This window comes from Gordonia sp. C13, assembly GCF_023218005.1.
Taxonomy (GTDB): Bacteria; Actinomycetota; Actinomycetes; order Mycobacteriales; family Mycobacteriaceae; genus Gordonia; species Gordonia namibiensis.
The window spans coordinates 1-57671 of the sequence record NZ_JALPSY010000014.1 but is presented as its reverse complement, the minus strand read 5'-3'; the positions used below and the strand labels follow the sequence as shown (position 1 = coordinate 57671).

At 68.5% G+C, this 57671-nt stretch carries 54 protein-coding genes and 1 tRNA gene (1 of these 55 running past the window's edge); 22 read left to right on the top strand and 33 right to left on the bottom strand.

The window, feature by feature from the left end:
• The 3 genes in view from M1L58_RS13000 to M1L58_RS12990 are tightly spaced (at most 58 nt apart) and all read right to left on the bottom strand, a layout consistent with a single transcriptional unit that may run on beyond the window.
• On the bottom strand, positions 1–1138 hold the 5' portion of the coding sequence (locus M1L58_RS13000; protein ID WP_006867391.1) for an alpha/beta fold hydrolase. It extends 8 nt beyond the left edge of the window; only the first 1138 of its 1146 coding nucleotides appear in the window; it begins with the start codon at positions 1136–1138; its stop codon lies beyond the left edge, outside the window.
• 55 nt (positions 1139–1193) lie between these two features.
• Positions 1194–2144 carry a 4-(cytidine 5'-diphospho)-2-C-methyl-D-erythritol kinase gene (locus M1L58_RS12995; protein ID WP_006867390.1) on the bottom strand — a complete coding sequence of 317 codons (951 nt, stop codon included), beginning with the start codon at positions 2142–2144 and terminating at the stop codon, positions 1194–1196.
• A 58-nt stretch (positions 2145–2202) separates the two neighbouring features.
• Positions 2203–2868, bottom strand: coding sequence for an HAD family hydrolase (locus M1L58_RS12990; RefSeq protein ID WP_154882702.1), 666 nt, complete (start codon positions 2866–2868; stop codon positions 2203–2205).
• 105 nt (positions 2869–2973) lie between these two features.
• On the opposite strand from M1L58_RS12990, the gene M1L58_RS12985 reads away from it, so the two are divergent.
• Positions 2974–3966 carry an LLM class F420-dependent oxidoreductase gene (locus M1L58_RS12985; protein WP_006867388.1) on the top strand — a complete coding sequence of 331 codons (993 nt, stop codon included), beginning with the start codon at positions 2974–2976 and terminating at the stop codon, positions 3964–3966.
• On the opposite strand, the gene M1L58_RS12980 is transcribed toward M1L58_RS12985, so the two are convergent.
• The 5 genes from M1L58_RS12980 to M1L58_RS12960 form a co-directional block, all read right to left on the bottom strand.
• Positions 3946–4305, bottom strand: coding sequence for a GNAT family N-acetyltransferase (locus tag M1L58_RS12980; RefSeq protein ID WP_248659189.1), 360 nt, complete (start codon positions 4303–4305; stop codon positions 3946–3948). The genes M1L58_RS12985 and M1L58_RS12980 overlap by 21 nt on opposite strands.
• A gap of 77 nt (positions 4306–4382) precedes the next feature.
• Positions 4383–5285 (bottom strand): 16S rRNA (adenine(1518)-N(6)/adenine(1519)-N(6))-dimethyltransferase RsmA, encoded by a 903-nt coding sequence (rsmA, locus tag M1L58_RS12975; RefSeq protein ID WP_248659188.1) that lies wholly within the window; start codon positions 5283–5285, stop codon positions 4383–4385.
• Entirely contained in the window at positions 5249–6376 is a 1128-nt protein-coding gene (locus tag M1L58_RS12970; RefSeq protein WP_248659187.1) for a transglycosylase family protein, read from the bottom strand. The genes rsmA and M1L58_RS12970 overlap by 37 nt, the downstream gene beginning before the upstream one ends.
• 175 nt (positions 6377–6551) lie before the next feature.
• Positions 6552–7466 carry a TatD family hydrolase gene (locus tag M1L58_RS12965; protein ID WP_248659186.1) on the bottom strand — a complete coding sequence of 305 codons (915 nt, stop codon included), beginning with the start codon at positions 7464–7466 and terminating at the stop codon, positions 6552–6554.
• A 41-nt stretch (positions 7467–7507) separates the two neighbouring features.
• On the bottom strand, positions 7508–8347 hold the full coding sequence (locus tag M1L58_RS12960) for a PhzF family phenazine biosynthesis protein (protein ID WP_154882708.1): 840 nt from the start codon (positions 8345–8347) through the stop codon (positions 7508–7510).
• A gap of 123 nt (positions 8348–8470) precedes the next feature.
• Here M1L58_RS12960 and M1L58_RS12955 point away from each other — a divergent pair, with 123 nt between their 5' ends.
• The 8 genes from M1L58_RS12955 (at position 8471) to M1L58_RS12920 (ending at position 18181) form a co-directional block, all read left to right on the top strand.
• Positions 8471–9184 (top strand): GntR family transcriptional regulator, encoded by a 714-nt coding sequence (locus tag M1L58_RS12955; protein WP_248659185.1) that lies wholly within the window; start codon positions 8471–8473, stop codon positions 9182–9184.
• Between the two features lie 58 nt (positions 9185–9242).
• Entirely contained in the window at positions 9243–9965 is a 723-nt protein-coding gene (locus M1L58_RS12950) for an HAD family hydrolase (RefSeq protein ID WP_248659184.1), read from the top strand.
• Positions 9962–12313 carry a glycoside hydrolase family 65 protein gene (locus M1L58_RS12945; protein ID WP_006867380.1) on the top strand — a complete coding sequence of 784 codons (2352 nt, stop codon included), beginning with the start codon at positions 9962–9964 and terminating at the stop codon, positions 12311–12313. Before M1L58_RS12950 ends, M1L58_RS12945 begins: the two co-directional genes overlap by 4 nt.
• Before the next feature lie 118 nt (positions 12314–12431).
• Entirely contained in the window at positions 12432–13088 is a 657-nt protein-coding gene (locus M1L58_RS12940) for a HEAT repeat domain-containing protein (protein WP_248659226.1), read from the top strand.
• Positions 13082–14059 carry a HEAT repeat domain-containing protein gene (locus tag M1L58_RS12935; protein ID WP_248659183.1) on the top strand — a complete coding sequence of 326 codons (978 nt, stop codon included), beginning with the start codon at positions 13082–13084 and terminating at the stop codon, positions 14057–14059. Before M1L58_RS12940 ends, M1L58_RS12935 begins: the two co-directional genes overlap by 7 nt.
• A gap of 58 nt (positions 14060–14117) precedes the next feature.
• A complete protein-coding gene (metG, locus tag M1L58_RS12930; RefSeq protein ID WP_248659182.1) occupies positions 14118–15707 on the top strand; it encodes a methionine--tRNA ligase in 1590 nt (529 codons plus the stop codon).
• A gap of 15 nt (positions 15708–15722) precedes the next feature.
• Entirely contained in the window at positions 15723–16907 is a 1185-nt protein-coding gene (locus M1L58_RS12925) for an aminodeoxychorismate synthase component I (protein ID WP_248659181.1), read from the top strand.
• Positions 16908–16933: 26 nt separating this feature from the next.
• The gene (locus M1L58_RS12920; protein ID WP_248659180.1) at positions 16934–18181 is read left to right on the top strand and encodes a helix-turn-helix domain-containing protein; all 1248 of its coding nucleotides are present in this window, start codon (positions 16934–16936) and stop codon (positions 18179–18181) included.
• Here M1L58_RS12920 and rsmI read toward each other — a convergent pair.
• On the bottom strand, positions 18105–19019 hold the full coding sequence (gene rsmI, locus M1L58_RS12915; protein ID WP_248659179.1) for a 16S rRNA (cytidine(1402)-2'-O)-methyltransferase: 915 nt from the start codon (positions 19017–19019) through the stop codon (positions 18105–18107). The two genes, M1L58_RS12920 and rsmI, sit on opposite strands and share 77 nt — an antisense overlap.
• Before the next feature lie 38 nt (positions 19020–19057).
• On the opposite strand from rsmI, the gene M1L58_RS12910 reads away from it, so the two are divergent.
• Complete coding sequence (locus tag M1L58_RS12910; RefSeq protein WP_248659178.1) at positions 19058–20641, top strand: dolichyl-phosphate-mannose--protein mannosyltransferase; 1584 nt, start codon at positions 19058–19060, stop codon at positions 20639–20641.
• A gap of 165 nt (positions 20642–20806) precedes the next feature.
• On the opposite strand, the gene M1L58_RS12905 is transcribed toward M1L58_RS12910, so the two are convergent.
• The 7 genes from M1L58_RS12905 to M1L58_RS12875 are packed head-to-tail and all read right to left on the bottom strand — an operon-like array spanning position 20807 to position 27972.
• A complete protein-coding gene (locus M1L58_RS12905; protein WP_248659177.1) occupies positions 20807–22582 on the bottom strand; it encodes a BCCT family transporter in 1776 nt (591 codons plus the stop codon).
• Between the two features lie 32 nt (positions 22583–22614).
• On the bottom strand, positions 22615–22992 hold the full coding sequence (locus M1L58_RS12900; protein ID WP_006867371.1) for a GntR family transcriptional regulator: 378 nt from the start codon (positions 22990–22992) through the stop codon (positions 22615–22617).
• A 10-nt stretch (positions 22993–23002) separates the two neighbouring features.
• Entirely contained in the window at positions 23003–24301 is a 1299-nt protein-coding gene (locus M1L58_RS12895; protein ID WP_248659176.1) for an arginine deiminase, read from the bottom strand.
• 3 nt (positions 24302–24304) lie between these two features.
• On the bottom strand, positions 24305–25540 hold the full coding sequence (locus tag M1L58_RS12890) for an MFS transporter (RefSeq protein WP_006867369.1): 1236 nt from the start codon (positions 25538–25540) through the stop codon (positions 24305–24307).
• Positions 25537–26586, bottom strand: a complete 1050-nt coding sequence (locus M1L58_RS12885) for a patatin-like phospholipase family protein (RefSeq protein WP_248659175.1) — start codon at positions 26584–26586, stop codon at positions 25537–25539. Before M1L58_RS12885 ends, M1L58_RS12890 begins: the two co-directional genes overlap by 4 nt.
• Positions 26587–26636: 50 nt before the next feature.
• Complete coding sequence (soxR, locus tag M1L58_RS12880; protein ID WP_006867367.1) at positions 26637–27083, bottom strand: redox-sensitive transcriptional activator SoxR; 447 nt, start codon at positions 27081–27083, stop codon at positions 26637–26639.
• A gap of 25 nt (positions 27084–27108) precedes the next feature.
• Positions 27109–27972, bottom strand: coding sequence for a universal stress protein (locus tag M1L58_RS12875; RefSeq protein ID WP_248659174.1), 864 nt, complete (start codon positions 27970–27972; stop codon positions 27109–27111).
• 145 nt (positions 27973–28117) lie between these two features.
• On the opposite strand from M1L58_RS12875, the gene M1L58_RS12870 reads away from it, so the two are divergent.
• A complete protein-coding gene (locus M1L58_RS12870; RefSeq protein ID WP_006867365.1) occupies positions 28118–28432 on the top strand; it encodes a hypothetical protein in 315 nt (104 codons plus the stop codon).
• Positions 28433–28483: 51 nt separating this feature from the next.
• Positions 28484–29974, top strand: coding sequence for a serine/threonine protein kinase (locus tag M1L58_RS12865; protein WP_248659173.1), 1491 nt, complete (start codon positions 28484–28486; stop codon positions 29972–29974).
• A gap of 12 nt (positions 29975–29986) precedes the next feature.
• On the opposite strand, the gene M1L58_RS12860 is transcribed toward M1L58_RS12865, so the two are convergent.
• The 5 genes from M1L58_RS12860 to M1L58_RS12840 are packed head-to-tail and all read right to left on the bottom strand — an operon-like array spanning position 29987 to position 36368.
• Positions 29987–30799 (bottom strand): protein kinase domain-containing protein, encoded by an 813-nt coding sequence (locus M1L58_RS12860; protein ID WP_006867363.1) that lies wholly within the window; start codon positions 30797–30799, stop codon positions 29987–29989.
• A 1-nt stretch (position 30800) separates the two neighbouring features.
• Positions 30801–32924, bottom strand: coding sequence for a cation:proton antiporter (locus M1L58_RS12855; RefSeq protein ID WP_248659172.1), 2124 nt, complete (start codon positions 32922–32924; stop codon positions 30801–30803).
• A 17-nt stretch (positions 32925–32941) separates the two neighbouring features.
• Positions 32942–34282, bottom strand: coding sequence for an FHA domain-containing protein (locus M1L58_RS12850; RefSeq protein ID WP_248659171.1), 1341 nt, complete (start codon positions 34280–34282; stop codon positions 32942–32944).
• On the bottom strand, positions 34279–34728 hold the full coding sequence (locus tag M1L58_RS12845) for a hypothetical protein (RefSeq protein WP_248659170.1): 450 nt from the start codon (positions 34726–34728) through the stop codon (positions 34279–34281). The genes M1L58_RS12850 and M1L58_RS12845 overlap by 4 nt, the downstream gene beginning before the upstream one ends.
• Positions 34728–36368, bottom strand: a complete 1641-nt coding sequence (locus tag M1L58_RS12840) for a hypothetical protein (RefSeq protein WP_248659169.1) — start codon at positions 36366–36368, stop codon at positions 34728–34730. The genes M1L58_RS12845 and M1L58_RS12840 overlap by 1 nt, the downstream gene beginning before the upstream one ends.
• A gap of 269 nt (positions 36369–36637) precedes the next feature.
• On the opposite strand from M1L58_RS12840, the gene M1L58_RS12835 reads away from it, so the two are divergent.
• From M1L58_RS12835 to M1L58_RS12815, 5 genes are all read left to right on the top strand, one after another.
• Complete coding sequence (locus tag M1L58_RS12835) at positions 36638–37681, top strand: AurF N-oxygenase family protein (protein ID WP_248659168.1); 1044 nt, start codon at positions 36638–36640, stop codon at positions 37679–37681.
• Between the two features lie 36 nt (positions 37682–37717).
• Positions 37718–39313 carry a 4Fe-4S binding protein gene (locus M1L58_RS12830; protein WP_248659167.1) on the top strand — a complete coding sequence of 532 codons (1596 nt, stop codon included), beginning with the start codon at positions 37718–37720 and terminating at the stop codon, positions 39311–39313.
• Complete coding sequence (locus tag M1L58_RS12825; RefSeq protein WP_006867356.1) at positions 39234–39707, top strand: hypothetical protein; 474 nt, start codon at positions 39234–39236, stop codon at positions 39705–39707. The genes M1L58_RS12830 and M1L58_RS12825 overlap by 80 nt, the downstream gene beginning before the upstream one ends.
• Entirely contained in the window at positions 39704–40657 is a 954-nt protein-coding gene (locus M1L58_RS12820; protein ID WP_248659166.1) for an EamA family transporter, read from the top strand. The genes M1L58_RS12825 and M1L58_RS12820 overlap by 4 nt, the downstream gene beginning before the upstream one ends.
• A 155-nt stretch (positions 40658–40812) precedes the next feature.
• Positions 40813–41619, top strand: a complete 807-nt coding sequence (locus tag M1L58_RS12815; RefSeq protein ID WP_006867354.1) for a maleylpyruvate isomerase N-terminal domain-containing protein — start codon at positions 40813–40815, stop codon at positions 41617–41619.
• 36 nt (positions 41620–41655) lie between these two features.
• Here M1L58_RS12815 and M1L58_RS12810 read toward each other — a convergent pair whose 3' ends face one another.
• Entirely contained in the window at positions 41656–43293 is a 1638-nt protein-coding gene (locus M1L58_RS12810; RefSeq protein ID WP_248659165.1) for a DEAD/DEAH box helicase, read from the bottom strand.
• A 302-nt stretch (positions 43294–43595) separates the two neighbouring features.
• The gene (locus tag M1L58_RS12805) at positions 43596–44159 is read right to left on the bottom strand and encodes a helix-turn-helix domain-containing protein (RefSeq protein ID WP_248659164.1); all 564 of its coding nucleotides are present in this window, start codon (positions 44157–44159) and stop codon (positions 43596–43598) included.
• A gap of 57 nt (positions 44160–44216) precedes the next feature.
• Between M1L58_RS12805 and M1L58_RS12800 the strand changes: the two genes are divergently transcribed.
• Together M1L58_RS12800 and M1L58_RS12795 are read left to right on the top strand one after the other, a co-directional pair.
• The gene (locus M1L58_RS12800) at positions 44217–44945 is read left to right on the top strand and encodes an AzlC family ABC transporter permease (RefSeq protein WP_248659163.1); all 729 of its coding nucleotides are present in this window, start codon (positions 44217–44219) and stop codon (positions 44943–44945) included.
• Positions 44942–45265: an AzlD domain-containing protein gene (locus M1L58_RS12795; RefSeq protein WP_248659162.1), complete on the top strand. Its 324-nt coding sequence runs from the start codon at positions 44942–44944 to the stop codon at positions 45263–45265. The genes M1L58_RS12800 and M1L58_RS12795 overlap by 4 nt, the downstream gene beginning before the upstream one ends.
• Before the next feature lie 85 nt (positions 45266–45350).
• On the opposite strand, the gene M1L58_RS12790 is transcribed toward M1L58_RS12795, so the two are convergent.
• From M1L58_RS12790 to M1L58_RS12775, 4 genes are all read right to left on the bottom strand, one after another.
• Complete coding sequence (locus tag M1L58_RS12790) at positions 45351–46622, bottom strand: family 1 glycosylhydrolase (protein ID WP_374112715.1); 1272 nt, start codon at positions 46620–46622, stop codon at positions 45351–45353.
• 50 nt (positions 46623–46672) lie between these two features.
• Positions 46673–47617, bottom strand: a complete 945-nt coding sequence (locus M1L58_RS12785) for an esterase/lipase family protein (protein ID WP_006867726.1) — start codon at positions 47615–47617, stop codon at positions 46673–46675.
• Positions 47618–47680: 63 nt separating this feature from the next.
• The gene (locus tag M1L58_RS12780; RefSeq protein WP_248659160.1) at positions 47681–48112 is read right to left on the bottom strand and encodes a DUF5994 family protein; all 432 of its coding nucleotides are present in this window, start codon (positions 48110–48112) and stop codon (positions 47681–47683) included.
• A 292-nt stretch (positions 48113–48404) separates the two neighbouring features.
• Positions 48405–48480 (bottom strand) — tRNA-Ala (locus M1L58_RS12775).
• A gap of 90 nt (positions 48481–48570) precedes the next feature.
• Between M1L58_RS12775 and M1L58_RS12770 the strand changes: the two genes are divergently transcribed.
• Entirely contained in the window at positions 48571–49320 is a 750-nt protein-coding gene (locus tag M1L58_RS12770) for a hypothetical protein (protein ID WP_248659159.1), read from the top strand.
• 280 nt (positions 49321–49600) lie between these two features.
• Here the strand turns inward: M1L58_RS12770 and sepX are convergent, their stop codons facing one another.
• From sepX to M1L58_RS12745, 5 genes are all read right to left on the bottom strand, one after another.
• Positions 49601–50806 carry a divisome protein SepX/GlpR gene (gene sepX, locus M1L58_RS12765; RefSeq protein ID WP_248659158.1) on the bottom strand — a complete coding sequence of 402 codons (1206 nt, stop codon included), beginning with the start codon at positions 50804–50806 and terminating at the stop codon, positions 49601–49603.
• Between the two features lie 126 nt (positions 50807–50932).
• Entirely contained in the window at positions 50933–51586 is a 654-nt protein-coding gene (locus M1L58_RS12760; RefSeq protein ID WP_248659157.1) for an SIMPL domain-containing protein, read from the bottom strand.
• Between the two features lie 71 nt (positions 51587–51657).
• Positions 51658–52314 carry a GNAT family N-acetyltransferase gene (locus M1L58_RS12755; protein WP_248659156.1) on the bottom strand — a complete coding sequence of 219 codons (657 nt, stop codon included), beginning with the start codon at positions 52312–52314 and terminating at the stop codon, positions 51658–51660.
• A 38-nt stretch (positions 52315–52352) separates the two neighbouring features.
• On the bottom strand, positions 52353–53657 hold the full coding sequence (gene glp / locus M1L58_RS12750) for a molybdotransferase-like divisome protein Glp (protein WP_006867732.1): 1305 nt from the start codon (positions 53655–53657) through the stop codon (positions 52353–52355).
• Positions 53658–53768: 111 nt separating this feature from the next.
• The gene (locus tag M1L58_RS12745; RefSeq protein WP_006867733.1) at positions 53769–54710 is read right to left on the bottom strand and encodes a UTP--glucose-1-phosphate uridylyltransferase; all 942 of its coding nucleotides are present in this window, start codon (positions 54708–54710) and stop codon (positions 53769–53771) included.
• 134 nt (positions 54711–54844) lie between these two features.
• Between M1L58_RS12745 and M1L58_RS12740 the strand changes: the two genes are divergently transcribed.
• Entirely contained in the window at positions 54845–55423 is a 579-nt protein-coding gene (locus tag M1L58_RS12740) for a 5-formyltetrahydrofolate cyclo-ligase (RefSeq protein ID WP_248659155.1), read from the top strand.
• A gap of 101 nt (positions 55424–55524) precedes the next feature.
• Here the strand turns inward: M1L58_RS12740 and M1L58_RS12735 are convergent, their stop codons facing one another.
• Entirely contained in the window at positions 55525–55842 is a 318-nt protein-coding gene (locus M1L58_RS12735) for an FmdB family zinc ribbon protein (RefSeq protein ID WP_083876432.1), read from the bottom strand.
• 261 nt (positions 55843–56103) lie between these two features.
• On the opposite strand from M1L58_RS12735, the gene M1L58_RS12730 reads away from it, so the two are divergent.
• Positions 56104–57671 (top strand): alanine/glycine:cation symporter family protein (locus M1L58_RS12730; RefSeq protein WP_248659154.1); only part of this gene is annotated, 1568 nt, incomplete at its 3' end.

Below are 57671 nucleotides of genomic sequence, written 5' to 3'. Positions count from 1 at the left end.
CGAAAGCTTCCCGGACCGCCGTCATGACATCGGGCAGCGACCCGTCGACGACGCTGCTGTGGTTTGCGCGGGCGTAGGTCTTCAGGTCGACGTTGGTGCCACCGCGCTCCATCGACGACCGCAGCGAACGGCTCAACGGGTACGGCAGGATCGGATCGAGCATGCCGTGGGCGATGGTGACCTTCGCCGGGTAGCCGGCGGTGGGGACCTCGGCGTAGGCCCGTAGCGCGTCGCGGAATTTCTGGTCCTTCGTGAACGACGACGCGACAAGCGATCCCGGCGATACCGACCTCAGCGCGGCGACGACGTCGCCGTTGCAGCGGGCGCGGGACCTGTCCAGGAACCGCTTGCCGCTGTCGGTGAGGAAGTCCCCGATCTTCAGCTCCGGCTGCGAATGGTCGAGGCCCGCGAGGGTGTACAGGAACGGCGCACTCAAGCCGTTCAGGGCGCCGAGCCCGGGAATCCGGGGTCCGAACAGGCCGAACAGATTCTCCAGGTTCGAGACCGGGGCGATCGCGACCGCACCCTTGACCGGGAGCTCCGGGGCGTACGCCGGTTGACGGTGCGCCGCATGCAGTGCCGCGTGACCCCCCTGGGAATGTCCGACCGACACCCAGGAGCTGCCCAGCGCGGCGTCCACCGAACGGGCGGCGCGGATCATGTCGATGATCGAGTACGCCGCGGCGGCACCGCCGAGATAGTCGGTTTCCCCGGCCGATCCGAGTCCGGCGTAATCGGTGGCGGTCACCGCGTAACCCGCGTCGAGCGCGGCCCGGACGGGTGCCTCGACCCCGTCCCCCAGTCGGTGCTTCGTCGGCGCACACTCGTCGGCGATACCGACGGTGCCGTGTGCCCAGGAGACCACCGGCCAACCCCCGGCCGGCGGTGTGCCGCGCGGGACCCAGTAGACGCCGGTCGCCATCGCCGGACGACCACGCTGGTCCCGCGTGGCGTAGGTCAGACGGGTTCCGGCGGCCGCTGCCGACGGGAGCTGGTCGTCAGGGACGTCGGTGGTGGTGAAGACGAATCCGTTGTCGGGGGCCGCGGCCGACGACGGCGGCGTCGACGCGAGCGACCCGACGCCGACGAGCACTGCGACAACGAACGTCACCACGGCGGTCAGGAGTCTGCGGAGCACCCGGACAACTGTAGTGACTCCCGCGAGAAGACGAGGTCAGGGAGTCGCGGCGGTCTCAGTTCGTGCCGAGGACGCGGGTTCCCGGTGCGGGGCCACTCGCGGTGCGGACCGCGCGGGCGACACCCGCTCCCGACAGCTCGGCGGCCACGTTCACCGCGGACTGCTCGTCCGCACAGAGGAACGCACACGTCGGGCCCGACCCCGACACGATCCCGTTGAGGGCACCTGCGTCGACACCGGCCCGCAGTGTGCGACGCAGCGTCGGCTGGAGGCTCAGCGCGGCCGGCTGGAGATCGTTGTGCAGCAACGGTGCCACCGCGCGGGGGTCACCGGAGGCGAGGGCCTGCATCAGGTCGTCGGGGGAACGCAGGAAGTCGCCGTCGTCGTCGACGTCACCGGACCTGCTGTCGCGCAGCCGGTCCAGCTCCTTGTACACCGCCGGGGTCGACAAACCCTCGCGTGCAAGGGCGAGCACCCAGTGGAACTCGCCGCGGGAGAGCACGTGCATCAGTTGCTCACCGCGGCCGGTGCCCAGCGCGGTGTTGCCGTGGAGGGCGAACGGGACGTCGCTCCCGAGATCGGCGGCGATCTCGGCGAGTTCGTCACGGGAGATGTCGAGCTTCCACAGGTGCGCGAGCGCGACGAGCGCACCGGCCGCGTCTGCGCTGCCGCCGGCCATACCCCCGGCGACCGGGATCGTCTTCTCGATCTGGATGGCGACGTGCCCCGCACGGTCCGCCCACCCGGCCAGGGCCTGTGCGGCACGGGCCGCGAGGTTGGAGGCGTCGGCGGGCACCGAACCTGCGCCCTCACCCCGGACCGTCACGGACAGCTCGTGAGCGCGGGCCACCCGGATGTCGTCGTGCAACGACAGTGCTTGGAACACGGTGACCAGATCGTGGTAGCCGTCATCGCGGCGCGGGCCGACACCGAGGTGGAGGTTCACCTTCGACGGGGCGCGCGCGGTGACCGAGTCGGTTACCACCGACAGCGACGTTCGCGACACAGTGAGTCAGACTAGTCGGGCCGGTGCGGATACGCGCTCAGGGCTGCTGCGCGGCGACTCAGGGCCGCCATCCACGTCGCGCGAGTTCCCCGACGTGGTCGACGACCAGGACGGCACCCGCATCGCGGAGTTCGGCCTCGGCGAATCCCCCGGACCGGACCGCGACGCACTCGGCGGGGAGCCGATGGGCAGAGGCGACATCCCACACCGTGTCCCCGACGACGATCGCCCGCCCGCCGCCGGCCTCCTTCAACGCCACCTCGAGAATGTCGGGTGCCGGCTTCGAATCGTCCGCGTCGTCCGACGACGTGACCGCCGCGAGATCGGCCCGCTCGAAACCCATCACTTCCAGTGCGGCGTCGGTGAATTCGGCCTTGCCCGACGAGGCGAGCGCGACCCGGTAGCCGGCGTCGAGCAGTCCCCGGACGAAGTCGACGGCGCCAGGCAGCGGCCGGACGTCGGGTAACAGCTTGCGGTAGTGCCGCTCCCAGTCGTCACGAAGGGTGTCGCCCAGCGACTCCTCGACATCATCGCCGCAGATCTCGCCGACGAGCCGGTCCCCACCCATCCCGATGGCGCGGTGGACCTCCCACCACTGCGGCGTGAGATCTCGCGCGGTGAAGGCCTGCATCCAGGCCAGCGCATGGAGATAGGTCGTGTCGATCAGCGTCCCGTCGACGTCGAGCAGCACGGTGTCCACATCACTCGAGGTGGTGTCTGGCATCTGCGCTTTCCTTCCGGATAGAGAGAATCCGGTTTACCCAACCGGCTCCGGGGCTACACCGCAACGACCGATCATTCGTAGAGACGTACCGCCAGAGGAGTCCCCATGCCAACCCGATTCGGGTACACCCTGATGACCGAGCAGGCCGGCCCCAAGGACCTCGTCCGCTTTGCCGTCGGCGCCGAGGGCGCCGGTTTCGACTTCGAGGTGTCCAGCGACCACTACTTCCCGTGGCTGTCCTCGCAGGGGCACGCCCCGTACGCGTGGTCGGTGCTGGGCGCGGTGGCCCACGCGACCGAACGCGTCGAGCTGATGACCTACGTGACCTGCCCGACGATCCGCTATCACCCGGCGATCATCGCGCAGAAGGCCGCGACCCTGCAGATCCTGGCCGACGGCCGCTTCACCCTCGGGTTGGGTTCGGGCGAGAACCTCAACGAGCACGTCGTCGGTGCGGGCTGGCCCGCGGTCACCGACCGTCAGGACATGCTCGCCGAGGCGATCGAGATCATCCGCAAACTACACTCCGGCGACCTCGTGGACTTCCGCGGCGAGTTCTTCCAGGTCGACGCCGCGCGCATCTGGGATCTCCCCGAGCAGCCCGTGCCGATCGGCGTCGCGGTGGCCGGCGACGCCGGGATCGAGACCTTCGGTCCGCTGGCGGATCATCTGATCGCGGTCGAACCGAACGCCGACCTCATCTCCTCCTGGAACGCGCAGGCGGCCACGGGGACGATCGACGGCAAGGGCACCCGCGCCATCGGGCAGATCCCGATCAGCTGGGGCCCGGACCGCGATGCCGCCGTCGAGAGGGCCCACGACCAGTTCCGGTGGTTCGCCGGCGGCTGGGATGTCAACGCCGACCTCCGCACCACCGCGGGCTTCGCGGCCGCGACCCAGTACGTCACCCCCGACGACGTGGCCGCCAACATCCCGTGCGGGCCCGATCTCGACAAGATCGTCGAGGCCGTGAAGCCCTACTGGGAGGCCGGATTCACCGACGTCGCACTCGTCCAGATCGGCGGCGAGACGCAGGATGACTTCCTGCGGGACGCCGCCCCGGAGCTGTTGGAGAAGTTACGCGCGGCGTCGAGCTGAGAATTCAGACGCCTCCGTGGTTTTCCAGATCGAACCGCGCCCGCGCTGCCACGCGGCACACCAATAGCCCAGTGACGCAACGCCTTCACCGCGGGAATGGAGTCCGGCGACGCCGACGAATCCACCGTCGAGAAGTTCGATCGTCCACACGCGCGAGCCCTCCGCGCGCGAGATCTCGCGTACGAACTTCTCGGCATCGGCACGCGTGAAGGGGCTCGGCAGCAGGGTGAACCGCTGGATTCCGGGGTCCTGACAGGCCTCGACGATCGGGTCGATGTCACGGTCCTCGGGTGGGCGCAACCGCAGGCGCGGCGTCGTCAGATTGGGCGCTTCGGACATGACAGACCTCGGTCGGGGATCGTTCGTTGCCCCTACCACGGTACGACCGCACTCGAGGGGCGGGCCAGCGGGTTTCGTCAGACGGTGCGGGCCAGGCGCACGAAGTCGTCGACGTCGAGTTTCTCGCCGCGGATGCCGGGATCGATGTCGGCGGCGCGAAGCCGGCGTTCGGCCTCGGCCGGGGAGCCCGCCCAGCCGGCCAGTGCCGACCGCATCGTCTTGCGGCGCTGTGCGAATGCCGCGTCGATCACGGCGAACACCGTCTGCCGGAAGACCGGGTCGATCGGGTAGTCGTCGGTGCGTTCGATGCGCACGAGACCGGACTCGACCTTGGGTTCGGGCCAGAACACGTTGCGCCCCACCGCACCTGCGCGACTCACGCGGCCGTGGTAGCGAGCCTTCACACTCGGCACGCCGTAGGTGCGGCTGCCGGGCGGCGCGGCGAGCCGGTCGGCCACCTCCGCCTGGACCATCACCAGGGCGGTCGTGATCTCGGGGAACAGTCCGAGCAGGTGCAGCAGCACCGGGACCGAGACGTTGTACGGGAGGTTGGCGACGAGAGCCGTCGGCACGACGGGCAGGTCGTCGCGGGTCACCTGCAGGGCGTCGGCGAGCACGACGTCGAAGTTGCCGCTCTGCGCCGGCGCGTATTCGGCGACGGTCTGCGGAATCCGTTGCGTCAGAATCGGATCGATCTCGATGGCGACGACCCGGCCCGCCGTGCCGAGAAGGGCGAGGGTCAGCGAACCGAGTCCGGGGCCGACCTCGAGGACGACGTCGTCGGAACCTACGCCGGAGGCCGTGACGATCCGGCGCACCGTGTTCGCGTCGTGGACGAAGTTCTGACCGAGGGTCTTGGTCGGCCGGACACCGACCTCGGCGGCGAGCTCGCGGATCTGCGCGGGTCCGAGGAGCCGCGGTGCGTCGCCTGGCGTGTCGTCGTTCAGCGGAGACCCAACTTGGACGTGCACGACGGCCATGCGCCCCAGCCCTGGGCGGCCTGGGTCTTCTTGGCGATCGCGATCTGCTCTTCGCGGGTGGCGAGGTCGGCGCGCGGTGCGTACTCGAGGCCGCCCCAGCGCTCCCAGGTGTTCTGGTCGAACTGCACGCCGCCGTAGAACCCGTTGCCGGAGTTGATGGCCCAGTTGCCGGTGGCCTCGCACTGCGCGAGGGCGTCCCACACGGAGCCCGGCGGGACGTACGGAGCACCCGGCTTGGTGCCGATACGGACGGTGGCGGCGACGGGCTCGCTGAGCACTTCGCTCGTCAGCTTGTCGCGCTTCACGACTCGTCCGTTCACCTTGGTGACCTTATACGTCACCCGCGCCTCACCGGGGGTGCCCTTCTTCTCGACGACCTTGCGGTCGCGGACGAGGGTGGGATCTTCCTTCTTGATCTCCGGCGGGGCGACCGGCTCGGTGACGGTGACGTCCTCGGTCTTGATGCGTGTGACGACGATCTTCAGGTCGGGGGTGACCTCGGTGTCGGCGGCCGGCACGACCTTGTCCTCGGCGCCGAGCGGCGTGCCGAGGGCCTCCAGCAGGTCCTTGACGGTGTGGGCGGCGACGACCGGGCGCTTCTTGGCCGAACCGTCCACCAGGTGCACCGGCTTGGGAAGGGCGACGTCGATCTTGCCGCCGTCGACGGGCAGTTCGTCGGTGCCGAAGTCGGCTTCCTCGGCGGCGTGCTCCAGGCCCCGCTCCTCGAGCAGCTGGTCCACGGTGGAGGCGTTGGTGATGATGGTCTCGCGCTCACCCTCGATGTCGAGGGTGAGCTTCTTCAGACGGTTGACCTTGATGGTCTGCCCCTCGCCGAAACCGGAGTCGAGCGACGGGCTGACCTTGTCGCCGTCGGCCGGGGCGAGACCCTCGGACTCGAGCAGGCTCTCCACCGACATCGCCATCGTGGACACCTGACGGGTCTGTCCGTCGACGTCGATGGTGACGGTCTTGTGCATCGCGACGCCCATGACACCACCGGCGGCAACGGTCGCGCAGACGGCTCCCACCGCCAGGCGGGCACGCAGGGAATCGGTCCCGTTGATCTTGGAGAAGACCGACTTGGGCGACACTGAGGGAGGCAGAGAAGGCAAGGCACAACAATCTGGTCGGGAACAAGGCGCCGCCGCGACCGGGAGACCCATCCGAGCTGTTCGGGATGCGTGGGCATCACAAGACTGAACCGCTGAGAGCCGGATGTGTCGCTCTGGCCGAGCGGGATCACAGTACGATAACGAACCGGCCAGATTATGGCAAAGGGATGTTGTAGACGCGCCGCGCATTGGCGCAAAACAGACGCGCCATCTCGTCCTCGGACACTCTTCTGACCTCAGCGATCGCCCGCGCCGTATACGGCAGGCAGTACGACTGATTCGGCTGGCCACGGTAGGGATGCGGGGTCAGGAACGGCGCGTCGGTCTCGACGAGGATCTGTTCGTCGGGTACGAGTTCGGCGGCGACGCGCAGCTCCTCGGCATTGGCGAAGCTCACAGTCCCGGCAAAGCTCAGGACGTACCCGCGGTCGACGCATTCACGGGCCACATTTCGGTCACCGGAGAAGCAATGCATGATCACGGTGTCGGGAGCGCCCTCGGCGGCCAGGATGTCGAGCAGATCCCGATCCGCCTCCCGGTTGTGGATCATCAGCGGCTTGCCGACCCGTTTGGCGAGGTCGATGTGCCACCGGAACGTCTCGTGCTGCACCTCCGGCGACGCGCAGTCGTCGGACTTACCCGGCCAGTAGTAGTCCAGACCCGTCTCACCCACCGCGACCACCCGCGGATGACGGACCATCTGCTCGAGTTCGGCGGCGGTCTCGTCGTTCAGATCGCCCGCATGCATCGGATGCAGCGCGACGGCCGCGTAGACCCGGTCGTCCCACTCCGCCGCGGCGACCGCCCAGCGGGCGTCGATCATGTCGTCGGCGACCGTCACCACCTGGTCGACGCCGACCGCCTGGGCGTGGTCGAGGATGGCGCGGACCGACTCGGCGTCCCGCCCACCGCACGCCGCGAGGTGGGTGTGGGCGTCGACGAGCCCTGGCAACGGCGTCGGGTCCGGCGGCGGCTCGCGCCGACGACGCTTCTTGGCCGCCTTGTTGCTCAGGGTCTCGGCAGGCGCGCCGGTGGGGGCTCCCTCTGCGGCGTCGCTGGCGTCGCTCATGGCAAACACCTTGACACAGACCCGCGACGTCTCGTGCCCGACTACAGCGCGACTGTGCCCTCGATCACGGTTGCGGTGTCGCCCCCGACCCAGATGTTCTCCCCGTCGTCGTGGACGTGGACGCGACCGGCGCGACCGATGGCCCCACCCTGGGCGGCGACATAACTCTCCGGCGCCTGCCCCGTCGCCCGCAGCCAGGTCGCGATCCCCGCGTTGAGGCTGCCGGTGACCGGGTCCTCGGGCACGCCGATGCCCGGGACGAAGGCGCGGACCTCGGCGAAGACGTCGCCGGACGAGTAGAGACCGAGCAGGCCGACCTCGTGGCCGCCGAGGGCCGGGATGTCGGGGCGGACCTCGAGCACCCGCTCCCCCGATCCCAGCTGGATCACCATCCACCCGGGACCGTTGTCGACCCATTCCGCCGCGAGCACCTCATCCCGATCGACGCCGAGTGCGGCGACGACCTCGTCGACGGTCTCCGCCGCGACCGGACCCGATCGGCGCAGCGGCGGCGCGGCGAAGGCGAGTCGTGGACCCGATCGGCGGATGCGGACCAGTCCGACGCCGCACTCCTGCACGACGTCCTCCCCCTTCGGCCGGCCGCCCGAGGTCAGCCAGGCGTGCGCCGATCCCAGGGTCGGGTGACCGGCGAACGGCAGCTCCCCGTCCGGGGTGAAGATTCGCAGCTTGTAGTCGGCGGCCGGATCGGTGGGCGGCAGCACGAACGTGGTCTCCGAGAGGTTGGTCCAGCGGGCGAACGCCGCCATCCGGTCCTCGGCGATGGGAGCGCCGGGCCCACCGCCGTCGACGACCACCGCCACGGGGTTGCCCTCGGTGCCGGTGGAGGAGAACACATCGACCTGAGCGAAACGACGAGTCATGGCGCCATCGTCTCAAAGGGGTTCACGCATCGGCCACGGAGTTTCCCGGGTGAACGGATACCGGCCGGTAGGGCCCTGCGGCGGTTAAGGTCGATTGACCGACGCACACGGACGGAAGAGTCGATGACGCCCGGACCACTACACAGGACACAGCTGGCCGTAGAGGTGGCCGACTACCTGCGCACCCGGATCATGACCGGAATCCTGCGACCGGGAGACTTCGTCCGGCTCGACGAGACGGCATCGGCACTCGGGTGCAGTGTCACCCCGGTCCGCGAGGCGCTCGCGACCCTCCGTGGTGAGGGACTGGTGAAGCAGGCCCTGCACCGCGGCTTCATCGTCGAGACGCTCACCCGAGGCGACATCGTCGACATCTTCTGGATACAGGCCGAACTCTCCGCGCGCCTCGCGAGTCATGCCGCCGAGAACCCGGACCTGGAGCAGCATCTGGGCGAACTGGCCGCACTCGCCGACGACCTCGAGGCAGCCGTCGACTCCGGACGCGCCGAAGAGGTGCTGTCCGCGGAATTCGCCTTCCACCGCAAGGTGCACCTGATGGCCGAGAGCAGAAAACTCGCCTGGTTCCAGTACTCCGCCAGCAAATACAATCCGCTACAGCTGTATTCGAGCGACACGGAGTGGGGCCGGTCCGCGGCGGCCAGCCACCGACGCCTCATCGAGCTGCTGCGCACGGGCGACACCGCGGGCATCAAGGCCGAGATCGTCGCCGCCTTCGAGGACGCGCGCGACCGCCTGATCGCGCAACTGGAATCGATCGGTTTCTGGGATGAAGGCCGTTCACCGACAACCGAAGCACACACCGTCGGCTCCGCCTGACGCGCGCTATCGCGCTTCACCGCGACTTACCCGACTCGGGCGGGTAGCGTTGCGAATCGTGTTGGGATTGCCAGAAGTGATCACTGTCGCGCTCTTCGATCTCGACGGGGTCCTCACCGAAACCGCGGTGCTCCACCGCAAGGCATGGAAGAAGACGTTCGACGCCTTCCTCGCCGAACGGGCGGGCGGCGTCGACGCGCCCGGTTTCGCGGAGTTCACCGACCAGGACTACCTCGACTATGTCGACGGACGCCCCCGGGAGGACGGTGTGCGGGCCTTTCTGGCGTCGCGCGGGATCACCGACGTCGATCCCGCGACCGTGACCGCGATCGGGAACGGCAAGAACGACATGTTCCTCGTCAGCCTCGCCGAAGACGGTGGTCATGCCTATCCGGGTTCGGTGCGATACCTCAATGCGGCACGCGAGGCGGGTCTGCGCATCGCGGTGGTGACGTCGTCGAAGAATGGAGGACCAGTGCTCGAAGCTGCCGACCTGTCGGAATTCGTGGAGGTCCGCGTCGACGGTCTCGAGATCGCCGCGCGTGGACTCAACGGCAAACCCGCCCCCGACTCCTATCTCCTCGGGGCCGAACTCATGGGCGTCGAGCCGACCGCGGCCGCGGTGTTCGAGGACGCCATCTCCGGCGTACAGGCCGGTAGCGCAGGCAAGTTCGGCTACGTCGTGGGAATCGATCGGGTCGGCGGCGGACAGGCCGAGGCGATGCGCGCCGCCGGCGCCGACATCGTCGTCAACGATCTCGACGAATTGCTGCCCGCATGAGCGCGGACAAGCCACACGGGTTCGAGATCCACCCGTGGCAGCTGAAGTGGAGCGGCGGAGTCGACCTCGACATGCTCGGCCGCACCGAGACGTTGTTCGCGTTGTCGAACGGACACATCGGTTTACGCGGCACCTTCGAGGAGGGTGAACCGGTCGACCACCCGGGCACCTACCTCAACGGCTTCTACGAATTGCGCGGCCTCCCCTACGCGGAGAGCGGCTACGGCTATCCCGAATCGGGCCAGACCGTCGTCAACGTGACCGACGGCAAGATCATCCGTCTGCTCGTCGAGGACGAGCCGATGGATCTTCGGTACGGCCGTACCGAAGAACACGAACGGACCCTGGACTTCCGCACCGGCACGCTGCGTCGACACACGCTGTGGACGTCGCCGACGGGCCGGACCGTGCGCATCAAATCCGAACGACTCGTCTCGTTCACCAAGCGCACCATCGCGGCCATCCGCTACGAGGTGGAGCCCGTCGACGAGGACATGAAGCTCGTCCTGCAGTCCGACCTGCTGGCCAACGAGCCGGTCCCCGCCCCCGGCAACGACCCGCGTCTCGCGGCGGCGCTCGACGCCCCGCTGGTGTCGGACCTCGCGACCTGCCGCAACTACTGGGGCATGCTGGTCCACCACACCAAGCAGTCCGGCCTGCACATCGCGGCCGGCATGGATCACGAGATCTACTTCCCGGACAAGGCCGACACCTTCATCCGTGCCGACGGCGACCTCGCCCGCCTCACCATCGCGGCGAACGTGCCGAAGGGCAAGAGCCTGACCCTCACCAAGTACATGGGTTACGGCTGGTCGGCCCGACGTTCGGTCCCGGCGCTGCGCGCACAGGTCGACGCCGCGCTGGCGATGGCGATGGAGACCGGTTGGGACTCACTCAAGGCCGACCAGGTCCGCTACCTCGAGGACTTCTGGCGCGACGCCGACATCGAGCTCGACGGGGATCCCGAACTCCAGCAGGCGGTTCGGTTCGCACTGTTCCACGTCCTGCAGGCCGGTGCCCGCGGGCAGTCGCGCGCAATCCCGGCCAAGGGCCTCACCGGTCCCGGCTACGACGGCCACACCTTCTGGGACACCGAGAGTTTCATCCTGCCGATGCTCACCTACACGGTGCCCGCGGCGGCCGGTGAGGAACTCCGCTGGCGCCACGCCACCATGGACAAGGCGAAGGCCCGCGCTGCCGAGCTCGGGCAGCGCGGCGCGATGTTCCCGTGGCGGTCGATCAACGGCGACGAGTGTTCGGGCTATTGGCCCGCGGGCACGGCCGGTGTGCACGTGTCCGCCGACATCGCCAACGCCACCGCCCGCTACCTGCGCGCCACCGACGACGAACAGTTCGAAACCGAGTGCGGCGTCGAACTTCTCGTGGAGACCGCCCGGTTGTTCGCCGGCCTCGGACACCACGACGTCAACGGCAGGTTCCGCATCGACGGCGTCACCGGCCCCGACGAGTACACCGCCGTGGTCAACAACAACACCTTCACCAATCTCGCCGCGCAGCAGAACCTGCGCGACGCGGTGGCCGCCGTCCATCGGCGTCCCGACCTCGCCGAGCAGTTCGGGGTGACGACAGCCGAAGCGGCGCACTGGGAGTCGTGCGCCGACGACATGTCGATCCCCTACGACGACGCGCTCGGCGTGCACCAGCAGTGCGAGTCGTTCACGCTGCTCGGTGCCTGGGACTTCGAATCGTCCGTCGGTCGCTATCCGCTGTTGCTTAACTACCCGTACTACGACCTCTACCGGAAACAGGTGGTCAAACAGGCCGACCTGGTGTTCGCGACCTACCTGTTCGGCGACTCGTTCACCGCGGAGCAGAAGCTCCGCAACTTCGACTACTACTACCCGATCACCGTGCGCGACTCCTCGCTCTCGGCGTGCTGCGAGGCGGTGACGGCCGCCGAGGTCGGTTATCTCGACCTCGCCTACGACCTGCTCGCCGAGTCGGTGTTCACCGATCTGCACGACCTGCACAACAACGTCAGCAGCGGTCTCCACATCGCCGCGCTCGCCGGCGCGTGGACCGACTGTGTCGCGGGCTTCGGCGGCATGCGCGACTTCGGCGGGCAGATCACCTTCGCGCCGCGGTTGCCGAGCCGGTTGACGTACATGTCCTTCCGCATGATCGTGCGGGAGTCGAAGTTCGTGGTCGCGGTGGACAAGGAACACGCCACCTACCGGCTGTTGTCCGGACCGCCGATCGATCTCTCGCATCACGGCGAGAAGTTCACCCTCACGTCGGCACCGGTGAGCATGAAGATCCCCGACCTCGAGTACCGGGAACCGCCCAAGGCGCCTCCGGGCTGCGAGCCCTACCGTCGCGAGATCTAGACGAGCACGCTCTCGACCCGTATGACGTTGTGCCCGGATTCCGGGTACAACGTCATACGCTTTCTTGACCCTCACACTGTGTCAGGGTCTGGAATGGGTGCACGAGGAGGTGGTGACGATGATCGAGACGATCACGGCCGCACTGCATGCACCCGACCCGTCGACGCGCCTGCGAGCGGCGATGGCGGCGGGTACCGAGCCCGATCCGCGGCTCGTCGACGACCTGATCGCACGCTGCGGCGTTGAACCGGACTTCTTCGTCCGGGACATGCTGACGTGGGCGCTGACCAGGCTGCCCGCGCAGGTGACGGTGCCGCGGCTCGTCGGCGAGCTGGTCTCGGAGCTGCCGCAGGCCCGCAGCCAGGCACTGCACACGCTGTCGAAGGTCGGCGACCGGTCGGCATGGCCGGCCGTCACCGCTGATCTGCTGCACGACGCCGATCCCGAGGTCGCGCGGACCGCATGGCGCGCCGCGGTGGCCCTCGTCCCGCCGGGCGAGGAGACTGCACTCGCCGGCGAACTCGCCCGGGAACTCGGGCGAGGCCCGATCGACGTGCAGCGCAGCCTGAGTCGGGCGCTGGCCGCACTGGGCGAGGCAGCCGTCGATGCACTCGCCACGGCTCGTCGACATCGGGATCCCCCGGTCCGCGCGCATGCCGAGGCGACTGTCCGAATCCTCGACGACCCGGACAACGACTTCGCCTACGAGCTCGAGCAAGCCACTCGGATGACGAACACTGTTGCATCCGTGCAGGATTCGAGTCCGTCGTGCTGATCGGCGAGGTGGCTCGGCGTTCGGGTGTCAGCACCCGGATGCTGCGCCACTACGACACGCTCGGTCTCGTCCGCCCGACCGGCCGCACGACGGGCGGCTACCGGGAGTACTCCGATGCCGACATCGAACGTCTGTTGCACGTGGAAAGTCTTCGGTCGCTGGGGTTGTCGCTGCGCGACGTCGGCCGCGCCCTCGACGACCCGGACTTCGCCCCGGATACGTTGATGGAGAAGCTGATCCAGGACACGCGGGACCGAATGGCCGCCGACGCCCGGTTACTCGATCGACTGGAACAGATCCAGGTGGCCGGCGCCGGGGACTGGCCGGCTGTGCTCGACGTGGTCGGCCTGCTCCGTGCGGTGCACTCCGAACACCCCGCCCACCGCCAGCGCGCGGCGCTGCGGGCGGGAGACGCCGGGTTGTCCGCCGGGGCGCTGACCGATGCCCTGCTCGCCGAATCCGACGAGAACGTCGCCGGCGCGCTCCGCTGGGCGCTCGCGCAGACCCCGGGTGCCCTCGACCAGCTCGCCGCCCGGGTCACCGACGGCGACGCGACGGTCCGGCGACGCGCGGCCACCGCTCTCTCCGCGATCCACGACGCCCGGACCACCGCGGTGCTCGAGGCCTCGCTGACCGACCCCGACCCCGAGGTCCGGCGAACGGTCGCCCTCACCCTCGGCCGTCGCGGTGTCGAGGCCGCGGTGGACGTCCTCGTCGAACTCGTCGCCGCCGGTGACCGCGATGTCGAGGCCGGCGAGACCCTGGCTACGCAGTACGACGACGGGATCGTCGGGCGGCTCGTCTACCGCCTGGGCGCCGATCCGGACCCGTCGGTGCGGCTGCGGCTGGTCCAGGCCCTGGCGGAGATCACCGGCGGCGCGGCGTCGAAGGCCCTGACCGAGCTGGGCGACGACGCCGACGTGACGGTCGCCCGCACCGCGCGCGCGATCGGGTCCTTGCGATCCCGCTGAGCGGCGCCGACCCGCGATTGGCTGTCAACGGCTGCCGGTCGGTACTCTGTGGAGCACTATGGCACCCGATCCGACCAGCCCTGATCTGTCCGGCACGGCCGAGGACGGCACCTCGCACGGCGCAGGGCGTCCGTACTACATCACCACCGCGATCGCGTATCCCAACGGCGCACCGCACATCGGGCATGCCTACGAGTACATCTCCGCCGACGCCCTCGCCCGGTTCAAGCGCCTCGACGGTTTCGACGTCCGGTTCCTGACCGGCACCGACGTCCACGGCCAGAAGATGCAGCAGACCGCGGAGGCCGAGGGCATCCCCACCGCCGAACTCGCCCACCGGAACTCCGACCGGTTCCAATCGCTGCAGGAACGTCTCGGCTCCAGCTTCGACCGCTTCATCCGCACCTCCGACGAGGACCACAAGCGGGCGTCGGAAGAGCTGTGGAAGCGGATGAGTGACCGCGGCGACATCTACCTCGACAAGTACTCCGGCTGGTACGACGTCCGCGACGAGACCTTCTACGCCGAGGCCGACACCGAGGTGAACGATGCCGGCGAGCGCGTCGCCTCCGACACCGGCCACGTCGTCACCTGGACCGAGGAGGAGACCTACTTCTTCCGGCTCTCGGCCTACCAGGACAAGCTCCTCGAGCTGTACGAAGCCCAGCCTGACTTCATCGGCCCCGACGTGCGCCGTAACGAGGTCATCAGCTTCGTCAAGGGCGGCCTGAACGACCTGTCGGTCTCGCGCACCACCTTCGACTGGGGTGTCCCGGTCCCGGGCCATCCCGAACACGTCATGTACGTGTGGGTCGACGCGCTGACCAACTACCTCACCGGCGTCGGATTCCCCGACGATGCGGCGACGTTCGAGAAGTACTGGCCGGCCGACCTGCACATCATCGGCAAGGACATCATCCGGTTCCACTGCGTCTACTGGCCGGCCTTCCTGATGAGCGCCGGCGTGGAACTGCCCAAGCGGGTCTTCGCCCACGGCTTCCTGTTCAACAAGGGCGAGAAGATGTCGAAGTCGGTCGGCAACGTCGTCGACCCGGAGAACCTCATCGACGAGTTCGGCCTCGACCCGGTGCGCTACTTCTTCCTGCGCGAGGTGTCCTACGGCCAGGACGGGTCGTACTCCGCCGAGGCGATCGTCTCGCGGATCAACGCCGATCTCTCCAACGAGTTCGGCAACCTCGCCCAGCGCACCCTGTCGATGATCGGCAAGTACTTCGACGGCGTGGTGCCGGCGGCCGCCGACCTCACCGACACCGACAAGGCCCTGCTGGACCGAGCCGACTCGCTGCTCGGGACCGTCCGCGAGCACTTCGACAACCAGGCCATCCACCTCGGACTCGAGGCACTGTGGTCGACACTGGCCGAGACCAACCGGTACATCTCGTCGCAGGAGCCGTGGAAGCTCGCGAAGACCGACCTCGACCGGACCGGCACCGTGCTCTATGTGTGCGCCGAGGTCGTGCGCATCGTCGCGGTGCTGAGCCAGCCGGTGATGCCGAAGTCGTCGAACAGGATCCTCGACCTGCTCGCCGTCGGCGACGATCGCCGGTTCCGCGCTGTCACGACACGCCTGGCATCTGGTACGACGCTGCCGAAACCGTCCCCCGTGTTCCCGCGATACGAGAACTGACCGACCCCGCCGAACATGGCCGCGTCCGCGCTCGATGCACTCCGGGCACTCCACGCCGAGACCCTCACCCGGGGACTCCCGCCGCCCGCGGCGCTGATCGGCGACTGGCTGGACGCCGACGCGGTGATCGCGCCGACGATCGAGGTCGTCCCGGGGTGCACGCCACCCGATGACCCCGACCGATTCTGGTTCGGCTACCTCGGATTCCCGGTGCGCGCCGACGAGGCGACGCTGCCGTCGACCGCCGGCGGCCTCACCGACGGCGTCCTCATCCTCCGCGACGGCGAGTGGTCCACCCTCGGCACCGGCATCCCGGACTGGGCGTACGCCGTGCTCGACGCCCCGGACACGGTTGTCGGCCAACCCACGACGACGCGGTGGCACCCCCCGGCGCATGCCCCGCATCTGACCGCGATCGAGCACTGTCTCGACGCGATCCGCGCCGGCGACGTGTACCAGGCATGCGTGTGCACCCGCTTCACCGGCACGCTGTCGGGAGCCCCGGTGGACTTCTTCGCCGACCTCGCCGCCGCCACAGCACCTGCGAAAGCCGCTTTCCTGCAAGGTGATTGGGGCGCGGTGGCGAGCCTCTCACCGGAGACCTTCCTGCGTCGTACCGGCAACATCATCAGTTCCTCACCGATCAAGGGGACGCTCCCCGCCCACGCCGACCCCGACGCACTGTCCGCCTCCGCGAAGGACGTCGCCGAGAACATCATGATCGTCGACCTCGTCCGCAACGACCTGGGCCGCATCGCCGTGACCGGCAGCGTGCGGGTTCCGGAACTCCTGTCGGTGGTGCCCGCGCCCGGCGTCTGGCATCTGGTCTCGCGGGTCGAGGCGATCGTCCGGCCCGGCACGGGCAACGACGCCGTACTCGACGCCACCTTCCCGCCCGCATCGGTGACCGGCACCCCGAAGCTGCGCGCGATGGAACTGCTCGCCGGCTGGGAGCGCGACGCCCGCGGGGTCTACTGCGGGGCGATCGGCATCGCCGGACCCGGCCGGGCCCTCGATCTGAACGTGGCCATCCGCACGGTCGAGATCGCGCCGGACGGCAGTCTCGGGCTCGGCGTCGGGGGCGGAATCACCATCGACTCCGTCCCGGAGAACGAGTGGCAGGAATGTCTCGACAAGGCGGCCAGCATCGTCGCTAACACTCGAGCCGATACGCTGCACAATCACAATTACCGGACTTGATCGTTGATTTCGGTACTATCTCGCCCATGACTCTGTCCTTCGAGGCGACCACCGATCTCACGGAGCTCGCCCGGGAGATCAACCGCGACCGCGAGGCCATCATGTCCGGTGCGACACCGCCTCCCGGATTCGCCGGAGAAGTGGTCGAGTCCTGGACCCGGGTACAGGACTCGAACCATCCCTCGACGGTCGACGATCACCATCGCGGACGCATCGACCGCGACGAACTCGAAGCCCGTCGGGCCGCCCATCCGCTCCGGCTCGCGGTGGACTCGCTCGAGCGGGTGTTCGCCCAGTCGATCGACGACCCGCTGATGTCGCTGGGCATCTTCGACGCCGACGGCGTGATGCTGTGGCGCGGCGGCTCGCGTGCGATGTTCCCCGAAGCGAACCGTCTCGGCCTCGTGGCGGGAAGCCGGTGGGACGAAGATTCCGCCGCGACCACCGCGGTAGGCCTCGCGATCCGCCACCGACGTCCCAGCCGCCTGTTCGGTCCGGAGCACTACAGCCGATCGCTGCACGGGCTGTACTGCACCGCGACGCCGGTCCACGACCCGCGCACCGGCGAGATGATCGCGGTCGCCGGGCTCGCCGGACCGGCCATGCAGATGCAGCCCGCTGTCTCGGCGTTCACGGCCGCGCTGGCGACGCTGAGCGAGCACGAGGTGACGCTCGCCCATCAGCGCACGCTCGCCGACCTGCGCTATCACGGCGCCGCCCAGCTGGCCGGCCTGCACGGCCCGGGTCTCCTCATCGACGACGACGGCTGGGTGGCCGAGGGCCGTGGGTGCACACCGCCGGTCCGGGTGGCCGCGCCCACCGAGGACATGCGTCAGTTCGTACCCGGACTCGGGATGTGCGTCGTCGAACGGCTCGGGACGGGCTGGCTGGTGCGCCCGGCAGGGCCCTCGGGCCCGGTCATCGCCGAACTCGACCTCGACGGCGAGCCGACGATCACGGTCACCGGCGACGACGCCCCGTGGCGGACGGTCCTCACGCGGCGCCACGCGCAGATCCTGCTGCTGCTCGCCGATGCGGGCGACCAGGGTCTCACCTCACAGCAGTTGAGCCAGTTGCTCTTCGGCGACCAGAACCACACCGTCAGCGTGCGCGCCGAGCTGTCGCGGCTACGCCGCGTCGTGGGGGCGCTCGTCTCGAGCCGGCCCTACCGGCTGGCGCCGCGCGTCGAGCTGCGGGTCAGCTCGGATCAGCTCGACGCCTATCGAGAACCGACTGGTAGACGTCGCGCCGCGAGGCACCCGAACCCTGCGTGACCTCTGCGCAGGCGTCTTTGAGGCGCATCCCGCCGGCCACCAGCTCCTCGGCGCGGTCGGCCAGCTCCTCGATGTCGGGTTCGGCGGCCACGGCACCGGCGATGACGACCGTGATCTCACCCCTGACGCCCTCGGCGGCCCATTCGGCCAGTTCGGCGAGTCCGCCGCGGCGGACCTCCTCGTAGGTCTTCGTCATCTCCCGGCACACGGCGGCACGACGGTCGGGTCCGAGGATCTCGGCCGCTGCCGCCAGGGTGTCGGCCAGCCGGTGCGGCGACTCGAAGAACACGGCCGTGCGCGGCTGTGCGACGAGTTCGCGCAGCCAGTCCGCGCGTGCCCCGGGCTTCCGCGGCGCGAATCCCTCGAAGCAGAACCGCTCCGACGGCAGTGCCGACACCGCGAGTGCCGTCGTCACCGCCGACGGGCCGGGCAATGCCGTCACCGGCAGACCGGCCTCTGCGCAGGCCACCACGATCCGATAGCCGGGGTCGCTGACCGACGGCATTCCGGCGTCGGTGACCAGCAGGACGGTCTCACCGCGGGCGATCGCCTCGACGAGCCCCGGGGTACGCGCGGCCTCCACCTGGTCGTAGTAGCTGACCACGCGGCCGCCGATCTCGACGCCGAGCGCGGCGGCCAGTGCACGGGTGCGGCGGGTGTCCTCGGCGGCGACGATGTCGGCCGTCTGCAGGGCCTCGCGCAACCGCGGCGACGCGTCGCCGACCTGCCCCATGGGTGTGGCGGCCAGCACCAGTCGTCCGGTCGTCCCGGTGTCGGGTGCGGACAGGTCGGGTGCGGCGTCGTCGGTGGGGTGCGTGTCGGGCTCGGCGGCATTCATCGTCAGCCAGCTTACGAGGGCCCACTAGGATCGAGCGGGTGACCATCACCGCCGCGCGCGACACCTCTGTGCCCGCCGGTGTCCCGGTCCCCGCCGTGGTCCCGCCGACCCGCCTCGGACCGGAGGTCCCGGCCCCGCTGTTCGGCGCCCCGGATCGGGGTCGCGGCCTTCTGGTCGGTGTCGTCATCACGCTCCTCGCCGCCCTGACCCGGTTCTGGAACCTGAGCCATCCCACCGACAAGGGCACCCCGGTCTTCGACGAGAAGCACTACGTGCCACAGGGCTGGCAGGTGCTCACCGGCGGCAACTGGATCGAGGACAACCCGGCCTATGGGCTCGTGGTGCATCCCCCGGTCGGCAAGTGGATGCTCGCCGCGTCGGAGGCCGTCTTCGGATACGGGCCGCTCGGCTGGCGGGTCGCACCGGCGATCTCCGGCGTCCTCATCGTCGTCCTGGTCTACTGCGTCGTGCGGCGGTTGACGCGGTCCACACTCGTCGGTGCGATCGCCGGCATCTTCGCGATCTGCGACGGCGTGCTCTTCGTGCAGTCCCGGATGGGGATGCTCGACATCTTCCAGGCCCTGTTCATCGTCGCCGCCTTCGCCGCGCTCGTCGCCGACCGCGACCAGGTCCGCGAACGGATGTACCGCGTCTACCTCGAGGGCCGGATCGACGACAGTCCGTTCGGGCCGCGCCTCGGTTTCCGCTGGTACCGCTTCACCGCCGGTGTGATGCTCGGGCTCAACTGCGGGACCAAGTGGTCGGGCGTCTACTACGTCATCTTCTTCACAGCCCTCGCCATCGGCTTCGACGTCGCGGCCCGCCGGGCGTATCACGTGCGGCGTCCGTGGGTCGGCACGCTCGTCCGCGACGTCGTGCCCGCCGGCGCGAGCCTCGCGGTGATGCCGGTGGTCATCTACTTCCTGACCTACATCCCGTGGTTCAACAGCGAGACCGCCGTCTACCGCTACTCGGAGGGCAATGCGATCGGGACCGGCGGAACCTTCTCGTGGGTACCCGGGGCGTGGCGTTCGCTCTGGTACTACGAGTCCGGCATCCTCCAGTTCCATTCGGGGCTGACCAACTCCGCGGGAAACCAACATCCCTGGGAGTCCAAGCCCTGGACCTGGCCGATGAGCCTGCGGCCGATGCTCTACGCCCTCGAGAACGGGCCCGACCAGTGCGGCACGGGCGAGTGCGTCCGCGCCCAGATGCTGATCGGGACACCGGCCCTGTGGTGGCTCACCCTGCCGATGTTGCTGTGGGGCCTGTGGTCGTGGATCGTCCGCCGCGACTGGCGCTACGCCGCGGTCGTCGTCGGCTACTGCGCCGGAATCCTGCCGTGGTTCCTGGCCCTCGACCGCCAGATGTACTTCTTCTACGCGACGGCGCTGGCCCCGTTCCTGGTGATGGGCCTCGCCCTGTGTTGCGGTGATCTGTTGCGCTCGACGGCGGCCACGGCCCGCGCCCGGCCCGAACGACGGGTGCTGTCGATCATCGTGGTCGCCGTCTACGTGGCGCTGGTGGTCACCAACTTCGTGTGGCTGTGGCCGATCCTCACCGCGTCCCCGATCTCGCCGGGACTCTGGCGGCAGCAGATCTGGCTGCCCAGCTGGGGCTGAGCGCCACCGCCAGAGTCCCTCGGCAACCCGTTGCTCCCTGATCCGAACGAGCGTGACGCCCCCAGGTCCGATGCCTGAGGTGCGAGGAGCGCAAGCCGCCGGGCTGAGTAGCGACGGAGGAGCGTATCGAAGTCGACGAGCCACGAAGGGCCGGTGACCGACCCGTCAGGCCGGTGAACCGTCCTTGTCGGCGGCCGGGATCGTCCCGTCGCCGTTGAGCCCGGCCTGTTCGACGATGTCGGGCTCGATGATCTCCAGGTGCCGCACGGCGTCGGCGTGGATCGAGTCGAGCTCACCGGTGGCGATCGCCTCGGCCTGCTCCCGGACATGCTCGTCGACGCGTGCGGACAGGACGGTGCGGGAGACGACGAGCGGATCGTGCCGGAGATCCAGGTACAGCGACAGGCACATGCCGATCATGACCAGGACGAAGGGCAGGGCCGCGATGATCGCCATCGTCTTGATCCCGTCGAGGGCGTCGTCACCGCTGATCGCCAGCAGCAGTGCGGCCACCACGCCGGTGAGCACACCCCAGAACACCGTGATCAGGCGTGACGGTTCCTCCGCTCCGCGCTGGGACAGCGTCCCCATCACCAGCGAGGCGGAATCGGCACCCGAGACGAAGAAGATCGCCACCAGGATCATCACCAGCGCTGAGGCGACACCGGTCCAGGGCAGGTTCGCCAGCACGTCGAACAGGGTGTCCTCGCTGGCGTCGTTCGCCGCGTCGAAGTTCAGCACGCCGGTCATCTGCTCCCGGATCGCGGTACCACCGAACACGCAGAACCAGACCAGCGACACCGTCGTCGGGACCACCATCACGCCGATCACGAACTCGCGGATGGTCCGCCCACGACTGATCTTGGCCAGGAACAGGCCGACGAACGGGGTCCACGAAACCCACCACGCCCAATAGAAGATCGTCCAGTCGGCCAGCCACTGCTCCCCGGCCTCGGTCGCGACCGTCGCATCCGAACGCGCGGCGAAGGTCGTCAGGTCGGTGAAGTAGGCACCGAGCGTGGTCGGCAGCAGGTTGAGGATGAAGATGGTCGGGCCGACGACGAAGACGAAGGCCGCGAGCACGACGGCGAGCACCATGTTGATGTTCGACAGCCACTGGATGCCGCGGGCGATGCCCGAGACCGCGGACGCGACGAAAGCAGCGGTGAGGATCGCGATGATCCCGACCAGGAGGAGCTTCGTGGGTTCGTGGACCCAGCCGACCTTGTCCAGACCCGAACCGATCTGCAGCGCACCAAGACCCAGCGACGCGACCGTACCGAACAGAGTCGCGAAGATGGCGAGGATGTCGATGACCTTGCCGGCCGGGCCGGTGGACACCTTCGGGCCGAACAGGCGCTCGAACACCGAGCTGATCAGCTGCGTACGACCGAGGCGGAATGTGCTGTACGCCAGCGCCAATCCGACGACCGCGTACATCGCCCAGGGATGGAATCCCCAGTGGAACATCGTCGTGGCCATCGCGGCGCGAACGTCCTCGGCGGCGATCTCCGGTGGCGGACTGACGAAGTGGAAGAGCGGTTCGTAGGCGCCGAAGAACATCAGGCCGATACCCATTCCGGCGCTGAACATCATCGCGATCCAGCTGACGGTGCGGAACTCGGGTGCCTCGTCGTCACGGCCGAGAGGTATGCGGCCGTACTTGGACACCGCCAGGAACACCGCGAAGATGACGAAGCCGGTCGCGGACAGGATGAACAGCCAACCGAGGTTGGTGGTGATCCACCCCAGGACGTCGGAACTGGTCGAGTTGAGGCCGTCCTTGTCGGCAAGACCCCAGGCGACGAAGGCGATGACGATGAGGGCAGTGACCGAGAAGACCACGGGATCCAAGCGTGGTCGTGCGGGCCGACTCCCCCCACCAGGTCCGCGCGAGGAGTCCTGCGCACGGCCAGACGGCACGTTCTGTTCACTTGTCATGAGTCCACCAAAGCAACGTCGGTGCCGCTATTTCAAGTCGCGCGCACTGCGCGCTGCACCAGAGCGACGATCGTTTCGTCGTCGAGACCCAGGTCACGGGCGGTCTCGACGTAGGTCGACGCCGCGGTGAAGCCGGCGTCGTGCGCATCGTGCCGACCCGCCTTGACGAACGAACCCGACCGTCCGCGCGTCTCGATGACGCCGGCCGCCTCGAGTTCGCGGTAGGTCTTCGCCACCGTGTTGGGGGCGAGGTCGAGGTGGGCGGCGAGTGCCCGGACGGTGGGCAGGCGATCACCGGTGAGCAGCGTGCCGTCGGCGATCAGTTCGATGACTCGGAGCCGCACCTGCTCGAAGGGCGGGCGGTCGGATGCCGGGTCCACCGTCAGATGGTCCAACAGCGACGAACTCATGGTCGGCCCCTCACAACAGATCCCGCGCCAGCGGACACGACATGCACCGGGGCCCACCACGACCCGAGCCGAGTTCGCGGCCCTCGATCTCGATGACCTCGATACCCGAATCACGCAGGCGACGATTGGTTTCCACGTTGCGGTTGTAGGACACGACGACCCCGGGCGACAGGGCGAGGGTGTTGTTGCCGTCGTCCCACTGCTCGCGCTCGGCGGTCACCGGGTCGAGACCGGTGTCGATCACCCTGAGCTTGCCGATACCCATTGCCTCGGCGGCCGCTTCGACGAACGGCCGCTCCCCGGTGACGTGTACGGCGTCGGTGTCCGGGTCGTGGACGAGGGTGAACGCCGACATGTGGTCGCGGATGTTGGGGTACATCACCACCGCATCGGTGTCGACCATGGTGCACACGGTGTCGAGATGCATGAACGCCCGCGCCTGTTCGATGGGTACGGCGAGCACGGTGTGGGCGAGATGATCGTCGAAGAGGCTGCGCGCCAGAGCTTCCGCACCGGCCGGCGTGGTGCGCTCCCCCACCCCGACGGCCACCACACCCGGCGCGAGGAGCAGCACGTCACCGCCCTCGACCGGCGCGACCTGCGACTCGTAGGCGCGCCGGGCACCGGTGAAACGGGGGTGATGCGCGTAGATGAGATCGGTCAGCGACGTCTCGCGTGTCCGCGCGTGGAGTGCCAGGGAGGTGATCGCGAACCGCGAACCGATCCAGAACGAGCTGTCGCGGGTGAACAGCAGATTCGGCAGCGGCTCGATGGCGAACTCAGGGCCGTGATGCATCCGGCGCACCAGCGACGACCGCTCCGCGGACGGCGTGATCGGCAGTTCGTCGAACGTCATCCCGGCCGTCAGGACGTGCGACAGATCCGCGGGCGCGAGTCCGCGGAGGTGCCTCGCGAGGTCCTCGGCGAGGTGTGTCCCCAGACGGCGTGCGCTGACGGCGGCCGCGATGCCCTGGATGCGGGCGGCCCCGCTGTGCACGATCGTCTCGGTGAGCAGGTCGCCGAGCAGGTAGACGTCGACCCCGCGATCCCGCAGCACCGCGGCGAACGCGTCGTGTTCCTCCTGCGCACGGTCGACCCAGGGCAGACCGTCGAAGAGCAGTTGATCGTTGTTGCGGGGCGTGAGGCGTCGCAATTCGTCACCGGGACGGTGCAGCATCACCGCACGCAGCGTGCCGACCTCGGAATTCGCTCCCAGCGCATAGTCCCACCCGGTTGCGGCAGACCCCGCTGCGCCAGACCCTGCTGCGTCTGACCCCTGTGCAGCATCCTGCTGCCCGTCACGCATCATCGCTCAACCGTAATTCGTTCCGTCACGATCGGTCGCCTCATCGTGGGTCAACGTCGGACCCTGACCGACGATCGCCGGCGCGGTCTCCCGGGCGAACAACCAGGTGACCAGGGCGATCGACGCGACCACACCGGTCAGCACGAACGCGGGACCGAAACCGACCCGATCGGCCACGAACCCGACGATCACCGGCCCGGTCACCGCACCGAGGTCGGAGGACATGCCGAACGCGGCGAGCGCCGACCCACCCTGCTGGCGGTTGCCCAGGACGTCGGCCAGCGCGGCCTGATGGGTGGGCGCGAACAATCCGGACCCGACACCCGCGAGCACCGACAATGCCAGCGCGACGGGGACGTTGGGCGAGAAACCGAGCGCGATGGTGGCGACGACGGTGATCGTCAGGCCCGGCAGCATGATCGGCCGACGACCGAACCGGTCGGAGAGCCTGCCCGCGACGAGGATCGCGAGAACGTTGCCCGCCGCATAGACCGCCAGCACGATCCCGGCCATCCCCGCGCCCGCACCGAGCCCCTCGGTGATGAACAGCGGGACCACCGCCACGCGCACGCCCATCGACGCCCAACCCTGCGTGAAGTTCGACGCGAGGATGGCCCGGTAGGCGCTGTCCCGCAGGGCGGTACGGAAGCCGATGAGTCCGGCTGTCGGCCCCTCGGCCTGGTCCGGGGCGATGACCTCGCGCAGCTGGGTGGCCACGACCGCCGACGCCACCAGGAGGGCGACGGCGTACACGACGAACGGCACGCGCAGACCGAAGCCCACCAGCGCGGCGCCGATCAGCGGTCCGGTGATGGAACCGATCAGGAATCCCGCGGAGAACAGGCCCGATACCCGGCCGCGAATGTCGCTGGGCGCCATCCGGATCAGCAACGCCATCGCCGAGATGCTGAACATCGTCGACCCGATGCCGCCCAGACCGCGGAACACCAGCAGCTGCCAATACGACTGTGCGAAGGCACAAGCCAGCGTGCTGGCCGCGACGATGAGCAGCCCGGTCAGGTAGATGCGCCGTTCGCCGAACACCGACACGAGCCGTCCGCCCGCGGGCGCGAACAGCAGCCGCATGATCGCGAAAGCGGACACCACCGCGGTGGCCGCGGTGAACGAGACGTTGAACGCGCGAGCGAAACTCGGCAGGGCAGGCGCGATGAAGCCGTAACCGAGTGCGATGACGACGTTGGCCGACAGCAGCACCCAGATGCCGCGGGGGATCTGCCTCATGGCAGCTCGGGCAGATCGTCGAGGGCCTTCGCGGTGAGTTCGCGGCCGAGATCGATCATCTCGGTGGCCTTGTGGAAGTCGAGGGTGCGCACCGTGCGGCGAGGCACCCGGATCAGGACGTCGGGCGGATAGCCGGCGACCTGGTACCGGGTGAGCGCATCCTGCATGATGTCGAGCGACCGGCTGAGCACCTCGACGCGACCCATCCGCTGGGGCTCGTCGGCGGTGTCCGTCGACACCGCCGCGGTGTCGACCACGACCGCGCCCTCCTCGTCGGGGACGGCAGCCGGAGCCACCTGGTCGGCGCCGTCGGCGGCGGCCTCGGTGCTCAACTGCTGGGTGTTCGCGGACTCCGAACCCGCCAGGTCGCCGGCCTCCGAGCCGAAGCGGTCACGCACCGAGCGCACGAACTCGTTGTCGAGGATGGGCGCGACGTTGCGTCGGAGCAGGCCTTTCGCTTTGGGCTGCCGACTGGCACCCGTCTCGGGCCCGCCGTCGGAGCCGACGATCACGCCGATCGTCACGTCACTCGGGACGCCCGAGGTCGGCGCGACGGGCAGCGGGTCGAGGATGCCGCCGTCGGCGAGGAGCCGCCCCTTGTGTTCGTGCGGGCTGATCACTCCGGGGATCGCGATCGACGCACGCAACGCGTCGGCGAGATTGCCGCGCTGGAACCACACCGCACGACCGGCGTACAGGTCGGTGGCGATGGCCGTGAACGGGATCGGCAGGTCCTCGATCACGGTGTCGCCGAGGATCTCCCGCACCCGGGTGAGGATGCGTTCGGCACCGATGACCCCCGGTTTGGTGAGGGAGACGTCGAGCAGCCGCACGACGTCGAGCTGGGACAGGCCCGAGATCCAGTCGACGTAGTCGTCGAGTTTGCCCGCGCAGTACAGGCCCCCGACCAGCGCACCCATGGATGATCCCGCGACGGTGACGATCTCGAATCCGCGTGCCTCGAGCTCGGCGATCACGCCGATGTGCGCGTACCCGCGAGCGCCGCCACTTCCCAGAGCCAGCGCCACGCGCGACGGTCGAGCCATGCCGCAACCCTACCGCCGCAGGTTGTCCCGCCGAGATCGCGGGACGCCGATCACTCGCCCATGAGGCGACGGGGACCGGGACCGAGTTTGTTCAACTCGTCTCCGGGGTTCAGCAGGTGGCATTCGCCGAGCGACAGGCATCCGCACCCGACGCACGACCCCATCATGTCGCGCATGTTCTCCAGCAGTGCGATGCGGTGGTTGATGTCGTCCACCCAGCGCTTCGACGCCGCCTCCCACATCGACTTCGACGGGGATTCGTGGTCACCGAGTTCGGCGAGCACCTCGCCGATCACCGACAGCGGGATGCCCGCGACCTGCGAGGCCCGGATGAACGCGACCCGGCGCAACATCGCCCGGTGGTAGCGCCGCTGGTTGCCGGCGGTCCGACGGCTGAAGATCAGGCCCTGCTCCTCGTAGAACCGGACCGCCGACGGCGCGATGCCCGCCCGCTGCGCGAGCTCCCCGACCGAGAGCTCGAGTCTCTTCAGCGTCATGCGTCGATGGTAGGCACCGGAGTGCTCAGTTGCGTACCACCAGCACCGGGCATTCGGCGTTGTGCATGACCTTCTGGCTGGTCGAGCCGAGCATGAGTCCGCGGAATCCGCCGCGTCCGCGGCTGCCCACGACGACGAGCTGGGCATCGGTTCCGGCCGCGTCGAGCAGCGCCTTGGCCGGCTCCTCGGGCAGTACGCGGCGTTCCACCCGGACGTCCGGGTAGTCCTGCGCGTACCCGGCCAGCCGCTCGGCGAGCACTTCGACCGCGTCCTGGGTCATCCGTTCGACCTCGTCGTGCCCGATCCCGTACCCGTGCAGGGCGTCGGCGTCGAGCGGGGTCCAGGTGTGGACCGCGACGAGCGGGGCGTTGCGGAGCGACGCCTGCCGGAACGCCTCGGCGACGGCCACGTCGCTGATCGGCGAACCGTCCACGCCGACCACGACCGGGCCGGTGTCGGAGCCCTCCGCGGCGACGACGGCCACGCGGCCGTGTGCGTGGGCCGCCACGTTGATGCTCACCGAACCGAGGAACAGGCCCTTCACACTTCCCAGCCGACGGGTTCCGACCACGATCATCGCGGCGTCCTTGCCGAGTTCGAGGAGCACGCGCGCCGCGTCGCCGTCGACGATCGACGTGGTCACGCTGACGTTCGGTGCCGCTGCCTTGGCGACGTCGTTCGCGGCATGTACGGCATCCGAGGCGTCCTGCCGGATGGCGTCGACGACGTCCTGCGGGATGATCAGGCCGGGCGCGTAGTCGCTGGTGCTCGCGTCGTAGGCGCCGACGATCTTGAGGTCGAGGCCTTCCGCCGCCGCGGCCTTGGCCGCCCATCGCACCGCGCCGGTGGCCGCGTCCGAACCGTCCACGCCGACGAGTATCGCGTTCATGTCGGTCATCTCCTCTGGGCTCATCTCTTCTGTCCACGACCGCCTGATGGAGGCCGGGTCCTCGACCTCCATCCTGCTCCCGGGAACCGGCGGCATCAATGAGCACTAAGTCCTTCACGCCGTGGCGTGTAGCGTGGTGGTCATCATGACCTCCCCGACTCCACAGAACTCCAACGACTTTCGTGCGATCGTGATCCACGTCGCCATCACCGTCGTGTTGGGACTCGGCCTCCTCCTCGTCGGACTCGGGGCGTCGGACTCGGTGCAGAACGTCCTCGTCATCGCCTCACCTGTCGTCGTACTGATCGGCGCGATCGCGATGCTGGTGCGTGCCTACCGGGTCTGGAAATCCGGTGGACGGTGGCAGATGTGGCAGGGCGGGGCCTGGTTCCTGCTGGTGTTCTTCATCGTGATGCTGTTCAATTCCGCACCCGTGCTGTTCGAGTCGAACACCGAATAGCGCCGCGGGCGGCCGGTAGAATCCGAGCTCTCACACCACAGGGAGCCAAGCGTGTCCTTCGACGTCACCCGCGGCGCTTCGCCCGTGCACGGCTCGGTCGTTCCGGGGTCGATCATCGCCGCGCACCGCATCGAGTGGGTGCTCCGGAGATCCGACTTCGGCACGACCTGTCGCGCGGTCCCGGTGCCGCCGACTCCCACTCCCCCGGGTCGGCCGGCACCCGACCCGGTCGTGCTCACCGTCGTCGACCCCGCGCGTTCCGCCGATGCCCGGTTCCGCAGCTGGTTCGCCCACTCCAATGAATTGGCCTCGGGCATCAGGAATCCCGCGATCGCCCAGATCGCCGGACACGGCCTCACCGATGGCCGGCTGTGGGTCGCCACTGTGCCGGTGCCCACCACCGACGCGGCCGAACTCCTCCGACACCACCCCGACGGCATCGACATCGATCTGGCCGTGCGGATCGTGGCCGCGGTCGGGGAGGCACTCGACGCCGCCCATCGTCGACGGTTGGTGCACGGCGGTGTCACCACCGCCGACATCCTGATCACGACCGGCCGAGATCCCGCCGCCGAGATCACCGCATCCGACATCACCGACCCGGGTGCGGTCACGCTGCGCGGGTTCGGCCTGTCGCCACCCGCCGCCGGAGAGGACACCCCGCACCCGGACTCCGACGTGGCCGCCCTCGGACGCACACTCGTCGAACTCCTGACCGGGACCACATCGGTTGCCCGGCACCGTGTTTCCGGCGACGTCTCACCCGCTTTCCATTCTGTCCTGGCACGGGCACTCGATCCGGACCCCGATCACCGATATCGGACCTGCGCCGAGTTCGTCCGGGCCGCCGACCTCGCTCTCCACCTCACCCACACCGACGGGGAGCCACCGACCGAGAACATCGACCCCGCACCGCGGGTCTTCCACCCCGCCGGGCATCCCGATCGACCGACCGAGGTCGTCGTCGAACACCCCGGGGGTCACCACCGGGATGTCGAGTCCCGTTCTGGCCGGCCGACTTCCGGTTCTGCTACCGCGCGACGACGCCAGAACATCGCACCGGTCCTGGTGGCGCTCGTCGTGGTCGCGGTCTGTGTGGGCGCGGTGGTCGTCCTCGGCGCGCGCAACGCGCCACCGCCGTGGCCGTCGACGGTCGCACCGATCGCCGACGCCTTCCCACGACTGCTGCCCGACTCCCCCGATCAGCAGGGATGGCGGGATGCGTCCTGTCAGGCCATGTTCCGCGACGGTCTCGACGCCATCGCCTGCTCCGACGCCGAGGAGGTCACCTACGTCGTCTGGCACACCGCCACCCCTGGCGCCCGCGACAGCGTCACCGCACCGCTCGAGGGTTATCCGGGTGACAAGATCCAGTGGCGGGACGGCCCCGCATCGTCGAGCCGCGACAGCCTCGCCGACGGCTGGGTGGTCACCAACTTCGTCGAACCGGTGCGCGAGCCGTTCACGGTGATCACCACGTGGCCGGGCCATTCCGGCCGGCAGATCCTCGACGGCTGGTGGCGCACCGCACCCCTCGGATGACCGGCAACGATGTCAACGACCCCGCAGGGCGTCGATCCGTTCGGCCACCTGCAGCGCGGTCGACGGCCGCGTCCCGGCCAGCGCCAGACAGTTGGCGATCAGCGTGCGCTCGTCGCGGTCGAGCTTCTCCGACAGGGCGGGTGGCGTCGACAGGGCGGCCCGGATCGCCAGCAGCGGCTGGGCGTCGGGCACCTCTCCATACACCCCTTCGTCGGTGAGTGCACGGTGCAGACATGCTCCGAGAGACCAGATGTCGGTCGCGCGGGACGGCACGTCACCGGCCAGCAGTGCCGGGTCCATGTACTGCACGGCTCCGGGCTGGGCGAAGCTGGTGATCGGTTCGTCGGCCGCGAGCACCCGGGCGAGCCCGAGATCGGAGATCTTCCCGCCCGTCTCGGTCACCATGATGCTCGACGGGGTGATGTTGGCATGGGCGATGCCGGCCTCGTGCAGGGCATCGACACCGCGCGCCGCGTCGGCGACCGCGGCCAGACGTTCGTCCCGGCTGAGGGGACGTGCAGGTGTGCCGAGCGATCCCATCGGGAAGAACTCCATCGCATACATGAACTGGCCCTGTAGCACCGCGTCGTAAAGACCGGCCAGGTAGGGCGAGGCGACCGCGGCGAACGCACGCAGTTCCCGGACGCCGCGACGGTAGGCGTCGTCGCTGCACACCCCGCTGAACACCTTGACCACCACGCGGTCGGTGGCCAGCCCGAGGCGCGCGGGCGGCACGGCGAGATAGAACGTTCCGTTGCCGCCGACTCCGAGCTTCTGGAGCACGGTGAAATCCGCGAGCTGCTGCGGGATCTCGACTGTGGCCATGTCAGTGCCTCTCTGGTGATGACGTGGTGGAACCGGTGCCGGCGCTCGGCGTGGGGTCGGTCGGTGCCGTCGCCTCGGCGTACAGCGTGGTCATCCGGTCACCCAGTGCTTCTTCGCTGGTCTCGGTGTTGTCGACGACGGTCACCGGGATGTCCGGACCACGCCCGTGGGTGGGGTCGTCGGCAGCGGCGGCGACGGTGAAGGCGGCGTCCTCGCCGCGGTGACGCTTCGGCTCGACGAGGGAGACCCGGACACCGCGCTCGATCACGGGCCGCAGGTCGGCGAGCCAGCGCCGCCGTGAACCGGTGGACACGATCGTGAGGGAACGAGACCCGAACAACGCCAGTCCGGCGCCCACCACGGCGGCGGTCCGACCGCTGCGGCTGTCCGCGACCTCGCAGGTGATGACGCTGCGGCTGGGTGCCGCACCGGCTGCGGCGTTCTCGTCGACGATCGCCACCGGTGCCGCGCGCAACATCTCGCCGAGGGCGCGGTCGGCGGCGTCGATGACGATCACGTCGGCGTTGGCGTTGCGGGCCATCGCGTCGAGGTCGGCGGCCGGGTCGGATCCGAAGCGGCACAGGACCGACACCGATCCGGCTCCGGTCAGCGAGGCACCGAGCAGGTTCAGCTTCTCGACGGCGGAGGCCATGGCCGCGAAATCGGGTACCACCGGCACGCCGACCTCGAGCCGTCGGGCCGGCCTGTCCGCCGTGGTGAGAAGTCCGGCCAGCACGACGTCGTAACCCGTTGCGCAGTCCAGCAATCGACGGTGTCGTGCGCGGAGGTCCTCGACCGTGCCGTCGGGGTCGCGTAACACCACCAGCACCCGCGGGGCGGTCGCCGCGGCCAGGGCCCGACGTTCGGCCGCGGCGATGTCGTTGGCCACCACCGTGTCCGGGTAGACGAGCCGCAGCAGGGGTTCGGTCAGCACCGTCGTCACCAGTGCCATCACCACGAGCATCGCGAAGAGGTCGTCGCTGAGGACACCGAGATCGCGTCCCGCCGAGAGGATCACCAGCTCGGTGAGACCTCGGGTGTTCATCAGCACGGCGATGGCCGCGCTCTGACGTGTGGGGATCGCCGAGACCCGGGCGCCCGCGTAGGCGCCGAGGAACTTGCCGGCGATCGCGACGACGAGCACCAGGCCCAGTTGCCAGAGCCCGGACAGTCCGATCCCCGCGAGATCGACGCTCAGGCCGGTGACGACGAAGAACATCGGCAGCAACAGCAGCACGCTGACCTGTTCGAGCCGCTCCAGGATCTCGCGGTGCAGCTGCTCGGCACCGACCTTGGGCATCACCGCACCGAACATGAAGGCACCGAAGATCTGGTGGATGCCGATGACGTCGGTGGCAGCCGAGGACAGGAACACACCGATGAGGATGACCGCCAGGATGTCCGGGGTCAGGCGTCCCGCCGTGTCGCGCCACTCGACCAGCTTGGCCAGCAGCGGACGCACGATCCCGAACATGATGACCGCGTACACCAGGGTCATCCCGACGATCTTCGCGACTTCCAGCGGACTGCCGCCCTCGATGATCGCGATGATGAACGCGAGCAGCGTCCAGGCGAGGATGTCGTCGACCGCGGCCGCTGCCAGGCTGAAGACGCCGGGGACGGTCCGCATCATCCCGCGGTCGGCGAGGATCCGCGCCAGCACGGGGAACGCGGTGATCGACATCGCGACGCCCATGAACAGGACCATGCCGAGCCGTTCGATCTCGACTCCGCCGACGGTGTCATGCGACGGGTACAGCAGAAGCCCCAGTGCCGCACCGAGTCCGAACGGAAGCACGATCGAGCATGCGGAGATGCTCGCCGCCGCCCGCTCACGGCCACGGGTCAGTCGCATGTCGAGTTCGAGCCCGACGATGAACATGAACAGCACGAGCCCGATCTGGGCGAGGCCACCGAGGAGTGGCCGTACCTCTTCGGGGAACAGCCACTGGTCGGGGTTCCCGGGGAGGAGCCCCAGAAGGCTCGGCCCGAGTGCGATCCCGGCCGCGATCTCGCCGACGACGGCCGGTTGCCGCACCGCACGCGCGATCATCCCGCCGACGCGGGCGACCGCGATGATGACCGCGACGTCCAGGAGGAGGAATGCGACCGTGTGCTTGTCCATCTCAGGTCCCGGCCGTCTCAGATCCGCGCATGGTGCGACTCGAAGATGAAGTGGCGCCCTCCGATTCGTACATGCGACCCCGGGACCAGGACGTGTGGACGGTGCGGGAGCAGGCGCACCTCCCGGTTCCCACTGCTCGGGTCGGCGACGAAGGTGCCGTTCGCCGAGCCGAGGTCGACGAGCTGGACGGTCCACTCCACCAACCGGATCTCGACGTGCCGGCGTGACAGCTGGCCGGTCTCGTCCTGCACGCGAATCGGTTTCGGCGAACCCGCCCGTCCACCGCCGGACGACCCGGGTTCGCGCCCGATGACCAGGTCCTCGTCGAGCAGGAAGGTGAAGCCGTTGTCGAGCAGCAGCCAACCCAACGGCGGCCGCTCCCCTTCCACCAGGAAGGTCGTCAGCTGATCCATCCGGATGCCGCAAACGCCGCACAACCATGACTGTGGGTGGTTGAGGTGCCCTCGCGAGCAACGGATCCCGTGCACCTTGGCCCGCGACGCCTCGATCTTCACGACCTCGGTCGCGGGACGCTGATGCTCTTCCTTCGGCAGCGGGGCGCGCGGTTCGAGGGGCTCGGCGAACGGGCTCGGTCGGACAACGGGTGCGGCCGGCATCGGATCCGTCGGGAGAGGTTCGACCGGGTCCGGTTGGCCGACCGGCGTCCCGCCGAGCGGGGTCGACGTGAACGGCAGTGGCTCGGCGACCTCCGGTCGCATCCGCTCGGTCGTCCCCATCGGATCGGGGTCGCCGGCAACGGGTTCTGGCTCCGGCTCCGGTTCGGGTTCGGGTTCGGGCTCCGGCTCCGGCTCGGGCGCCGGGGTCTGCATCGACGCCGGCAGCGGGTGGAATTCGGTGCCGCGCAACCCGAGCGGTGTGTGCAGCAACGCCCCTGCGGCGGGCACGACACCGTCGACCAGGTCGAAACGCTCCTCGCCGACCTCCGCCGGGACGGTGCCCTCGAGGTAGAGACCGAGTCCCTCGAACGGCCACGGAATGGCCTTGTCATAGGTGTCGCCGGGGGGCGGTCCGATCCGCTTTCCATCGGTCTCGCCGTAGACCCGCCCCGACATGAAGATCGCGATCCCGACGTTGTCGGGCGCGGCGAACGCGATGTCGATCTGTTCATCGGCGGTGAGCACGAGCTGCGCCAGCGCGCGGACGAGATGACGACCACGCCGGGGTGCCGAATCCGGGACGGACACCGCGGATTCGACGTCGAGCAGGTCGGTGATGAACGCCGCGGGCACGGTGTCGGAGATCAGGCAGAGGAACGCCGGTTTGCGGATCACGATCCCCGCACCAGGGATAAGCGTCACCGTCGGGGTCACGCTGGGGATGTCACCCGGGATGGTCACAGGAACCGGCCTCCTTGGAATCGCCAGTGCGGGAAGATCACTCGCAGCGGACCGTTGACCGCGACCCACACCAGCAGCCAGGTGGTGAGGAACTGGACGGTGAACACCAACGGCGACGGTCGCAGCTCCGCCGGCAGCAGACCTGTCTTGTCGACGACGAGCCACACCACGATGCCCTCGTTGATCGCGGTGAGGAGACCGAACAGGGTGGGCCAGTCCTTCTCCCACCGGAACTGCTGCACGAAGTGGTAGACGAACTCCCACGCGACGCCGAGCACGATGACGGTGAACAACACCGTGAACGCGACGCGGTAGACCTCGAAGACGGTGGGGTCACCCGACGAGATCAGCCACAGGAACGGAACCAGCACGACGGTCCACGCCCCGCCGAGGATGCCAAGCACCAGCACGCGGGTCTGGATCCGTCCCCACAGGGTGGGCAGCATCAGTCGACTCCCTTGTTGTTCATCCATCGCCACCACTGGGCAGTCGAACGCCACGGGGTGAGTCGCCTGCAGAAGCCCTGCCGCGCGAGGTCGTCGACGATCTCGAGAGCGGCGATCTGCAGACCGAGAAAGGTGTCGACACCCGGGAAGTACCCGCCGAGCGTCGCACTACCCGATGCGTACAGCTTCCCGTCGCCGTTGCGGGTGCCCTTCAGCTCGAAGTCGCGTTCGACGTCCATCCGGCCGACCGGGTTGATCCCCGCCCCGGTGTGGTCGAGAAGATCGCGCAACAACCGGTGTTCGCGCACGTCGGCCTCGAGCCCGGTGCAGTCGATGACGTAGTCGGCGTACAGCTCGAAGGTGCCGTCCGGACGGTGCTCCTGCCTGATCGGGGCGTGGGGGTCGACGCGAACCGTCGTCACCACACCCTGGCCGCCCGGCCCGGGAACCAGGCTCTCGGCCTTGCCGACCGCGGCTCGGTACCACCCTTCGCGGCGTCCACGAGCGAGCTGTTCCTGCCAGTCGTCGCGGATCGGGGTGTTGGTGCCGCCCATCTGTTTGTAGGCCTCGGCGCGGTCGTGGCCCTCGAGTTTGCGCATGCGCGCCTTGAGCTGGCCGCCCCACACCGATTTCGGATAGTTGAATCCCTGGTAGGCCCAACCGTCCTTGCCCTTGCGCCGCATGAAGATGTGCGGGCCGTGTGGTTTGTCGTAGTACGTGCGGAACAGGTGCACGATCTGCGTCTGCAGGCCGAGCGCATCCCGGTCGTCGATGAGGCGTTGCAGCACACGGGATGCGACGATCCCGGCGCCGCGGATCAGGACGGTACCCGGCTTGCGTTGCAAGGACTGGTAGACGTGTTCGTGGGGTTCGTAGGCGTTGACGACCTTGCTGGCGTCGCGATAGGTCTCGCGGAACGCCTGCAGGTCCGGCAACAGTTTGATCCCCGGATACCCGATGGCCACATGCACCCAGCGACTGCGGAACGCCACCCGCTTGGTCGGCGAACCACCCTGTGGCGGTGTGAGAATCGTGAAGTAGCCGCCGCCGGCGCGGCGTCGGATCATGCGGACCTGCCCACGGTGCAGGCACCTCAGGTAGCCGATGCGGTGGCACTCCTTCTCCATGGACTCGAACGCCTGCCCCGCCTTCGGGGTGTAGTAGTTCGCGAAGATCGGTTCGACCAGGACATTCCACAGCGGCTTGATCGTCTTGTCGGCCCACGCCTCGCGGACGGCGTAGGACGGGAACCCCCAGATGTTGTCGGGGGTCGAGGCCGAATCCGATCGGAGTCGTTCGCCGCGCGGGATCTGCGACACCCGGGTCAGGTACTCGTAGCTGTGCCACGGCACGTCCTGGGGACCGAGGACCGCAATCTGGTCGAGCGGGACACCGCAGATCCGGAGATAGTCGACCGTGACGAAGGAACCGATCCCCGAACCGACGGTGACGAACGGGACGTCGACGATCGGGATACCGGCCGCCTCCACCATCGCCTCGGTCCAGACGTCGGTGTCGACGAGTTGGGGCGTGAGATCACCGAGGCCGCCGGGGTGGGGCCGCGCGGCGGGACGTGCCGGGAACTGCTCCGGCCGACGCGGCGGGAACGGTCCCGGCGCGTACGGGACACGACGGGACATCGCTTCCTCCGATGAGGTCGGGTGGCACGGGACGGTGCGGTCACTCTAACGCGCGAAGCGGTCCGGAACAGGGTGAAACCAGCCGATCGAATTACGGCCGTCTCGGCAGGTCAGCGGGTGAACCGGACACGATCGGGCGCAGCCCGCGCAGGCACCTCGGCCGCGGAACGTGACATTGACTGTTGACAAATAGCGGAGCGTCGAAATACGTTCGAGTCATCCGCTGTGGCCGCCCTCACGCAGCCCGGCCCACCTCGAAGGACGCGACGATGACCAAAGCATTGACAAATCCGAACTCCCTGCACACCGCCGGCGACGGCCCGGCCCGCTACGTTCCCGAACACGACAAAACGGGCGGCCAGCAGGACTACGGACAGGTGCTCGACGACCTGTCCTCGGCCTCGGTTCACCGCAACTTCGATCCCTACGTGGACATCGACTGGGATGCGCCGCACATGGCGATCACCGAGAACGATCCGCGCTGGATCCTCTCCTACGAGGTCGACCCGATCGGCCGCCATCCCTGGTACCAGCAGCTTCCGGAGAGCAAGCAGATCGAGATCGGCATGTGGCGTCAGGCCAACGTCGCCAAGGTCGGCCTGCAGTTCGAGTCCGTCCTGATCCGCGGCCTGATGCAGTACAGCTTCAAACTGCCCAATGGTGCACGCGAATTCCGGTACACCACGCACGAATCCAAGGAGGAGTGCAACCACACCCTGATGTTCCAGGAGTTCGTGAACCGGGTGGGCATGGACGTTCCCGGCGCGAAGATCGGATACCGCCTGATCTCGCCGTTCGTCCCGCTGGTCTCGACGGTCTTCCCGATCGTGTTCTTCTTCGGCGTCCTCGGCGGCGAAGAGCCGATCGACCACATCCAGAAAGACTTCCTGCGGACCCGCGCCCGCCTGCACCCGACGATGGCCGCGGTCATGCAGCTTCACGTGGCCGAAGAGGCGCGGCACATCTCCTTCGCCCACCACTTCATCCGCGAGCAGGTCCCGCAGCGCAACCGCTTCCAGCGTTTCCTGCTGTCGCTCATGCTCCCGCTGACCATGCGTACCCTGTGCAGCGCGATCGTGGTGCCGCCGCGCTCCTTCGCCAAGGAGTTCGACGTCCCGCGCGAGGTCATGAAGGACATCTTCTGGCGGTCCGAGGAGTCGAAGCGATTCCTGCGCAACGTTTTCGGCGACGTCCGGATGCTCGCCGAGCAGAGCGGTCTGATGAACCCGGTGTCGCGCCTGCTCTGGCGTGCGCTCGGAATCTACGGCCGCCCTTCGCGTTTCCGCAGCGAGCCCACCTACACGGCCGCCTGATCTCCCCTCTCACCCACAGGTAGCGAACCGACCCTCATGCCTCACGTCGTCACCCAGGCGTGCTGCGGCGACGCGTCGTGCGTCTACGCATGCCCCGTCAACTGCATCCACCCCACCCCGGAAGAGCCGGATTTCGGCATCGCCGAGATGCTCTACATCGACCCGGCCACCTGCGTCGACTGCGGCGCCTGCGTCAGCGCCTGCCCCGTCGGCGCCATCGTTCCCGGCCACCGGCTGCCCGAGGGCCAGGAGCGGTTCGCGGAGGTCAACGCCGCGCAGTACCGCGAACCCGTCGACGGGGCAGCACGTTTCCCGGTTGACCCCGCGCGCCGGCTGCCGCTCGCCCCGATCGACCGGCCACGTCAGCTCGCGGTCGACGCAAAGGTGTCGATCGGCATCGTCGGGTCGGGTCCGTCGGCGATGTACGCCGCCGACGAACTACTGCGGCAGCCCCAGGTGTCGGTGACCATGTACGAGCGGCTCGACCGGCCGTTCGGCCTCGCACGCTTCGGCGTCGCCCCGGACCACCTGCACACCCGCAAGGTGATGCGTCTGTTCGACGACATCGCACGCAACCCGAACCTGGAAATCCTGCTCGACACCGAGGTGGGACGCGACCTCACACTCGACGAGCTGCGGTCCCGCCACCAGGGCGTCATCTGGGCCGGCGGCGCCCCCACCGACAAGACGCTGGACCTGCCTGGGATCGATCAGGCGGGTGTCACCTCTGCCACGTCGTTCGTCGGTTGGTACAACGGCCATCCGGACTTCACCGACCTCGACGTCGACCTGTCCACCGACCGCGTGGTGGTCATCGGCAACGGCAACGTCGCGCTCGACGTCGCTCGTATCCTCGTCGCCGACCCGGCGGCACTCGCCGACACGTCCATCTCGCCGGCCGCGCAGGCCGCGCTGGCCGAATCGTCGGTGCGCGAGGTGGTCGTGCTGGGACGACGCGGACCCGCCCACGCCGCGTTCACCCTGCCCGAGCTGATCGGGCTCGTCGATTCGGGTGTCGCGGTGACCGTGGATCCCGCTGATCTCGAATCCGCCCAGGTGGACGGCGAACTCGACGCCACCATCCGCGCCAAGCTCGACATCCTGGCCGAGTGCGCCGCCGCCGAACCGAAGGGTCGTCGAATCCGCTTGGCGTTCTTCGGTTCTCCGCTCGAGGTGACGGGCGACCACGGACGCGCGACCGGCGTCGTCGTGGGCCGCAATCGGCTGACGGTCGACGATGCGGGTGTCGTGACCGGAATCGAACCGACCGGTGAGACCACCACCGTCGACGCCGGACTCGTGCTGACCTCGGTCGGTTACCGCGGGGTCGCCGTGCCGGGTCTACCCTTCGACGACGCGGCCGGCGTCATCCCGCACCGCGCCGGCCGGGTCATGGACGGCGAGCAACCGGTGCCGGGCGTCTACGTGACCGGTTGGATCAAGCGTGGGCCGTCGGGCTTCATCGGGACCAACAAGACCGACTCCGCAGAGACGGTGGCGTCGTTGCTCACCGATCTCGAAACCGGCGCACTCTCGGATAGATTGATCGACCATGGGGCCCGCGTACCAGCGCACCACCGTGCGCGCCGATTTGTCCGCTCTTCCGGCCGACGTCGCGGCGGCGTTGCGTGATCATGCCGAGTCGCGGCAACTGACCGTCACCGACGACCTGCCGGCCTGGAGCACCCGGAGCATCAACCCGCCCGCGTCCTCCACGATCGGCAGATTGCTCGGCCGGCGCGCGAACCCCGTCGACCCCGACTCCGAGAACCAGACGCTCGTCGTCCTGCATCCGACGCACCTCCTGATCGCCAACTCCGGGGCGAAGCGCGGGATCTCGGCGCTGTCGGTGCCGCTGGCGATCGCCTCGATCGAGACGCCGGAATCCCCGGACGGGTTCGCAGTGGTCGGCTTCGCCGGCGAGAGCGGCCGTCCGGGCAGCTACTACCTGGGCGTCGGGGAACCACACGGCGAGGAATGCCGGGAAGCGGTACGTGCGGCGATCGTGGCCGCGAAGAACCCGTGAGCGGCCCTGTCCAGACCCGTGGTCGCCGACCCTCGGTCGGTATCGCTCTGGCGCTGATCTCGTCGGCCTGCTTCGCCATCTCCGGAGTCCTGGCCCGGGCGATGATCGAGTCCGGGTGGTCGGCGGGAGCGACCGTGACCGTCCGCATCGCGGTGGGCGCTGCCGTACTGGCGATTCCCGGGTTGCTGGCCTTCCGGGACCGGCAGCCCCTGCTGCCTCCGCCGGTGCCTCCGCAATCCGTCGCGCGATCCTGGTGGGTGCTGATCGCCTACGGACTACTGGCCGTCGCGGGATGTCAGCTGGCCTACTTCTATGCCGTCACCTACCTGCAGGTCGGGGTGGCGCTGCTGATCGAGTACACCGCGCCGGTCGCGGTCCTGGTGTGGATGTGGCTGCGGCACGCTCAGCGACCCACCCGCGTCACCGTGTTCGGGGCCGCTCTCGCGATCGCCGGCCTCGCCCTGGTCCTCGACCTGACCGGGGAGGTCTCGATCAGCGTCGTGGGCGTTCTGTGGGCTCTGGCCGCGATGGTGGGTGCTGCTGCCTATTTCGTGATCTCCGCCGACGAACGAACCGGCCTGCCGCCCCTCGCGCTCGCGGCCGGCGGTCTCGTGATCGGTGCGATCACGCTCGCCGTGGCCGGGCTCGTCGGGGCGCTGCCGATGACCGCGTCGACCTCGGCGGTCTACATCGGCGACCTCTCGCTGCCCTGGTGGGCTCCCCTGCTGATGCTGGGTGTCGTGTCGGCCGCGATGGCCTATGCCTTCGGCATCGCGGCCGGCCGGGTACTCGGCGCCCGGGTGATGTCGTTCGTCGCCCTGTCCGAGGTGTTGTTCGCGGTGTTGTTCGCCTGGCTCGCCCTCGACGAACTCCCGGCGCCGATCCAGCTTCTCGGTGGCCTGCTGATCGTCGCGGGTGTCGTGTTCGTCCGATTGGGCGAGGCACCCTGAACCTGGACTCCAGACCTCGGATCAGCGCGACGCCACATCGGATGCCGTTGTGCGCGTTCCCTATCGGCACCGGAACCCGGCCGGTTCCAAAGTATGTGTCGCACGTCGCATTACGCACGAGTAGTCTTGCGCCCCATGTGGGGGAGGAACCACGCGTGACGGGGATGTTCTCGAGGTTTGACTACACCGACGCCGCGCTGACCACCGGGGAACGCTTTCTGGAACTCGTCGAGGGGGTCGACGAGCCGGAGACGCGTGTGCCGGACACACCGGGATGGACGCTGGTCGACTGTCTGGGGCACGTTGCCCTGGCGCCGACCCGATTTCTCGAACTCGCGCGCGGTGAGGGGGAATGGTGTCGCCAGGCGGTAGACGTCCCGGACTTCAATGCGAAGCAGATCGCGAACCTGCCGACCCGTGAGGTGTCGGTTCTGGCCCGCCAGCTGAGGGAAGACCTCGACACGTTGGTCGACGCCGTCTCACACTTCAACGCGCAGGTCCCCAAGATGCGGTTCGACGGTGACCGGCTGATCCGCGCCGATGCCGCACTGGGCATCCTCATCGGCGAGTTCGTGGTGCACGGCTTCGACGTCGCGCGAGCGATCGGCGCCCGTTGGTGGGTCGAGCCCGAGGTGGTGCTGATGATCGTCCGCGGACGACAGCAGATCCTGCCCAGCTGGGTGGACACGACGACGGCGGCGGGACACCAGGCCACCTACGACATCCGGCTGCGCGGATGTTCGGAACGCTACGTCTACGAGTTCACCGACGGCGAGCTGGTCATCAACCCCGACGAGCCCCGGCGCCCCGATGTCCACATCAGCGTCGACCCGACTGCCGCACTGCTGACCGGCTACGGGCGGCTCTCCCCCACCTGGGCCGCGCTGACCGGAAGGGCCTTCGCATGGGGAAGCAAGCCGTGGCTTGCGCCACGGCTTGCTTCGAAGTTCCTACCCGCCTAGTTCGGCGGGCTTGATTCAGTTATGTGCTGCGTTGGTTCAGCGGTTGGTCGGTGAGCCGGCCGGACGGCTGGAGGAACGGCGTCCGCCCTGTGCGCGTCCACCGGCACGATGCTGGTCGCCGGTGCGGGGCTGACCCGCCGAGCGACCCTGCCCTGCCGAACGCGACTGACCCGCCGAACGGGATTGGCCGGCCGAGCGACCGTCGGTGGAACGCTGCCCACCGGAGCCCGACTCTCCGCCCTGACCGCGTGCGCCGCCACGGCTCTCCCCGCGAGCGGCACCGTTGCCACGTCCTTCACCGCGAGCGCGGCCCGGGCGTCCGCCGCCACGACGACCACCTTGCGAACGGCCACCCTGCGAGCGACCGCCCTGCGAACCACCGCGCTGACCGCCACGAGCGGCCTCGGCGGCCGCACGCTCGGCAGCGGAGACGCGGGGTGCGCGCTCGCCGACGAGCTCGTCGACGGCGTCGGCCTTGGCATCGACCTGCTTCGGGGTGACCTTGATCTTGGCCTTCCGCAGCAGCTGCGAGACCTCACGGCGCTGCTCGGGCAGGCACACGGTGACGACGTCACCGGAGCTGCCGGCACGCGCGGTGCGGCCCGAGCGGTGCAGGTATGCCTTGTGCTCGGCGGGCGGATCGACGTGGACGACCAGCTCGATGCCGTCGACGTGCACACCGCGGGCGGCGACGTCGGTGGCCACGAGGACGCGGACGTCTCCCTCACCGAAAGCGGCGAGGTTGCGGTCGCGCTGCGCCTGGCTGAGGTTGCCGTGCAGGTCGACTGCCGGGATGCCCTGTTCGGTCAGCTTCTTCGCGAGCTTCTTGGCCTGATGCTTGGTGCGCATGAACAGGATTCGGCGACCGGTTCCCGAAGCGAGTTCGGCGACCAGATCGGCCTTGCCTGCCGAGGAGACCTCGAAGACGTGGTGGGTCATGGCGGCCACCGGGGACTCGGCCGAGTCGACCGAGTGCAGGACCGGGTTGTCGAGGAAGCGCTTGGCCAGCTTGTCGACGCCGTTGTCGAGCGTCGCCGAGAACAGCAGGCGCTGACCGTCGGACGGGGTGGCGGCGAGGAGCTTGGTGACGACCGGGAGGAACCCGAGGTCGGCCATGTGGTCGGCCTCGTCGATGACGGTGACCTCGACCTCGTCGAGCTTCACGATGCCCTGGCGCATCAGGTCTTCCAGGCGTCCCGGGCAGGCGACGACGATGTCGACACCACGGCGGAAGGCCTGTTCCTGCCGCATCTGCTTGACGCCACCGAAGACGGTGGTGACGGTGAGGCCGACGGCGGCCGCGAGCGGCTCGACGACAGCTGCGATCTGGGTGGCCAGCTCGCGGGTCGGAGCCAGGATCAGGCCGGTGGGGGCACCGACGTAGCGCTTGACCTCCATCTCGGCGAGTTCGGCGACCAGCGGGATGGAGAAGGCGAGGGTCTTGCCCGAGCCGGTCTTGCCGCGGCCGAGGACGTCCTTGCCGTCAAGGGTGTCGGGCAGGGTGTCGGCCTGGATCGGGAAGGCGTTGGCCTTGCCCTGCGATGCCAGGACCTCGACCAATTTGCTTGGCACACCGAGAGATTCGAAGGAAACCTGGGGCGCGGCGGTGCCGGCGGGAATGGTCTCGACGATCTGGGTTGCAGTGGCCGAGGGGGTCTCGAGGACAGCAGTCATTGTGTGAGCGGAGCTCTTCCTGTGCGTGGCACGCGAGCAGGGCGGCAGATCTCTGCCGAAGGTCGGTGCCGATGGCGAACACGCGGGTACGCGGGCTCGTTCGCCGTATGAAGTCAATGGCAGGCGGTGGACATCTGAAGTGTCCTACCTCGGCGGCCACCTTCAGTGGGCCCCGACCTGCGAGAGAGGCGTTCTACGACGCGGAGATGCATCCATCAAGGTGCATCACTGCGATCGACACTACGCGCCGGTAGCGAAAGAAGCGAATTGTTGTGACGGAGGTCGCGACCCGGGACGTCCCGCTAGAACGCCTCACTCAGCATGACCGCGACCGTGCCGGGTTCCACTGCGTCGAAGACGTGCTCGACATCGCCGGGGTAACAGATGTAGTCACCGGGGCCGAGGATCTCGGCGGCGTCGCTGGGTCCGAGACGGGCGCGACCTGCACTGATGACGACATGTTCGAGGACCCCGCGCGCATGCGGCGCGGACACCCGCGGCTTGCCGGGCTCTGCCCGGATGACGTACATGTCGCGGCGGGAACCGGGTGCGGCGGTCGACAGCAGCGTCGCCGAATAGTCAGCATCGGCGGCCGGGATCACCGGCCCCTCCCCGTATCTGATCACCTCGACGGTCGGCGCCGGCGAGTCCAGTAACGCCGAGAACTGCACGCCGAGGGCCGTCGAGAGCGCCCACAACGTCTCCACGCTGGGGTTTCCCTCCCCCGACTCGAGCTGGGACAGCGTCGACTTACCGATCCCCGCTCGTCGGGCCAGCTCGGTGAGCGATAGTCCGGCGCGGTTCCGTTCGCGCTTCAGCGACGCGGCGACCAGCTCTTTCGGGTTCGCCTGCCCAGCATTGTTCATTGGACCGTCCGATCGTCCATCTTGACGAACACTCGTCGTGTGTTCACTATGATAGTCATGCGTTCGGCATGGAGAACACTCGATTCGGCGACCCTGCGCGCCGTGATCGTGATGTGCCTGTCGGTACTCGTGATCGGCGCGTCGTACGGCGTCGCGGCCCACAGCGCGGGGCTGGCCCTGTGGCAGATCGTGCTGATCGCGACCGTCGTGCTCGCCGGGTCGTCGGAGTTCGTCTTCGTCGGGGTGCTCGCCGCCGGTGGCGTACCCGTCGTCGCAGCCCTCGCCGGACTTCTGGTCAACACGAGGAACTTCGGTTACGGACTCGCGGTGGGCAAGCACTTACGCGGACTCCCGGAGATCCTCTTCGGTGCGCACCTGATCAACGACGAGACGGCGGCGATGACCACCGCGGAATCCGAGCCGCGTCGTGCGCGCGCCGCATTTCTGCTGTGCGGCTTGGGAATCCTCATCTGCTGGCCGGCCGGCGCCGGACTGGGCGCCCTGCTCGGCAGCAGCGTCGCGAGCCCTGAGATCCTCGGGCTCGACGCCGCGTTCCCCGCTCTGCTCGCCGCACTTGCCATTCCGGCGCTGAGAACGCGCGCGACCTGGGCAGCGGTCGCCGGCGGCGGTGCCATCGCGTTGGCGTCGACACCATTTCTACCGGCCGGGTTGCCGATTCTCTGCGCGCTGGCGGGTTTCGCCGCTGTCGAAGTCGTTCGGAGCCTTCTGCCACGTCGGGCCCCTGCCCCAGCCCATACTCTCGTCGACAGCGAGGTACCCCGATGACCTTCGGACTACCCCTCGGCATCGGAATCGCCGTTCTCGCCGTCGGCACCTACGTGATCCGGCTGGCCGGACCGTTGCTCCGCAACCGCCTGTCCGTGTCGGCGAATGCGGAGAAGCTGATGGACCGCGCCACCGTGGTACTGCTGGTCGCAGTGGCCCTGACCGGCGCATTCTTCGTCGACCACGACTTCGCCGGATGGGCACGACCGGCAGGGGTCGCCGTCGGCATCCTCGCGGCGATCTTTCGCGCCCCGATCGCGGTCGTGGTCATCCTCGCCGCGGCGACCGCCGCCGGCCTACGCGCGCTCGGCATCGCCTGACCACCTGCAAACCCACCCTTATTCGGCAGAATCACCACCCGTCGGGGTGCTGAGTTTGCCGAAAAGGGGTGGGTTTGCGGAACCCTCAGCGGACGGTGGCGGGCTCGGCGCAGCTGTCGGGGACGGCGACCAGCGAGCACGGCAGCGGCAGTCGCGTCGGTCGATATCCGGCGGATACTCCCCCGGCTCGGGTGATCTCCCGGTACGCGGCGACGGCGTCGGTGGGTCGTCGTGTGAGCGTCGGGTCCCGTTGCGCGTCGACGGTGAACAGACCGAAGCGGGAGTCGAAGTCGCCCCACTCGTAGTTGTCGGTGAGACTCCAGTAGTTGTACGACGTCACGTCGATGCCGTCCTGCCTGGCGCGCTGGAGCCAGTACACGGTGTCGCGCAGGTGGTCTGCACGCCGGTAGCCGTCCGGGCGTCGACCGTCCGGGCCGGTGGCCAACCCGTTCTCGATGACGCGGATCGGCTTGCCCGGGAACTGTCGCGCGACGTGCCGGAGCACGTAGTAGATGCTCTCCGGGGCTTGCGAGCTCTTCCAGAAATCGCCGAGGGCCCCGTAGGCGACCGAGGCATCGGTGACCGAGAACGAGTAGTAGTGGTCGACGCCGACGAAGTCGAGGGTGTCGCTCATCCGTTGCGGGAAGATCGATTCCAGCCACGGTTGCAGACCCACGACCGGGTAGTACGCGAAGTTCGACGACACCTGTGCACCCGGTTGCACCCGGTGGATGTGCCGGTAGACGGCTCGATGAGCCGCGACGATGCCGTCGGCCATCCGGCCCATGTTCTGCGGTGCGAGCCCGCCGTACTGGGCTTCGCGCCGAACGTATTCGGTCGGCTCGTTGAAGGTGATCCACAGCGGGCCGGCCCAGGTATACCGATCGACGACCCGCGCGGCGAAGGCCACCATGTCGTCGGCCATGCCAGGCCGGTTCCAGCCACCGAGATCCACCGCCCACCCGGGATGCACCCAGTGATTGAGGGTGATCATGGGCCGCATCCCGGCATCGACGACCTTGCGGACGACGCGGTCGTAGAACGCCCATCCCGCCGGATCATCCTGACCGCGTACCGGCTCGACGCGAGACCACTCCACCGACGTGCGGTAGATGCCCACGCCCAGCGACGCCGCGCGGTCGATGTCCTCGGCGTAGCGGTGGTAGAAGTCGACGGCGTTGCCGACGGGCTGATCGACCTTGCCCTGCCTGCCGTATCGCAGCCAGTTCGAGTCGCGGTTGTATCCCTCCGACTGGAAACCGGATTGGGCGACGCCGAACTCGAAGTCGGGTCCGAGCAGCGGAACCGCGGCGCGCGCAGGCGAAGTGACCCCGACGAGCAAGACTCCCGCCAGCACCGTGACCACGAGGTGGAGAGCCGTCGTGCGTCGAACTCTGCGCACGACACTCAGAACGGGCTACCGGTGAACGGCGCGACGCGTTCACAGGGGACGCGTCGCGGGTGTTCCGGGTCGAGCGCGTTCAACACGAAGGTCGCTGTGCGTCGCGACCCCGCCATACCCGCATGCTCGGTGTAGTCGACCGAACATCCGTCCTGCACAACGATGTTGCGGACATTCTTGCCGCCCGGAGGCAGTCCGTACCAATACGGGACGACGAGTTCGTCGTAGCGGGTGGCGATGTTGGTGTACTGGATGCCCGGCTCGTAGTAACCGCCGTCCGCGACCTTGCGCAGGAACGCTGCACCGGGGTCGAGGTCGAAACACGCCTGGCACAACGGGACCTGCGCGGGTCGCACGCCGAGTCCCCGGACGAACGGGCCGATGGCGTCGGCAGCGGCGACGGTCGTTCCACGCCAGACCGGAGCCAGCGAGACGTACTTGTCGACGTGGTCCTTACCACCGAGGTACTTGACGTAGTAGGCCGGGACCACGGTCCCCTGCGAGTGCCCGATGATGTCGACCTTCGACGCACCGGTCGTGCGACGCACCTTCGTGACGAAATCGCCCAGCTCGTGCGCGCTCTCGGACATGAGGCCCATCCCGCCGATCGCGCTGATCGGCCACGGCGCTCCCTTGATCGCACCGTACGTCGTCGAGAAGACGCAGTACCCCTCGTTCTTCAGCAGCGGGACATACGTTCCCCAGTTGGTCTGCTGCGATCCCCCGGTTCCGTGCACGAGGATGACCGGGTTGGGGTGACGGGGCGACGGCTTGCAATTCCAGTCGTTCGCCCCGGGCAATGAGCCGCCCGGGTTGGTGAGTTCTCCGGGGATACCGGAGAGGAAGTTGTAGGTGACAGGTAGGTCGGCCCGCGCGGGTGCGGCGGTGGCGACGAGCACTCCGGCCAACGCCGCCACGACCAGCCCCAACAGCAGCTTCGAGGTCCTCATGGCTGGAAGCTAACAAACCGGTCTGCACCGGGTGGGGCGTTTGCCGCAGACCGATGCAGGCGCTCAGCTCTTGGGCGAAGCCAGCGACCGCGCGGCCAGCTCCAGAATCCGTTCGCCCCGACGGAATTCGAGCGAATGCAGCTGACTGTCCGGGGCGACGGTGTTGCTGGCCTGACGGAGCAGGATCGCGGCCAACGACGACGCGGTCCGCGGCGGGATGACCAGTAGCGTCACGTCGACTCCGCCGGCGGTCAAGGTGATCAACGGCGGTGTCATGGGTGAGTCCGGGGAGTCCAGGCCCGGGATACGACGAAAGCTGGTCCAGTTGACATCCATGCCGGTGACGTCGCCGATCTGCGATCGAGCCGCTGCGAGAAGACCGGGCAACTCGTCGGCGAGGTGGAGCGTGTACGGGTACCAGGCACCGCCGATCGGAGCCGACGGATCGACGCCGAACCGCACGCGGGGCGGCCCCAGGAGCGGCGGGGCGCTCATCGACGGACCGCTTCGACGGTAGCGATACTGCGGATCTCGGAGGTCACATTCCCACCTGACGTGTTCATCAGACGGAGAGTGGAGGTGTCTACTGTCTGACACCGGAGAGGCCGACAGCAGCCTGTCGGGTGTTCGAACCGGATGACTCAACATTACCCCGGTGGCGTCTCGGAGGATCGTCCGGCGCGGTCCTTCGGGCCGGTCATCCGGCTCGTAACCGACACGAATCGATCCGTGGGCAGACCGAGAACGAGTTCGAGGGCCCCGGCGCGATGCCGGAGCCCTCGATCTGTGGTGGAGCTAAGGGGAATCGAACCCCTGACCTACTCGATGCGAACGAGTCGCGCTACCAACTGCGCCATAGCCCCGGACGGTCGTCATGCGACCAACCGGGAGCCACTTTAGCAGCCCCACCGCGGTGGATCCCAAACGCCCGGACTCATGGCTAGGCTGGGCCGGTGCCTCGGATGTCTGATCAGCAATTGGCCGGTGTTCTCAGCAACGTCGTGGGGGTGATCAACCCCGTTCTCGACGTGCTCGCCGAACGCGACCCGCTCGGCCTCAAGGGTCATACCTTCCATGACCACGACCACCCCGATTCCCGCATCGAGCAGGCCCAGCACGCGGCCGCGAAGCTCCTCGACGTCACCGACTGGCCCGGCACCAAGGGCTGGAGCGAGCGGTCGCTGCACAAGCGTGCGAGCTGGTGGGTGACCCGCATCGGAACCCTCAACACCACCGCGGTCGCCTTCCCCGGGGTCTTCGGCATCTGGGCGAAGCGCCTGCCGATCACGCCGTACCTGGGGTTCGCCAACCAGGCGATGGTGCTCGTCGCGATCGCCCGCGAGTACGAGGTCACCGACCGTGGCAGTCAGGTCGCGCTGCTGGCGTCGGTCCTGTGCGGACGGGAGATCTCCACACCTGATGTGTCATCGGAATCCGGTGCTCCCCTGCCCAGCGAACCGGAGGAACGCAAGAAGTCGTTGCTCGGCGGGATCTGGGATGCCGCGAAGCTGCTGCGTGCCGTCGACGACGAGTTCGAGAAGCGGCCGCAGCCGATGGTCCTGTTCCGCATGCTCGGGTACATCCCGGTCATCGGCGCGCCGGCAACCTACCTCGGTGAGCGGTTCGCCCTCTCGACGGCCGCCAGACGCGGTCAGGCATGGCTGGACAAGCACGGGAAGACGTCACTGACCACGGGACGCTGAAGCGGGGTTTCGATACGGCTCGTCGCAAGCTCCTCGCCTACTCAACCGGCGACGGGGACCGCCCCGCACGAGCTCCTCGCCTACTCAACCAGCGACGGGAACTGCCCCGCACGAGCTCCTCGCCTACTCAACCGGCGACGGGGACCGCCCCGCACGAGCTCCTCGCCTACTCAACCGGCGACGGGGACCGCCCCGCGCGAGCTCCTCGCCTACTCAACCGGCTGAATTCCGTTGGCCGAGTAGCGCCGACCGAGCGGAGCGAGGACGCCGCGTATCGAGGTCAGCCGACCCGGCGGTACTCCAGGTCCTCGCGGTCCATGCGGCGACGCTGGAACGGCGGCAGATGGTCGAACACGGGGTCCTCGTCATCGATCTCGAGAACCACTGCGCCACCGGGGCGCCGGAGGCGCGGGGGCGGCGGGGCGGCGGCGAACTCGGGCACTGCGGCGGCGCGTCGACGACGCTCCTCCTCGGCACGCTGCGCACGCTTGGCGCGGGCGAGTCGCTGAGCCCGGATCTGCTGCTCGACCTTCACCGCCCGGCGAAGGTACGCGAGGTAGCCGACCAGCATCAGTCCGACGACACCCGTCGCGACCCAGCCGGCCATCCCGATAAGGAAGCCCGACACCAGCGACAGGACGAACAACACGAACAGACCCAGCGTGACCCGCTGACGCTCGCGGTACTTCAGCTCGCGTTCCTTCTCCGACGAGTAGACGCTGCGTCGAACCCGCTCGGACTGAGGCTTACGCTCGGCCGGCCGTTCGTCCTCGAGTTCGTCGACGACCGACTGCGGTTCGGCCTCGGTGTGCCGGGACGCGCGGGCGTAGTCGTCGTATTCGTCCTCGTCGAGGTCGTCGGTCGTGTCCTCGTACTCGGAGTCTTCGTCGTACTCGGCCTCTTCGTACTCGGCTTCGTCGTCGTACTCGGCGGCTTCCGAATCATCTTCGTACTCGGCCTCTTCGGAGTCCTCGTACTCGGAATCCTCGGAACCCTCTACCTCGGATTCCTCGGTGTCGGTGTCCTCGGCCTCGTCGACCAGGTCGTCATCGGTCTCGGCGGTTTCGTCGTCCTCGACATCGTCGGTCTCGTCGGCGACGTCCTCGAGATCGGTGTCCTCGGCGTCGGCGTCATCCGTGGCCTCGACGCTCGGCTTCTCCGCCTCGACATCGACGACGCGCTGGACCTTCGTCGTGGCGTCGGTGTCCTCGGTTTCGGTCTCGGTGTCGTCCTCGACCTCGTCGACGACAGCGGTCGCGGTCGCCTTCCGGGAGGACTTCCGCGACGGGTCGTGCGGGTGGCGGGCCGACGAGCGGCGTCGCGCGGTCGACGGTGCCGTCGCGCGGGAACCGCCGCGGTGCAGCAATCGCGTCTTCTTCGCGGCCTCGGTCGATTTGAGGATCTGGGGACGACCCTTGATCACCATCGGGACCAGCACGAAGAGCCAGACCGCGACGAGACAAACCCACAGTACGGAGTTGGGCATGCGACTCTCCCTTCATTCACTCTGGTCACACGAGGCCACTCCACAATCTAGGGCCCGAAAGTCCCAGTTCCGCGCAGACGCGCCGGAGCGCGAACATGTCGGCGCGGATTCACATGTCGCTCTCAGTCACTCGGCACGGAATCGCGCATCCACTGCGACGCGGATCTCGATGTCATCGGCCCGCAGTTCGAGGCTCGGCGACGGCGCCGATCCCGGGATGGCTGCACTCATAACCCGCCCGCGCGGCGTGGGGGCATGGTCGACCATGCCCGGGTCGGACAGGAGAGTCGGTTTCACCGGCCCACGTCCCACAGCGTCAGAGTAGGCCTGCGCCTTGGCGATTGCGTCCTCGACCGCCTCCCTACGCAGATCGCGTTCGTGTGCGCGGCGACTGGTCTCGTGGACGTCCCAGCGAACGTTTTCGACCGCCACCCCCTCTTCCCCGGACCAGGTGTCGATGAACTCCGACAGCTTCTCGAAGTCCACGAACTCGGCATCGAGGCGAATGCGGGTGTTGTACACCGGGTCCCGCGGCTCTCCGTCCCGCGAGTAGGCCCGGGACGAGTACACCCGTACCGATTCGGCGGTCCACCGGGTCACCGCACCGGTCGACTCGAGTTCGGCGAGAGCACCGGTCATCCGCGAATGAAGTGCCACCGCAGCCTCGTACACGGCGGCCTTCACGGGACCTTCCAGATGGACGGCGAGATCGATCACGCCGCGTTCCGGGGCGTATCGACGGCGTGCGTTACCGCGAACCACGATTTCGAGATCAGTCATGCGGCGAGCATATTCGGCGGCACCGACGAAACCGGGCAGCGTCAAGGGTTTCGGGCTGGGCCCGCGACGCGTCAGCGGAAGGACGCCCGACCCGAACGGACCAGCGCCTCGGCCGCCGACCCGACGACCTCCTCGGCCGTCAAGGCGAACAGCATGTGGTCGCGCCAGCGCTTGTTGACGTCCATGTACCGGACCAGCAGGCCTTCCTGCCGAAAACCGATGTTCTTCAACACCTTCTGGGAGGCCTCGTTGGCCGGCTGCACCGTCGCATCGAGCCGGTGCAGTCCGACCGGGCCGAAGCAGTGGTCGACGCCGAGCGCGACGGCCGCCGTCGCGATGCCCTGCCCGGCGTGCGCATTGTCGACCCAGTAGCCGATCCACGCGCTGCGCACGGCTCCGCGCTGGATGTTGCCGACCGTCAGCTGGCCCACGTACTGGTCGTCGAGCTCGATCACGAACGGCAGGATGGTGCCGCGTTTGGCCTCCGACTTCAACACCGCGGAGAGCGGCGGCCAGGAGGCGGGCTGATGGCGGTCCGCCCAACTCCCGACGCCGGTGGGTTCCCACGGCAACAGCGAGTTCTGGTTACGGATGCGCAGTTCGCTCCAGGTCTTGCCGTCGCGGACCTTCACCGGGCGCAACGTGACCGTCCCGGCCTTGGTGCGCAGCGGACCGAGGGTCGCCGGCCAACCCGGGCTGCCCCCGCTTCCGCTCAACCACCTGAACACGATGAGTCAGTTTAGGCGCATCAAGGGACTCGACGGGGTCAGCCGCGCTGGGCGAGGAAGGCGACCTCGACCTCGTCGCCGGTACTCATCTCCTCGACCTCGGGGTCGACCATGATCAGACAGTTCGCCTCGGCCAGTTCGGCCAGCAGGTGCGACGAGCCGGTCGGCGACGCGCCGAGCACCTGGACCAGGTAGTCCCCGGTCCGTTCGTCGCGCATGAGCTGCCCGCGGAGATACCCCTTGCGACCGCGCACCGACGCGATCGGCCCGATGGTGCGGGCCTTGATCACCCGGCGCATCGGCTGCCGCTTGCCCAGCGCGATGCGGATGAGAGGGCGCACCATCACCTCGAAGGTGACCAGAGCACTCACCGGGTTCGCCGGGAGCAGGAAGGTCGGGACCTCGTCGCGACCGAGGCGGCCGAAGCCCTGTACCGAGCCGGGATGCATGGCGACGCGGACGATCTCGAGTTCGCCGAGGTCGGCGAGGGCGTCGGCGATGGCCTTCGACGCGCTGCCGCCGACCGCGCCGCAGATCACCACGATCTCGGATCGGATGAGCTGCGCCTCGACGACCTCACGCATCCGGGAGGCGTCACGTTCGGCGATGCCGACCCGGTTGACGTCGGCGCCGGCGTCGCGCGCCGCGGCTGCCAGCGCATAGCTGTTGACGTCGTAGATCTGTCCCGGTCCGGGAGTGCGATCGATGTCGACGAGTTCGCTGCCGACCGAGATCACCGACAGACGCGGACGCGGGTGCACCATCACACGTGACTGTCCGACCGCGGCCAGCAGACCCACCTGGGCGGGACCGATGATCGCGCCGGCCCGGACCGCGACGTCACCGGGCTGCACGTCGTCGCCGACCCGGCGGACGTAGTTGCCGCTCTCGACACCGTGACCGATCTTGACCTTCTGGTCACCGCCGTCGGTCCAGCGCAGCGGCACGACCGCGTCGGCGAGCGTCGGCATCGGCGCGCCGGTCTCCACGCGGACGGCCTGACGCGGTTGCAGCCGGGTCGGGGTGCGCGACCCCGGGCCCACCTCCCCGACCACCGGCAGCGACACGATCATGGGCTCGCCCGCCTCGAGGTCGACGAGTTCGGCACCGTTCGGATCGAACTCCTCGAGATCCTCCGGGGCGAGGACGCCGGCCAGGGCCACATCGACCGCACGCACCGCGTAACCGTCGATGGCGGCCTGGTCGAAGCCCGGCATCGGATGCTCGGTGACCACTTCCTCCGCGCACATCAGACCCTGCGCCTCGGAGATCGCGACACGCACCGGCCGCGGCGCCACCGCGGCGGCGGTCACGAGCGTCAGATGATCTTCGACCGACCGCATCTCACCGCACTTCCCGCACTGCTCGAAACACCCGCACTGCTCGATACACCACAGACAAACGGTATCGGGCCCACGCGCCGGAACGACCGAGGCGCGCGGGAGCCCCGACGATCAGCTCTCGGCGAGCCGCTTCTCGAGCCACTCCCGCAGATCAGGGCCGTAATCGTCGCGATCGAGCGCGAAATCGACGGCGGCCTTGAGGTAGCCGCCCGGGTTGCCCAGGTCGTGGCGGGTGCCGCGATGCACGACGACGTGCACGGGCTCGCCCTCCTCGATGAGCAGCGCGATGGCGTCGGTGAGCTGCAGTTCGCCGCCTGCGCCCGGCTTGATCCGACGCAGCGCGTCGAAGATCTTGCGGTCGAGGATGTAGCGGCCGGCCGCGGCCAGATTCGACGGCGCGTCCTGCGGCTCCGGCTTCTCGACCATGCCTTTGAGCTTCATGACGTTGGGGTTGTTGGCGTCGGGCAGCGGCTCGACGTCGAAGACACCGTAGGCGCTGATGCGGTCCTCGGGGACCTCGATCGCACACAGGACCGAACCGCCACGGCGCTGCCGCGTGCGAGCCATGACTTCCAGCACGCCACCGGGCAGCACCAGGTCGTCGGGCAGCAGGACGGCGATCGCGTCCTCGTCGTCGTCGAGGCGATCCTCGACGCATCCGACGGCATGGCCGAGGCCGAGGGGCTTCTCCTGGACGACCGACGCGACCTCGAGCAGGTTCGGCGCCTTGCGGACCTTGGCCAGCATCGCCTCCTTGCCGCGCTTGGCGAGGGTGTTCTCGAGGACGAGGTCCTTCACGAAGTGCGCGACGACGCCGTCCTTACCGGGCGAGGTGACGATCAGCAGCCGGTCCGCGCCGGCCGACTTGGCCTCCTCGGCGACCAGTTCGATGCCGGGGGTGTCGACCACCGGCAGCAGCTCCTTGGGCACCGTTTTGGTGGCGGGTAGGAAGCGCGTCCCCAGGCCGGCGGCCGGGACCACCGCGGTGCGCGGGATCGGCGGGGTGTTGGGTACCGATTCGTACTCACTGAAGCCATCTTTGGACGCAGTCATGGAACCACCCTAGGACAGGTGTCCCCGAGCGGCCGGACAGGCAGGAGTGACTCAGACCTCACCCGCACCGGGGTCGAGGTCCGATACAGTTCGGGCGTCGCCGAGCCACCCACGGCATGAAGGACGGTCGCGTCGTGCGAACCCTGAAGGACCAGCGGCGAGAGGAAGCCGCGAAGCGTCGGTCGACCATGTCGGCGGCCGCGCGCGAGCGGGCTGCCGAAGACCTCGCGGAGTGGATACACACCTGCCCGTTCCGGCTCGAGTACGACGTCACGGTCGCCGCCTACGTGCCGGTCGGCGACGAGCCGGGTTCGACGGCGATGCTCGACGCGCTCCTGGACCGTGGCGTGACCGTGTTGCTGCCGGTTGTCCCCGACGGCGACCCCGCGCCACTGGATTGGGCACGCTATACCGGCCCCGCTTCTCTCGCCCCGGGGCGATGGGGACTGCTGGAGCCGACCCACGACCGTCTCGGTGTTTCCGCAATCCGCGCAGCGTCGGTGATCCTGATCCCCGCCCTGTCGGTCGACAAGACCGGGGTCCGTCTCGGCCGCGGCGCCGGGTATTACGACCGCACCCTCGTCGGACTGTCCGCGGAACTCGTGGCCGTGGTCTACGACGAGGAGCTCGTCGACTCTCTCCCCGCCGGCGATCATGACGTCGCCGTCGGCTGGGTGCTCACCCCCGGCGGCGGATTCCAGGAACTGGGCTGATCGAAGACAGGTTCTGAGACAACAAAACCTGGGCGGGTCGCCTCCGGTGAATACCGGAGGCGATCCCGCCCAGGTTCTGCTGTGAAGTTGTGCGCGACCCGTCAGGCGGGCGTGGCGGCCTTGCTGTCGCTCTTGGTGGTGCTGCTTGAGCTCGACGACGACGAATCCGACGAGGACGAGGAGCTGCTCGACGACGAGCTGTCCGAGGACGAGGACGACGCGGTGTCCGAGGAGGTCGAACCCGACCGCGAGTCCGTGCGGTAGAAACCGCTCCCCTTGAACACGATGCCGACCGAGTTGAACAGCTTGCGCAGGCGACCGGTGCACTGCGGGCATTCGGTCAACGAGTCGTCGGAGAACGACTGGACGATGTCGAACTTGTTGTCGCACTCCGTGCAGGCATACGAGTAGGTGGGCACCTGAACCTCCGAAAGTCAGTAAACGCTGACAAGTGTAACTGATTTTGGCACTCCTACATTCCGAGTGCTAACGCCGGGTCCGTTGAGCGTCTCACCGCCCCTCGTTGTCGACCCCTCGGCGAGAAAGTTCGCGCGTCTTCGTGCAAGGTGATTTCCGCACCTGCATCACACGCCGACTGTTCACCTGACAAACTACCGCTTGTCTTTCTGACGGACGCGGCCTGAGCGGTCGACCGACAGACCCACCTTCGCTGGAGTGAGATGACCGACTTCCTCAATGACCTCAACAGCCTGATCTGGAGCAATCCACTGATCTACCTGTGCCTCGGCTCAGGCGTGTACTTCTCCATACGGTCACGCTTCATGCAGATCAGGCAGATCCCGGAGATGATCCGCGTGATGATTCGCGGTGAGAGCTCGCCGGACGGGGTGTCGTCGTTCCAGGCCCTGATGATCTCGTTGGCCGGCCGCGTCGGTACCGGCAACATCGCCGGCGTCGCCACTGCCATCGCGTTCGGCGGTCCCGGCGCTCTGTTCTGGATGTGGGCGATGGCCTTCCTCGGTGCGTCGACCTCCTTCGTGGAGTGCACGCTCGGCCAGATCTACAAGACCCGTGACCGCCTCACCGGCGAATACCGCGGCGGCCCGGCTTACTACTTCAGCCAGGCCTTCGCGCACACCAAGGCCGCCCCGTTCTTCAAGATCTACGGACTGCTGTTCGCCGCGGTCACCGTGCTCGCCTGCGGCCTGCTGATGCCGAGCGTGCAGTCGAACTCGATGGCCGTCGCGATGAGCCAGGCCTGGGGCATCGCCGACTGGGCGGTCGCCATCGGCATCGTGATCATCCTCGCGTTCGTCATCATCGGCGGCGTCAAGCGGATCGCGACCTTCGCGTCGATCGTCGTGCCGTTCATGGCGGTCTTCTACATCCTGTTCGCCGTGGTCGTCGTCTTCACCAACGCCTCGCAGATCCCCGACGTGCTGCGACTGATCTTCGCGAGCGCATTCGGCGCCGACGCGGTGTTCGGTTCGATCATCGGCGCGGCGATCATGTGGGGCGTCAAGCGCGGCATCTACTCGAACGAGGCCGGCCAGGGCACCGGACCGCACGCGGCTGCCGCTGCCGAGGTCTCCCACCCCGCCAAGCAGGGATTCGTCCAGGCCTTCGCCGTCTACATCGACACGCTGTTCGTGTGCTCGGCCACCGGCTTCCTCATCATCTCGACCGGCGCGTACCGGGTCTTCGAGGGTGAGAGCGCCGACGGCGCGGTCCTGGGCGACGGCGGACTACTCCCCGACGTCGTCGACGTCGGACCGACCTACGTGCAGGTCGGCTTCGACAGCATGTGGAGCGGCGCGGGGTCGACCTTCGTCGCGATCTCGCTGGCCTTCTTCTGCCTGACCACGATCATCGCCTACTACTACATGGCGGAGACCAACCTCCGATTCCTGCTCGGCAAGGCCGCGACCGTCTACATCCACCCGCTGCGCAGCACCGTCGGCTCCAACCTGACGATGCTCCTGCAGGCCCTGATCCTGTTCTCCGTCGCCTACGGCGCGGTGTCGACGGCGAAGGACGCGTGGACCCTCGGCGACATCGGCGTCGGCCTGATGGCGTGGCTGAACATCCTCGGCATCCTGGTCCTACAGCAACCCGCGTTCAAGGCGCTGCGCGACTACGAGCGACAGAAGAAGCAGGGCAAGGACCCGATCTTCGATCCGATTGCTCTCGGCATCGTCGGCGCGACCTTCTGGGAGACCTACGAGCACAAGGATCGCTTCCGCGAAGAGAAGCCGATCTCGAGCGCCGAGGGTGCCGGCCCCGACGT

Coding starts and splice junctions, on each gene's coding strand:
- sepX (WP_248659158.1), bottom strand. CDS start 50,806: ATGCCCAACTCCGTACTGTGGGTTTGTCTCGTCGCGGTCTGGCTCTTC.
- M1L58_RS12845 (WP_248659170.1), bottom strand. CDS start 34,728: ATGCTGCCCACCCTGTGGGGACGGATCCAGACCCGCGTGCTGGTGCTT.
- M1L58_RS12795 (WP_248659162.1), top strand. CDS start 44,942: ATGACCTTCGGACTACCCCTCGGCATCGGAATCGCCGTTCTCGCCGTC.
- M1L58_RS12810 (WP_248659165.1), bottom strand. CDS start 43,293: ATGACTGCTGTCCTCGAGACCCCCTCGGCCACTGCAACCCAGATCGTC.
- M1L58_RS12890 (WP_006867369.1), bottom strand. CDS start 25,540: ATGAGGCAGATCCCCCGCGGCATCTGGGTGCTGCTGTCGGCCAACGTC.
- M1L58_RS12990 (WP_154882702.1), bottom strand. CDS start 2,868: ATGCCAGACACCACCTCGAGTGATGTGGACACCGTGCTGCTCGACGTC.
- M1L58_RS12960 (WP_154882708.1), bottom strand. CDS start 8,347: ATGACTCGTCGTTTCGCTCAGGTCGATGTGTTCTCCTCCACCGGCACC.
- M1L58_RS12840 (WP_248659169.1), bottom strand. CDS start 36,368: ATGTCCCGTCGTGTCCCGTACGCGCCGGGACCGTTCCCGCCGCGTCGG.
- M1L58_RS12870 (WP_006867365.1), top strand. CDS start 28,118: ATGACCTCCCCGACTCCACAGAACTCCAACGACTTTCGTGCGATCGTG.
- M1L58_RS12760 (WP_248659157.1), bottom strand. CDS start 51,586: ATGACTGATCTCGAAATCGTGGTTCGCGGTAACGCACGCCGTCGATAC.
- metG (WP_248659182.1), top strand. CDS start 14,118: ATGGCACCCGATCCGACCAGCCCTGATCTGTCCGGCACGGCCGAGGAC.
- M1L58_RS12980 (WP_248659189.1), bottom strand. CDS start 4,305: ATGTCCGAAGCGCCCAATCTGACGACGCCGCGCCTGCGGTTGCGCCCA.
- M1L58_RS12945 (WP_006867380.1), top strand. CDS start 9,962: ATGAGCGCGGACAAGCCACACGGGTTCGAGATCCACCCGTGGCAGCTG.
- M1L58_RS12925 (WP_248659181.1), top strand. CDS start 15,723: ATGGCCGCGTCCGCGCTCGATGCACTCCGGGCACTCCACGCCGAGACC.
- M1L58_RS12940 (WP_248659226.1), top strand. CDS start 12,432: ATGATCGAGACGATCACGGCCGCACTGCATGCACCCGACCCGTCGACG.
- M1L58_RS12805 (WP_248659164.1), bottom strand. CDS start 44,159: ATGAACAATGCTGGGCAGGCGAACCCGAAAGAGCTGGTCGCCGCGTCG.
- soxR (WP_006867367.1), bottom strand. CDS start 27,083: ATGACGCTGAAGAGACTCGAGCTCTCGGTCGGGGAGCTCGCGCAGCGG.
- M1L58_RS12830 (WP_248659167.1), top strand. CDS start 37,718: ATGCCTCACGTCGTCACCCAGGCGTGCTGCGGCGACGCGTCGTGCGTC.
- rsmI (WP_248659179.1), bottom strand. CDS start 19,019: ATGAATGCCGCCGAGCCCGACACGCACCCCACCGACGACGCCGCACCC.
- M1L58_RS12825 (WP_006867356.1), top strand. CDS start 39,234: ATGGGGCCCGCGTACCAGCGCACCACCGTGCGCGCCGATTTGTCCGCT.
- M1L58_RS12905 (WP_248659177.1), bottom strand. CDS start 22,582: ATGACAAGTGAACAGAACGTGCCGTCTGGCCGTGCGCAGGACTCCTCG.
- M1L58_RS12800 (WP_248659163.1), top strand. CDS start 44,217: ATGCGTTCGGCATGGAGAACACTCGATTCGGCGACCCTGCGCGCCGTG.
- M1L58_RS12965 (WP_248659186.1), bottom strand. CDS start 7,466: ATGAGCGACGCCAGCGACGCCGCAGAGGGAGCCCCCACCGGCGCGCCT.
- M1L58_RS12895 (WP_248659176.1), bottom strand. CDS start 24,301: ATGATGCGTGACGGGCAGCAGGATGCTGCACAGGGGTCAGACGCAGCA.
- rsmA (WP_248659188.1), bottom strand. CDS start 5,285: ATGGCCGTCGTGCACGTCCAAGTTGGGTCTCCGCTGAACGACGACACG.
- M1L58_RS12920 (WP_248659180.1), top strand. CDS start 16,934: ATGACTCTGTCCTTCGAGGCGACCACCGATCTCACGGAGCTCGCCCGG.
- M1L58_RS12745 (WP_006867733.1), bottom strand. CDS start 54,710: ATGACTGCGTCCAAAGATGGCTTCAGTGAGTACGAATCGGTACCCAAC.
- M1L58_RS12900 (WP_006867371.1), bottom strand. CDS start 22,992: ATGAGTTCGTCGCTGTTGGACCATCTGACGGTGGACCCGGCATCCGAC.
- M1L58_RS12875 (WP_248659174.1), bottom strand. CDS start 27,972: ATGAACGCGATACTCGTCGGCGTGGACGGTTCGGACGCGGCCACCGGC.
- M1L58_RS12855 (WP_248659172.1), bottom strand. CDS start 32,924: ATGGACAAGCACACGGTCGCATTCCTCCTCCTGGACGTCGCGGTCATC.
- M1L58_RS12885 (WP_248659175.1), bottom strand. CDS start 26,586: ATGGCTCGACCGTCGCGCGTGGCGCTGGCTCTGGGAAGTGGCGGCGCT.
- M1L58_RS12985 (WP_006867388.1), top strand. CDS start 2,974: ATGCCAACCCGATTCGGGTACACCCTGATGACCGAGCAGGCCGGCCCC.
- M1L58_RS12780 (WP_248659160.1), bottom strand. CDS start 48,112: ATGAGCGCCCCGCCGCTCCTGGGGCCGCCCCGCGTGCGGTTCGGCGTC.
- M1L58_RS12785 (WP_006867726.1), bottom strand. CDS start 47,617: ATGAGGACCTCGAAGCTGCTGTTGGGGCTGGTCGTGGCGGCGTTGGCC.
- M1L58_RS12835 (WP_248659168.1), top strand. CDS start 36,638: ATGACCAAAGCATTGACAAATCCGAACTCCCTGCACACCGCCGGCGAC.
- M1L58_RS12860 (WP_006867363.1), bottom strand. CDS start 30,799: ATGGCCACAGTCGAGATCCCGCAGCAGCTCGCGGATTTCACCGTGCTC.
- glp (WP_006867732.1), bottom strand. CDS start 53,657: ATGCGGTCGGTCGAAGATCATCTGACGCTCGTGACCGCCGCCGCGGTG.
- M1L58_RS12955 (WP_248659185.1), top strand. CDS start 8,471: ATGACGCCCGGACCACTACACAGGACACAGCTGGCCGTAGAGGTGGCC.